The 55900-nt window shown below is 72.9% G+C and carries 47 protein-coding genes and 1 pseudogene; 28 read left to right on the forward strand and 20 right to left on the reverse strand.

The genetic code is table 11. The features are described from left to right. The first annotated feature begins 516 nt into the window (after positions 1–516). Positions 517–2574 carry a glycosyl hydrolase family 18 protein gene (locus ACWGKU_RS02355; RefSeq protein ID WP_452179882.1) on the forward strand — a complete coding sequence of 686 codons (2058 nt, stop codon included), beginning with the start codon at positions 517–519 and terminating at the stop codon, positions 2572–2574. A 161-nt stretch (positions 2575–2735) separates the two neighbouring features. Here the strand turns inward: ACWGKU_RS02355 and ACWGKU_RS02360 are convergent, their stop codons facing one another. From ACWGKU_RS02360 to ACWGKU_RS02370, 3 genes are all read right to left on the reverse strand, one after another. Then, a complete protein-coding gene (locus ACWGKU_RS02360) occupies positions 2736–4058 on the reverse strand; it encodes a multidrug effflux MFS transporter (protein ID WP_452179881.1) in 1323 nt (440 codons plus the stop codon). Positions 4059–4346: 288 nt separating this feature from the next. Beyond that, on the reverse strand, positions 4347–4829 hold the full coding sequence (locus ACWGKU_RS02365; RefSeq protein ID WP_359900458.1) for a hypothetical protein: 483 nt from the start codon (positions 4827–4829) through the stop codon (positions 4347–4349). Positions 4830–5313: 484 nt separating this feature from the next. Then, positions 5314–6192 (reverse strand): alkaline phosphatase family protein, encoded by an 879-nt coding sequence (locus ACWGKU_RS02370; protein ID WP_359900456.1) that lies wholly within the window; start codon positions 6190–6192, stop codon positions 5314–5316. Between the two features lie 505 nt (positions 6193–6697). Here ACWGKU_RS02370 and ACWGKU_RS02375 point away from each other — a divergent pair. The 3 genes and pseudogenes from ACWGKU_RS02375 to ACWGKU_RS02385 all read left to right on the forward strand — a co-directional run. Continuing rightward, positions 6698–7195, forward strand: a pseudogene (locus ACWGKU_RS02375) (SAVMC3_10250 family protein); the annotation flags it as partial. Then, entirely contained in the window at positions 7192–9420 is a 2229-nt protein-coding gene (locus ACWGKU_RS02380) for an AIPR family protein (RefSeq protein ID WP_452179879.1), read from the forward strand. The pseudogene ACWGKU_RS02375 and the gene ACWGKU_RS02380, both read left to right, overlap by 4 nt. After that, positions 9398–10801, forward strand: a complete 1404-nt coding sequence (locus ACWGKU_RS02385; protein WP_401049916.1) for a serine/threonine-protein kinase — start codon at positions 9398–9400, stop codon at positions 10799–10801. Before ACWGKU_RS02380 ends, ACWGKU_RS02385 begins: the two co-directional genes overlap by 23 nt. A gap of 15 nt (positions 10802–10816) precedes the next feature. On the opposite strand, the gene ACWGKU_RS02390 is transcribed toward ACWGKU_RS02385, so the two are convergent. Both ACWGKU_RS02390 and ACWGKU_RS02395 read right to left on the reverse strand, forming a co-directional pair. Continuing rightward, positions 10817–11194 (reverse strand): ADP-ribosylation/crystallin J1, encoded by a 378-nt coding sequence (locus tag ACWGKU_RS02390; RefSeq protein ID WP_452179878.1) that lies wholly within the window; start codon positions 11192–11194, stop codon positions 10817–10819. 94 nt (positions 11195–11288) lie between these two features. After that, positions 11289–12476, reverse strand: coding sequence for an acyl-CoA dehydrogenase family protein (locus ACWGKU_RS02395; protein ID WP_359900452.1), 1188 nt, complete (start codon positions 12474–12476; stop codon positions 11289–11291). Between the two features lie 173 nt (positions 12477–12649). Here ACWGKU_RS02395 and ACWGKU_RS02400 point away from each other — a divergent pair, with 173 nt between their 5' ends. Continuing rightward, positions 12650–12976, forward strand: coding sequence for a hypothetical protein (locus ACWGKU_RS02400; protein WP_452179877.1), 327 nt, complete (start codon positions 12650–12652; stop codon positions 12974–12976). 121 nt (positions 12977–13097) lie between these two features. Here the strand turns inward: ACWGKU_RS02400 and ACWGKU_RS02405 are convergent, their stop codons facing one another. Next, positions 13098–13406, reverse strand: coding sequence for an AzlD domain-containing protein (locus ACWGKU_RS02405; RefSeq protein WP_452179885.1), 309 nt, complete (start codon positions 13404–13406; stop codon positions 13098–13100). Beyond that, positions 13406–14143 (reverse strand): AzlC family ABC transporter permease, encoded by a 738-nt coding sequence (locus ACWGKU_RS02410; RefSeq protein WP_401054625.1) that lies wholly within the window; start codon positions 14141–14143, stop codon positions 13406–13408. The genes ACWGKU_RS02405 and ACWGKU_RS02410 overlap by 1 nt, the downstream gene beginning before the upstream one ends. Positions 14144–14500: 357 nt before the next feature. On the opposite strand from ACWGKU_RS02410, the gene ACWGKU_RS02415 reads away from it, so the two are divergent. Beyond that, positions 14501–14983, forward strand: coding sequence for a helix-turn-helix domain-containing protein (locus ACWGKU_RS02415; RefSeq protein WP_452179884.1), 483 nt, complete (start codon positions 14501–14503; stop codon positions 14981–14983). Between the two features lie 31 nt (positions 14984–15014). On the opposite strand, the gene ACWGKU_RS02420 is transcribed toward ACWGKU_RS02415, so the two are convergent. Next, positions 15015–16979, reverse strand: a complete 1965-nt coding sequence (locus ACWGKU_RS02420; RefSeq protein ID WP_452179876.1) for a cholesterol oxidase substrate-binding domain-containing protein — start codon at positions 16977–16979, stop codon at positions 15015–15017. A 384-nt stretch (positions 16980–17363) separates the two neighbouring features. Between ACWGKU_RS02420 and ACWGKU_RS02425 the strand changes: the two genes are divergently transcribed. Beyond that, a complete protein-coding gene (locus ACWGKU_RS02425; protein WP_452179875.1) occupies positions 17364–18197 on the forward strand; it encodes a carbon-nitrogen hydrolase family protein in 834 nt (277 codons plus the stop codon). Between the two features lie 187 nt (positions 18198–18384). Beyond that, complete coding sequence (locus ACWGKU_RS02430; protein WP_359900439.1) at positions 18385–19791, forward strand: class II fumarate hydratase; 1407 nt, start codon at positions 18385–18387, stop codon at positions 19789–19791. Between the two features lie 165 nt (positions 19792–19956). Here the strand turns inward: ACWGKU_RS02430 and ACWGKU_RS02435 are convergent, their stop codons facing one another. Then, complete coding sequence (locus tag ACWGKU_RS02435) at positions 19957–20430, reverse strand: SPW repeat protein (protein ID WP_359900437.1); 474 nt, start codon at positions 20428–20430, stop codon at positions 19957–19959. Positions 20431–20615: 185 nt separating this feature from the next. Here ACWGKU_RS02435 and ACWGKU_RS02440 point away from each other — a divergent pair, with 185 nt between their 5' ends. Further along, positions 20616–21188: a PadR family transcriptional regulator gene (locus tag ACWGKU_RS02440; RefSeq protein WP_452179874.1), complete on the forward strand. Its 573-nt coding sequence runs from the start codon at positions 20616–20618 to the stop codon at positions 21186–21188. A gap of 121 nt (positions 21189–21309) precedes the next feature. Beyond that, entirely contained in the window at positions 21310–23025 is a 1716-nt protein-coding gene (locus ACWGKU_RS02445; RefSeq protein WP_359900433.1) for an acyl-CoA dehydrogenase family protein, read from the forward strand. A gap of 98 nt (positions 23026–23123) precedes the next feature. On the opposite strand, the gene ACWGKU_RS02450 is transcribed toward ACWGKU_RS02445, so the two are convergent. The 4 genes from ACWGKU_RS02450 to ACWGKU_RS02465 all read right to left on the reverse strand — a co-directional run bounded on the left by ACWGKU_RS02450 (position 23124) and on the right by ACWGKU_RS02465 (position 25707). Beyond that, positions 23124–23834, reverse strand: a complete 711-nt coding sequence (locus ACWGKU_RS02450) for a response regulator (RefSeq protein WP_452179873.1) — start codon at positions 23832–23834, stop codon at positions 23124–23126. Between the two features lie 316 nt (positions 23835–24150). Beyond that, positions 24151–24816, reverse strand: coding sequence for a hypothetical protein (locus ACWGKU_RS02455; protein WP_401046468.1), 666 nt, complete (start codon positions 24814–24816; stop codon positions 24151–24153). A 91-nt stretch (positions 24817–24907) separates the two neighbouring features. Next, positions 24908–25318 carry a pirin family protein gene (locus tag ACWGKU_RS02460; protein WP_401046467.1) on the reverse strand — a complete coding sequence of 137 codons (411 nt, stop codon included), beginning with the start codon at positions 25316–25318 and terminating at the stop codon, positions 24908–24910. Beyond that, positions 25315–25707 (reverse strand): hypothetical protein, encoded by a 393-nt coding sequence (locus ACWGKU_RS02465; RefSeq protein WP_359900425.1) that lies wholly within the window; start codon positions 25705–25707, stop codon positions 25315–25317. The genes ACWGKU_RS02460 and ACWGKU_RS02465 overlap by 4 nt, the downstream gene beginning before the upstream one ends. A gap of 374 nt (positions 25708–26081) precedes the next feature. Here ACWGKU_RS02465 and ACWGKU_RS02470 point away from each other — a divergent pair, with 374 nt between their 5' ends. The 5 genes from ACWGKU_RS02470 (at position 26082) to fahA (ending at position 32411) form a co-directional block, all read left to right on the forward strand. Continuing rightward, the gene (locus ACWGKU_RS02470; RefSeq protein ID WP_401046465.1) at positions 26082–27443 is read left to right on the forward strand and encodes a phosphoribosyltransferase family protein; all 1362 of its coding nucleotides are present in this window, start codon (positions 26082–26084) and stop codon (positions 27441–27443) included. 231 nt (positions 27444–27674) lie between these two features. Next, positions 27675–28889: a 4-hydroxyphenylpyruvate dioxygenase gene (gene hppD / locus ACWGKU_RS02475; protein WP_359900421.1), complete on the forward strand. Its 1215-nt coding sequence runs from the start codon at positions 27675–27677 to the stop codon at positions 28887–28889. Positions 28890–29038: 149 nt separating this feature from the next. Further along, the gene (locus ACWGKU_RS02480) at positions 29039–30241 is read left to right on the forward strand and encodes a cupin domain-containing protein (RefSeq protein ID WP_452179872.1); all 1203 of its coding nucleotides are present in this window, start codon (positions 29039–29041) and stop codon (positions 30239–30241) included. Continuing rightward, entirely contained in the window at positions 30238–31182 is a 945-nt protein-coding gene (locus ACWGKU_RS02485) for a hypothetical protein (protein ID WP_452191317.1), read from the forward strand. Before ACWGKU_RS02480 ends, ACWGKU_RS02485 begins: the two co-directional genes overlap by 4 nt. Beyond that, positions 31179–32411: a fumarylacetoacetase gene (fahA, locus tag ACWGKU_RS02490; protein WP_452177695.1), complete on the forward strand. Its 1233-nt coding sequence runs from the start codon at positions 31179–31181 to the stop codon at positions 32409–32411. The genes ACWGKU_RS02485 and fahA overlap by 4 nt, the downstream gene beginning before the upstream one ends. A 143-nt stretch (positions 32412–32554) precedes the next feature. Here fahA and ACWGKU_RS02495 read toward each other — a convergent pair whose 3' ends face one another. Beyond that, positions 32555–33334, reverse strand: a complete 780-nt coding sequence (locus ACWGKU_RS02495; RefSeq protein ID WP_452177696.1) for an SDR family oxidoreductase — start codon at positions 33332–33334, stop codon at positions 32555–32557. Positions 33335–33432: 98 nt separating this feature from the next. Here ACWGKU_RS02495 and ACWGKU_RS02500 point away from each other — a divergent pair, with 98 nt between their 5' ends. The 5 genes from ACWGKU_RS02500 (at position 33433) to ACWGKU_RS02520 (ending at position 40003) form a co-directional block, all read left to right on the forward strand. After that, entirely contained in the window at positions 33433–34101 is a 669-nt protein-coding gene (locus ACWGKU_RS02500) for a TetR/AcrR family transcriptional regulator (RefSeq protein ID WP_401046455.1), read from the forward strand. 266 nt (positions 34102–34367) lie between these two features. Then, positions 34368–35441: an enoyl-CoA hydratase/isomerase family protein gene (locus ACWGKU_RS02505; RefSeq protein ID WP_452177728.1), complete on the forward strand. Its 1074-nt coding sequence runs from the start codon at positions 34368–34370 to the stop codon at positions 35439–35441. 38 nt (positions 35442–35479) lie between these two features. Then, positions 35480–36175, forward strand: a complete 696-nt coding sequence (locus tag ACWGKU_RS02510) for a GntR family transcriptional regulator (RefSeq protein WP_401049584.1) — start codon at positions 35480–35482, stop codon at positions 36173–36175. A gap of 203 nt (positions 36176–36378) precedes the next feature. Then, positions 36379–39081, forward strand: a complete 2703-nt coding sequence (gene aceE / locus ACWGKU_RS02515) for a pyruvate dehydrogenase (acetyl-transferring), homodimeric type (RefSeq protein WP_452177697.1) — start codon at positions 36379–36381, stop codon at positions 39079–39081. Positions 39082–39223: 142 nt separating this feature from the next. Beyond that, positions 39224–40003: an enoyl-CoA hydratase gene (locus ACWGKU_RS02520; protein ID WP_452177698.1), complete on the forward strand. Its 780-nt coding sequence runs from the start codon at positions 39224–39226 to the stop codon at positions 40001–40003. A gap of 196 nt (positions 40004–40199) precedes the next feature. Here ACWGKU_RS02520 and ACWGKU_RS02525 read toward each other — a convergent pair whose 3' ends face one another. Next, on the reverse strand, positions 40200–42020 hold the full coding sequence (locus tag ACWGKU_RS02525; protein WP_452177699.1) for an NAD-binding protein: 1821 nt from the start codon (positions 42018–42020) through the stop codon (positions 40200–40202). 227 nt (positions 42021–42247) lie between these two features. On the opposite strand from ACWGKU_RS02525, the gene ACWGKU_RS02530 reads away from it, so the two are divergent. Further along, on the forward strand, positions 42248–42847 hold the full coding sequence (locus ACWGKU_RS02530; protein WP_359900400.1) for an HdeD family acid-resistance protein: 600 nt from the start codon (positions 42248–42250) through the stop codon (positions 42845–42847). A gap of 127 nt (positions 42848–42974) precedes the next feature. Here the strand turns inward: ACWGKU_RS02530 and ACWGKU_RS02535 are convergent, their stop codons facing one another. From ACWGKU_RS02535 to ACWGKU_RS02545, 3 genes are all read right to left on the reverse strand, one after another. Next, complete coding sequence (locus tag ACWGKU_RS02535) at positions 42975–43721, reverse strand: DUF6461 domain-containing protein (RefSeq protein WP_452177700.1); 747 nt, start codon at positions 43719–43721, stop codon at positions 42975–42977. A 46-nt stretch (positions 43722–43767) separates the two neighbouring features. Continuing rightward, positions 43768–45282, reverse strand: coding sequence for a CoA transferase (locus tag ACWGKU_RS02540; RefSeq protein ID WP_452177701.1), 1515 nt, complete (start codon positions 45280–45282; stop codon positions 43768–43770). Positions 45283–45361: 79 nt separating this feature from the next. Beyond that, entirely contained in the window at positions 45362–45991 is a 630-nt protein-coding gene (locus tag ACWGKU_RS02545) for a LysE family translocator (protein WP_359900394.1), read from the reverse strand. 246 nt (positions 45992–46237) lie between these two features. Between ACWGKU_RS02545 and ACWGKU_RS02550 the strand changes: the two genes are divergently transcribed. Then, positions 46238–46696, forward strand: coding sequence for an Lrp/AsnC family transcriptional regulator (locus ACWGKU_RS02550; RefSeq protein ID WP_316524654.1), 459 nt, complete (start codon positions 46238–46240; stop codon positions 46694–46696). A 58-nt stretch (positions 46697–46754) separates the two neighbouring features. Next, positions 46755–47462: an N-acyl homoserine lactonase family protein gene (locus tag ACWGKU_RS02555; protein ID WP_452177702.1), complete on the forward strand. Its 708-nt coding sequence runs from the start codon at positions 46755–46757 to the stop codon at positions 47460–47462. 143 nt (positions 47463–47605) lie between these two features. Here ACWGKU_RS02555 and ACWGKU_RS02560 read toward each other — a convergent pair whose 3' ends face one another. Continuing rightward, positions 47606–48853, reverse strand: coding sequence for a cytochrome P450 (locus tag ACWGKU_RS02560; protein WP_401049219.1), 1248 nt, complete (start codon positions 48851–48853; stop codon positions 47606–47608). A gap of 663 nt (positions 48854–49516) precedes the next feature. On the opposite strand from ACWGKU_RS02560, the gene ACWGKU_RS02565 reads away from it, so the two are divergent. Next, complete coding sequence (locus tag ACWGKU_RS02565; RefSeq protein WP_401049211.1) at positions 49517–50452, forward strand: hypothetical protein; 936 nt, start codon at positions 49517–49519, stop codon at positions 50450–50452. 310 nt (positions 50453–50762) lie between these two features. Here the strand turns inward: ACWGKU_RS02565 and ACWGKU_RS02570 are convergent, their stop codons facing one another. Next, positions 50763–51029, reverse strand: coding sequence for a zf-HC2 domain-containing protein (locus ACWGKU_RS02570; RefSeq protein WP_452177703.1), 267 nt, complete (start codon positions 51027–51029; stop codon positions 50763–50765). Positions 51030–51054: 25 nt separating this feature from the next. On the opposite strand from ACWGKU_RS02570, the gene ACWGKU_RS02575 reads away from it, so the two are divergent. The 4 genes from ACWGKU_RS02575 to ACWGKU_RS02590 all read left to right on the forward strand — a co-directional run. After that, on the forward strand, positions 51055–51648 hold the full coding sequence (locus ACWGKU_RS02575) for a sigma-70 family RNA polymerase sigma factor (protein ID WP_452177704.1): 594 nt from the start codon (positions 51055–51057) through the stop codon (positions 51646–51648). Positions 51649–51911: 263 nt separating this feature from the next. Continuing rightward, entirely contained in the window at positions 51912–53285 is a 1374-nt protein-coding gene (locus ACWGKU_RS02580; RefSeq protein WP_401049215.1) for an MFS transporter, read from the forward strand. Positions 53286–53381: 96 nt separating this feature from the next. Beyond that, positions 53382–54737, forward strand: coding sequence for a cytochrome P450 family protein (locus ACWGKU_RS02585; RefSeq protein WP_401049217.1), 1356 nt, complete (start codon positions 53382–53384; stop codon positions 54735–54737). 135 nt (positions 54738–54872) lie between these two features. After that, positions 54873–55900, forward strand: a 1028-nt coding sequence (locus ACWGKU_RS02590) for an L-tyrosine/L-tryptophan isonitrile synthase family protein (RefSeq protein ID WP_452191319.1), incomplete at its 3' end; no start/stop codon positions are given.

Raw genomic sequence — 55900 nt, forward strand, 5'->3', positions numbered from 1 at the left:
CCGGGCCGACCGGTCCAGGTAGCCGCGACACCTTGACCCGCCCGGCGTCCTGCGCGCGGGGCTGCCGGGGCCGCGCCCCTTTCGGGGGTGCGCGGCCACGGCCTTCTCGTTTCGGGGCCTCTCGCCGTCACCGGCACCGACTCCAGCACCGGCACCGCCCCCCTCCCACCCCCTTTCACCACGCGGACCGTGTGCTGACGAACTGTTAGGTCTCTTGACAGACCAGTGGTCTAGTCCAAACATAAGCATGTCGATCCGACCGAGATGCACTGTGGGGGTGTGACCACCGGCGGCTGAGGCACTGCCCTGCCATGCTCCGCTCCACCCCCGCTCCGTACGGCGCGCATGCGCCCGCCGCCCGCGTCCGCGCGAGCCGGTGGGCGTTCGCACGCCCGCACGCCCGTACTCCCGATATCCGCACCGGTCCCGGGATCGCGGCCGACCTCACTCGGCCGCCCCGCCCGGACCGACCGCACCTCCCCAACGTCCTGCCCCACCAAGTCTGTTGGAGAATCCATGCGCCTTCGCAGAACAGTCCAGGCCGTGTTGACGGCCTGCGCCACACTGGCCGCCTCGGCCGGCCTGGTCGCCGCCGGGACGAGCTCCGCCCAGGCCGCCACCCCGCTGCCCAGCCGGGTCTTCGCCCCCTACTTCGAGTCCTGGACCGGCCAGAGCCCGGCCCAGCTGGCCGCGCAGTCCGGCGGCAAGCACCTGACCATGGCGTTCCTCCAGGCCGCCACCAAGGGCTCCTGCACGCCGTACTGGAACGGCGACACCTCCAAGCCGGTGTCCTCCTCCACCTTCGGCGCCGACATCGCGACCATCCGCGCCAACGGCGGGGACGTGATCCCGTCCTTCGGCGGCTACACCGCCGACAACACCGGCACCGAGCTGGCCGACAGCTGCACCGACGTCAACCAGATCGCGGCCGCTTTCGAGAACGTGATCACCACCTACGACGTCAGCCGGATCGACCTCGACATCGAGGACAACTCGCTCACCAACAGCGGCGGGATCGACCGCCGCAACAAGGCGATCAAGCTCGTCCAGGACTGGGCGGCCACCAAGGGCCGGACCATCCAGTTCTCCTACACGCTGCCGACCACCCCCTCCGGACTGGCCGACAGCGGCCTCGCGGTGCTGCGGAACGCGGTCAGCAACAACGCGCGGATCGACGTCGTCAACATGATGACCTTCGACTACTACGACAACGCCACCCACGACATGGCGGCCGACACCCAGACCTCCGCGCAGGGCCTCTACAACCAGCTCGCCAAGCTCTACCCGTCCAAGACCCCCGCCCAGTTGTGGGGTTCGATCGGGATCATCGAGATGATCGGTGTCGACGACTTCGGCCCGGCCGAGACGTTCACCCTGGCCAACGCCAACACCGTGTACAACTGGGCGGTCTCCAAGGGCATCAACACGCTGTCCTTCTGGGCGCTCCAGCGCGACAACGGCGGCTGCCCGGGCACGGCCGGGAACGACAACTGCTCCGGGATCACCCAGAACACCTGGGACTTCAGCCACATCTTCGCGCCGTTCACCAGCGGCTCGACGGTGAACAACGACTTCTCGGTGTCGGTCAGCCCGAACTCCGCCACCGTCACCGCCGGTTCGTCCACCTCGGCGACCGTCGCGACGGCCGTGACGGCGGGCTCGGCGCAGAGCGTCAACCTCACGGTCAGCGGGGCCCCGGCCGGCGTCACCGCCACCGTCACCCCCGGCAGCGTCACCGCCGGCAACAGCGCCACGCTCAACATCAGCACCATCTCCGGTGTGACGCCCGGGAGTTACCCGATCACGGTGACCGGATCGGCGGCCTCCGGCAGCCACACCGGCACCTTCACCCTGAACGTCACCGGCACCCAGCCCGGCAACGACTTCTCGGTCGCCGTGAACCCGAACTCCGGTACGGTCGCGGTCGGTTCGTCCACCTCCGCCACCATCACGACGACGACCACCGCGGGCTCGGCGCAGACCGTCAACTTCTCGGTCATCAGCGTCCCGACCATCGGCATCAACGCCACCGTCACTCCTGGCAGCGTCACCACCGGCAACAGCGCGACGCTCAACATCAGCACCACCTCGGCCGCGACTCCGGGCACCTACCAGCTCGGCGTCACCGCCACCGGCCCCTCCGGCAGCCACACCGCGGCCTACACCCTGACCATCACCGGAACCGGCCCGACGACCGGCCTGGTCAACGGTGACCTGGAGAGCGGCAGCCTGACCCCGTGGACCTGCCAGAGCGGCGGCGCCGTGGTCTCCACCCCGGTCCACTCCGGCACCAAGGCGCTCCAGGCGGCGGCCACCGCCGGCCAGACCGGCGAGTGCTCACAGACCGTCACCCTGAAGCCCAACACCAGCTACACCCTGAGCGGCTGGGTGCAGGGCAACTACGCCTACGTCGGCGTCAGCGGCGGCGCCACCGCCAGCGCCTGGACCAGTTCCTCCGGCTGGACCAAGCTGTCCGTCCCCTTCACCACCGGCGCCAACGGCACCGTCACCGTGTATCTGCACGGCTGGTACGGCCAGGGCAACGTGTACGGGGATGACTTCTCCATCGCCTGAGTCCGCTTCGGGTGACGAATGACGGATGACAGCTGACAGATTTCATTTTCTGTCAGCTGTCATCCGTCTTCTGTTCGCTGATCCCTGTTCCCTGTTATCTGTTCGCTGTTCTCTGTTCCCTGTCGTCCGTTCGTCGGCGTCCGTTCGCCGCTGTTCGCCCGTCAGCCGCCCGCCGCCCGCATCCGCTCCGGCCGGCACAGCGCCAGGTACGCCACCGTCGCCAGCACCCCGCAGACCAGGACCACCAGCGCCAGCAGCACGGCGGACGGCCGACCGCCCAGGCTGCTCAGCGGTGCGACCACCGCACCGCACAGGAAGTTGCCCGTCCCCAGCAGCGCCGACGCCGTGCCCGCCACCTGCGGCTCGACCAGGCCGAGCGCCTGGGCGGCGGTGTTCGGCAGCAGTACCCCGAGGCTGCCCATCATCACGAACAGCGGCGGGCAGAACCCGGCCAGCCCGAAGTCCCACACCGTCGTCAGCAGCACCAGCGCCGCCCCGGCGGCGACCGCCGCCGCGAGGCTGCCCAGCATCAGCGCCCGCTGGGTGAAGCGCGGCGCCAGCACCCGTCCGTTCACCTGGGTCATCACCACGATCGAGAACGAGTTCAGCCCGAACAGCAGGCTGTAGGCCTGCGGCGAGACCTGGTACACGTCCTGGAGGACCGTCGACGACCCGCTGATGTAGCCGAAGAGCGCCCCGAAGGCGAGGGAGCTGGTCAGCGCCAGCCCGAGGAACGGCAGGTTGCGCAACAGCCTCCCCATCGTCCGCAGGGCCGCACCGACCCCGCCGCGGTCCCGGGTCTCCGGCGGCAGCGTCTCGCGCAGCACGCCGAACGAGACCAGGGTGAGCAGCAGTCCGAGGGCCGTGAGCACGCCGAAGGTGCCGCGCCACGACGTGAACCGCATCAGCTGCGCACCGATGATCGGGGCGAGGATCGGCGCCAGCCCGGAGATCAGGGCGATCGAGGCGAGGAAGCGCAGCAGTGCGACGCCCTGGAAGCGGTCCCGGGAGACGGCGCGCCCGATCACCAGCCCGGCGGAGCCGGCCGCGCCCTGGACGAAGCGGCCGACGATCAGCACCGTCAGGTTCGGCGCGAACACGCACGCCACGCTGGCCAGGGTGTAGAGGACGAGCCCCGCGAGCAGCGGCCGACGGCGCCCGTAGCGGTCGCTGAGCGGCCCGAAGAGCAGCTGACCGGCCGCGACCCCGAGCATCGAGAAGGTCAGGGTGAGCTGGACGGCGGCCGGCTGGGCGACCAGGTCGTCGGCGATCGCGGGCAGGCCCGGGAGGTAGAGGTCGGTGGTGAGCGGGCCGAGCGCGGCGATCCCGCCGAGGGCGGCGATCACGGCCCAGCCGGGCCGGGCCTGGCCGGTGGCGGTGGCGGGGGCCGGGGCGGCAAGGGACGCGGGGTCGGGAGTGGTGGCGGGTGCGGGAGCGGCAGCGGTCGACGTGTCGTCGGTGGGGCCGACGGTCGGGCCGGGCATGGTTCTCCTTACGGACGGGTGACGCGGGGTTCGTTCGCGCTCCGTCCTATCGCAGCCCGGGCCGGTTCCGACAGCGGGGGTGCACGCTGTTCGGCCGTGGGGGTGCGTCCGGCGGTCGCCCCGCTGCCCGGCCCGGCCCGCACACGACGACGGCCCGCCCGCACCTTCCGGTGCCCGGCGGGCCGTTCCGTTCCGCTCCCCGGGCCGAAGTGGCCGGGAGGAGTCCTCGGCAGTGGTCGGGGGGGCCGTCGCCCGGCCGGCGGGCGCCCCCGGGGCCGGTCGCCGGACTCAGCGCTTGGCGACGTGCTCGGCGCGCAGCGCCGCCTGCACCGCGGCGCCGTCCTGCCAGGCGTAGAGCTGGTTGCCGGTCAGGGCCACGTTGTAGTGCCCGCAGGTGCCGGTGGCCTTGGTCGCGACGCTCTCGGGGAACCAGCCGGCTTTGAGCGCCTGCGGCACCGGGTGCGCGCTCTTGCCCGGCAGCCCGGCGGTGCAGCCGGCGGGCAGCCGGCCCTCCGGGAGGGTGGCGCGCAGCAGGCGGTCGTCGCCCGTGGTGGACATCAGGTACTTCACCCCGGAGGCATCGTCGGGCAGCCAGGTCGGCATCGACCGGCGGTCCGCCTTGGCCTGGGTGCCGGTCTCGTACGCGCCCTGCTGCTGGTGGTGCTCGTCGTACCAGTCGGACACCCGCGGGCCGATTGCCACAGCCGCCACGGCGACAGCCATGCCGGTACCCGCGACTCCCAGCGCGACCTTGCTCACGATGCCCTTCATGCCCGACTGCCCTCTCCGTGTCGTGACCGATGCGGCCGTTGCCGCTCGTGCCGCTGCCGCTCGTCTTCGCTGTCGGCGGCCGCTCAGGTCCGCGTCACCGACCCGGTCGGCGTGCTCCGCCGTCCGGTGCAACCATCGTGGCCCGTCCGGACCCGTCGGATCGTCACCACCAGGTCGCGAACTTGTCTCCGACCCACGGGGTACCTTCTCCACCTTCAGGCGTATGTCCTCCGGCAGGGACCCCGAGGCCCGCGGATTCCGGACCTGCGGATCCCGGCCCCACGGATCCCTGAGCCACAGGCCCCGGCACCGCCGGTCGCCGGGTCCGTGCCGCTCCGGCGCTCAGGTTGGCACGCCCGGGTCGAGAACGGCCCGAGCCCCGGTCGAGCCTTGCTCAAGCCCGGAGCCGCCGCAGCCCGGCCTGCTGCAGCCGGGTCACCGGCCGCCGCCGCTTCGGACCACCACCGCTTCGGGCGACGCGGTTTCAGACCGCCGCCGGTACCGGACGGGCGACCGGGAACGGGCGGCCGTCGAGGGTCCAGTGCGGGTCGATCGGACGCAGCAGCGAGGCGTACACCTGCGCGGCGACGTCCGGATGACGGATCTCGCCGGTGGGCGGGCCGGCCGGGATGTCGTGCCCGGCGCAGGCCACCCAGGCCGTCCGCTCCTCGGCCGTACGGCCACCGTGGCCGCCGGCGTCCACGTGCCCGTGGTCGGTGACGACGATGACCGTCCACTGCTCCTCGGCGTGGGTCGCCCGGCCCCGGACGGCGTCGAGGAGGCGGCCGAGGCGCTCGTCGGCGGTGCGCATGGACGCGCGGTACTCGTCGCCGCAGCCCAGGAAGTGGGCGGTCTCGTCGACGGCGCCGAGGTACACGAAGGACGCCTCGGGGTCGGCGGTGCCGAGGACGTGGACGGCCTCCCGGGTGACCTCCTCGTCCACCGCCTCCCAGGCCTCGGGGGTGTCCTCGGCGGGGGCCACGTAGGAGAGCCGGCCGGGGGCGCGGAACAGCGGGCCGCCGGACTCGTTGATCATCAGCGGGTCCCAGCCGGCCGCGACGAAGGTGCGGCGGCGGTCGCCCCGGGCGAGGCGGGTGGCGAAGTCGGGGAACACGTCGAGCCGGTTGCCGCCCAGGTGGTTGCCCCACACCCCGTGCTTGGCGGGCTCGACGCCGGTCACGATGGTGGCCCAGCACGGCCCGGACATGGTGGGCGTGCTGTCCGCGACGGTGACCGGCACCAGGAACCCGGCCTCGGCGACCTCCTGCAGGCGGGGCATCGGCACCTGCGCCAGGAAGTCGTGGCGGACGCCGTCGATCCCGACGACGAGCACGCGGGGGCGGGGCCACTGGGCAGCGGACATGGGGGTTCCTTTCGGTCGTGCGCACCCGGCCGCGCCCGCCGAGGGCGCCGCCGACCGCGCCATGGTTCACCGACCGCCGTACCGGTCGGCGTCCCACCGCCGAACGTCAGGTGTCCACGAAGTGTCGGACGGGCGCCGGACGGCCCGGCCCGGGTTCGGAGGTCCGACACTCCAGTCACCCGCCGTGTCCCTTCACGGCACCGTCTACCCTGCTTACGCGGAAGCCGGAGAGCCACGGCGAGAGACCGCAGGGGACCAGGATGCAGGGGGACGACAGTGGTGATGCGCGAGGTCATCTATTTGTCAGAGGGAAAGCTCAAGCAGTTCCTGCCGCAACCGAGCCGGTTCTCACGGACCGGCACGATGCAGGTGACCACACCGATCGGAGGCGTCAGCCTCGACGCACCGACCGGCGACAGCGGCCGGGGCGGGCACCGCGAGAGGGTCCTGAAGCAGCTGCGGAAGACGGCCAGACCGTTCACCGCCCCGGACCTGCCCCCCCGGCCAATGGGTTCACTTCGAGATGCGGCTGAACTGCGTCACCCTCCGGGACGAGTATCCCGACCTCGTGCTCTTCACGGCCCCGGCCTCCGATGAACAGGAGCACCGGACGGGGTCCGAACCGGCACCGGCCGCACGGCTCCTGCTGCATGGCTCGGTACGTCACTTGCTGGGCAGCGAACCGCAGGTGGTCAACGGTCCCGAGCTGACAGGGTTCGACGGCGGTGCCAGTTACGGAAGGGTCTTCCTCACCTCTGCCGGCCAGGCCGTCTCCGCCCTCGCCGCCGGCCGGCGCACCTCGGGCGCGCCGCACGTCGATCCCGTGAGCCTCCCGGCCGAAGGTGTCCGTCGTCTGCTCAACAGGATCGACATCGAGAGCGGTGGGCTCGACACGTCCGTACCGATGACCGGCTACGCCCGGGTCACGGTGTCGCTCCCGGGCACCGCAACGGTCCCCGGCTGTCTCGTCGCCTCCCCACTCATCGTTCAGTACTCGGCGTGAGCCGCTCGACCGGGCCGTCCGACAACGGCACCGATCAGACCGAACAGGAGACCTCGATGGACTCAGAAGCTACGCCGGGGGAATCCACGTCGATCCAGGTCAGGGTGATCCAGCAGGCGCTGACCCAGGAGTTCGGGCCGTACATCGACTTCGGCGATCCGCGCTCCGGCACGGCGCACCACCGGTCCGCCTTCCACTCCCGGGCACTGGCGGCGAAGGCTGTCGCGCTGCTGACCGAGTGCGGTCCCGAGGAGGCCGCGAAGTCCCTCATCGACGGTCCCGATGACCACGGGATTGACGCCGTCGCGCTCTCCCCGGCCGGACAGGAGGTGTGGCTGGTTCAGGCCAAGTGGAGCGACCACGGCCGGGCCCTGCCATCCGAGGAGAACGTCCTGAAGCTCCTATCCGGTCTCGAACTCATCGTCAACCGTGCGTACGGGAGGTTCAACGCGCGGTTCCAGCAACTGGCCGACCGTGTCGACGAGGTCCTCGCTTCACCGTACGGCCGGATCCACCTGGTCCTCGCGTTCACGGGGGAGGAACGACAGCTGGCGACGGCGAAGGAGCTCCTGTCGTCCGCGGTCGAGAGGTTCGGACTCCTCGGCGACGTCCTGGACATCCACACTCTGAATCTGGCCGACTTCCACATGGCGGCCCGGAACACCATCACCCCACCCATCACTCTGACCGTCACCCTCTCCGACCGGTGGCACCAGGCGGCCGGCGCCTACCCCGCGATCGCCGGCACCGTGGCCGCCGATGAGCTGGCGCGCTGGTACCAGGCCCATGGCCTGCGGCTGTTCGAGCGCAATCTTCGTGGCTACCTCGGAAGAACCGCCGTCAACCAGGCCATCGTCGACACGCTCGTCGAGACGCCGGAACACTTCATGTACTTCAACAACGGAGTGACGGTGCTCTGCGACGACATCCGCGCTTCGTACTTCGCCCGCCGTATCGAAGGCCACCCGGTGCAGCTGGAGTTGTCCGACGCCCAGGTCGTCAACGGCGCGCAGACCGTGGTCTCCGCGTTCCACGCCTTCGAGCAGAACCCCGATTCGGTCACCCAGGCCAACGTCATGGTCCGTGTGATCGGCCTGAGGAACGCGCCCGAGGGACTGGCGCGGCGGATCACCGAGTCGACCAACACCCAGAACCGGATGGAGCCGAGGGACTTCATCGCGCTCGATCCCCGTCAGTCCGTGATCCGGGACGACTTCGCGGCCTCGCTCGGGAAGTCCTACGTCTACCGGCGAGGTGACCTCATGCCGTCGCCTGCCGCCGGCTGCTCGGTGACCGAGGCCGCAACCGCCCTCGCCTGTGCCCACCCCGACGCCGGACTCGTCGCCCACCTCCGTCGCGACCACGACTACCTGTGGCGCGAGGCCCCGGAGGGCGCGTACACGCTGCTGTTCGGCGAGCGCCCGAGTGCCCAGCAGATCTGGCGGTCGGTGCTGCTGACGCGGGCAGTCGGCGAGGCGCTGGAGGATCTCGTCGCCAATGCGTCCGAGCGTGCGCGGGCCCTGGCGAGGTCCGGGAGGTTGCTGATCTCGCACATCGTCTTCCAACTGCTCGACGACGACATCGACGAGCTGGACGACGAATGGGAGGAGCGCTTGAGGACGGTGTTGCGCCGCCTGCCCGGTCTGCTCACCGTCCTGCTGGAGCTCTCGACCACGCACTTCGGCAGATCTGCGTTGATCTCGGTCACCATGAGCAGCGCGCAGCGGTGCCGATGGCTTGCGGAGACGGCGCTACGCAGGCTCAAGGACGGCACCGCCGTCCCCCCGCACCCCGACCTCTCCGCTCCGGCGCCCCGACGACCCCGCCGACCCAATTCGGTTCCCCTGCTGGTCGATCACCAGCGCATCCCGGATGGGGCTCAGCTCATCTACGTCCCGATCGGCGCCGAGGCACGCGCTGTCGAGGAGTGGTTGAACGATGACCCGTCCCGGTTCCTCGCCACCTGGGTCAACGACCGGCGCAAGCCTCTGGTCTGGGCGTTCGACGGAGAGCTCCACTCACCGACCGGCTTGGTCCACCGGATCTGGGAGGCCGCCGGATGGGCGCAGGCTCCCGTCGCTGTGCAGGGGACGAACCGTTGGCTCCTGCCGGGCGAGGGCACGCTCGCCGAACTCGCCGCCGAGATCCAGGCCACGGCCGAGGCTCGAACGACGGCCGAGGACAGGGCCGGGGCCGACGCGGATGATCACGACAGTGCGGACTGAGCCTCGACCGGGCGGCGGACGCTACGAGCGGCGCGGCCGGCTCGGAGCCGGCAGCATGGGCCAGGTCTGGCACGCCTACGACCACCAGGAACAACGGGACGTCGCACTCAAGATCATCCAGCCGCGGTACATCGCCCCCGTCACCGATCCCGCCGAACTCGCCGAGTGTCTCGAACGGTTCCGCCGCGAGGCCGAGATCCTCACCCGTCTGCACCATCCCGGGATCCCGACCTTCTACGACGCCGGACTCGATCCCGATACGGACGACCACTACGTGGCCATGGAACTTGTGCTCGGGGAGGACCTTTCCCGACGGAGTCGCCCCGCCCTCCCCATCGCCGAGATCGTCTCAATCGCCGTCCAGTTGTGCGACATCCTCGCCCACCTGCACTCCGTTCCCGTCATCCACCGCGACATCAAGCCCGCAAACATCATGCTCACCGACGACCGGAAGGTCATGCTGCTCGACCTCGGTGTGGCGCGGACCTTCGAGAAGGAGCGGTGGGGGCTCACCCAGCAGGGGCAGGTCCTGGGAACCTTCAGCTACCTGGCACCGGAACAGCAGCCTGACACCGGCCGTCCGATCAGCCCGCGTAGCGACCTCTATGCGCTGGCCTGCGTCCTGTACGAACTCCTCACCGGGGAGCCGCCGTTCACCGGAAGCATGTCCAAGCTCATTCACGACCACTGGCACACTGCGCCCGTACCGCCGCGCGACAGACGACCGGACACGCCACCACCCCTGGAAGACGTGATCCTGAAGTCCCTGGCCAAGCTCCAGTCCGCTCGCCCCTCCTCCGCAGGTCAGATCCGCGAGTTGCTCGCCCCGCTACTCCAGGAGAACCCGGCCTCGCTCGCCCTCACGGGACACGTCGCACCTGGTGAGTCCGGCGAACCGGACAGCCCCTTCGGTGAAGCACCTCCACCCCCCGCCGAAGAACAACTCGTCCGGGCACGCGCGTTGTTCGACTCGGGCGAATACGGCCACGCTCGAACCGTGTTCACCGGCCTGGCGCGCCGATTCGCAACCATGGGCGCCCACGGCGTCGACCCGGCCGCCGAATGCCGGGCCGATGCCGCACACTGTGACATGTGGCTGGGGGAACACGCGCGAGCACGCGCCGAGTTCCGGGCTCTCGCCGAGGAGCTCGGTTCCCGACGGGAACCGCACGACAGTCTGCTCCTACGTGTCAGACGCCAGATCGCATCGACGTCCATGGCGTTGGGCGATCTGCCCTCCGCACTCATGGAGGCCGTCGACCTCCACGGCGTCATCAAGGCGGCGGGTTCACCCGGATCGTCCGAACTCTTCGAGGTGGAACGACTGCTGAAGGCCATCAGGGATGAACTGACCCGTAGGCCGCGACCGTGGCAGCCGTGACACCGACCGGCCGCCTCACGGCTGCGGGCGGAACTCGTGGACGACCTCGATGCGGCCGACGATGTGCCGGTTGAACTCGTCCAACTCCTCTGCGGGCGCCCAGAGTTCGAGGATCGTCCGGCCGCCCGCCCGCTGAACGGGGTAGCGCGCGAGGAAGGCGGTGTCGACCTCGAAGCGGGTGACGTAGCCGACGCCCGAGGCGGGCACGTTCCAGTCCCGGGCGATCCGGATCGCGTAGTCCTCGTTGAGGACGGGGTAGAAGATCGGCTGCTCGGGGAGGCGGGGCGGCCAGGCGCGCCGGTCCGCGGCCTCGACCAGGGCGAGCTCCTCGGGGCCGGTGGGGCGCCAGAGGGTGGTGGTCGGGGGCTGCGTCGGGACGAACCGGCTGGTCATGGCAGGGACGGTAGCCGGGCCACGACGGGCCCGGCCACCGGTTTTCCCGGGCCGCGAGGGACGACGAGATGCGGCGAGGGCGGACGGGCGGCCGTCAGCGGTAGGCGGACTCGCCGGTGATGGCCTCGCCGAGCACCAGGGTGTGGATCTCGCTGGTGCCCTCGTAGGTGAGCACCGATTCCAGGTTGTTGGCGTGCCGCAGCACCGGGTACTCGGTGGTGATGCCGTTGGCCCCGAGGACGGTCCGGGCACTGCGGGCGATCTCCAGAGCGGTGCGGACGTTGTTGAGCTTGCCGAAGCTGATGTGCGGCGGGCGGGCGGCGCCCTGCTCCTTGAGCCGCCCGATCCGCAGGGCGACCAGGTACGCCTTCTCGACCTCCAGCATCATCTCGACCAGCTTCTGCTGGGTCAGCTGGAAGCCCGCGATCGGACGGTCGAACTGGATCCGGCTCTTGGCGTAGTCCAGGGCGGAGGTGTAGCAGTCGCGAGCGGCGCCGACGGTGCCCCAGAGGATCCCGTAGCGGGCCTCGTTGAGGGAGGAGAGCGGTCCGCGCAGGCCGACCACCCCGGGCAGCACGGCGTCGGCGGGCAGCACCACGTCGTCGAAGGCCAGCTCGCTGGTGACGGAGGCGCGCAGCGAGAGCTTGCCGTGCACATCGGTGGCGGTCAGGCCGCGGGCGCCGCGCTCGACGAGGAAGCCGCGCACGCCCTCCTCGGTCTGCGCCCAGACCACGGCGACGTCGGCGATGCTGCCGTTGGTGATCCACATCTTGCTGCCGGACAGCACCCAGTCGCCGCCCTCACCGCCCTTGCGCACCGCCCGGGTACGCATGTTGGCCGGGTCCGAGCCGAAGTCCGGCTCGGTGAGGCCGAAGCAGCCGATCAGCTCACCGGCGGCCATGCCGGGCAGCCAGCGCTGCTTCTGCTCCTCGGAGCCGAAGGCGTGGATCGAGCGCATGGCGAGCGAGCCCTGGACGGAGACGAAGCTGCGCAGCCCGGAGTCGGCCGCCTCCAGCTCCATGCAGGCCACCCCGTACGCCACCGCGTCGGCGCCGGCGCAGCCGTAGCCGTCGAGGTGCATGCCGAGCACGCCCAGGGCGCCGAGCTCGGGGGCGAGTTCGCGGACCGGGAAGACCCCGCGCTCGAACCACTCGCCGATGTGCGGGCGGATGCGCTCCTCGGTGAACCGGCGGACGGTGTCGCGGATCAGCCGCTCCTCGTCGGAGAGCAGATCGCCGACGGCGAGCAGGTCGGACGGGTCGATCCGGGTCGGCTTCGTCACTGAAGCTCCTTGTACTCTCGGCGGGACACCGGCGGAATACCGGCGAGTATTCCGCACCCGGCCGGGTGGTGGGCGGGCGTGAACGAGTGAGGATGGCGACACGTCCGACGGCGCGCCCGAGGGCGCGTACGGCCGAGCGGAAGCGAACCGGAGGAGAAGGGGCGGGGCAGGACATGGCACGTTGGGCGCTGGTCGTCGAGGAGACCGTGGGCATGGGCCAGGATCGGATCTGGGGGAGCAAGGTGCTCGCCGAGGTCGAGGGGACCCGCGAGGAGGCCGTCGAGGAGCTGAGGCGGCTCGTCCCCTCCTACACCCCGGAGCACCCCTTCAACAGTCGACGGCGGACGCTGCTCCGCGACGGGGACACCTACCTGCTGATCGCCCAGGGGAGCATGCGCGACTACCACTGCGTGTTCAAGGTGTGGGAGCTGCTGTGGGACAGCAAGCGGCCGGAGGTGCAGGCGGAGCGACTGGTCGAGAGGCCCGGGGAAGGCCGCTGAGGGCGAACGGACGACAGCCGACGAGCACCGGTTCACAGATCACAGATCACAGCCGCCGGATCACAGCCGACAGCCGACAGCTAACGGATAACAGCTGACAGATTTCACACTCTGTCAGCTGTTATCCAACCCCACAGAGCCGCAGCAGCGCCGTGGTCGCCGCACCCGCGACGACCACCAGCGGGAACGGTGCCCGGCACAGCGCGAGCACTCCCGCGACCAGTACGCCCGCCGGGCGGGCCCACCCCGCGAAGCCGTGCCCCTGGGTCAGCGCGCCGGTCGTGACCAGGGCCACCAGCAGCACCGCCGCCGCGACGGCCAGCAGGCGCCGCAGCCGCTCCGAGAGGGCGAGCCGACCGGCGAGCAACGGCCCGGCCAGTCGGTAGGCGTACGTTCCGGCCGCGAGCAGCAGAACGGCGTACAGCGGCATCATCGGACCTTCGCCTTCTCCTCGTCCGCGGCATTCGGTCCGTCCGCCGCCTTCCGACCCGACTCCCCAGCCGCCGGCCGGCCGGCGAACACCAGCCCGACCAGGGCGAGCAGCACCGGCAGCCCGGCGGGGACGAACGGGGTCGCCGCGACCGCGACCACCGCGCCCGCCACCGCCGCCGTACGGGTGCGGCGGTCCGCGAGCGAGGGCAGGACGAGCGCGAGCAGCACCGCGGGGAAGGCCGCGTCCAGGCCGAACGCGTCCGTGTCACCGATCAGCCCGCCCGCGAGGGCGCCGAGCAGCACCGAGACGTTCCAGACCACGAACAGGGCGACCCCGCAGAGCCAGTACACGGCCCGGCGCCGACGGGGATCGCTCTGCTGCAGGGCGAAGGCGACGGTCTCGTCGGTGAGCAGTTGCGCTCCCACCAGCCGCCGCCACCACGGGCCGTCGGGCACGTCGGCCACGGTGAAGCCGAAGGGCAGCAGCCGGGCGTTGAGCACCAGTCCGGTGGCGACCGCGGCGAGGGCGCCGCCGCCGGAGAGCACCACGCCGACCGCCGCGAACTGGGAGCCGCCGGCGAAGACCAGGACGGAGAGGGCGATCGGCACCCAGAGGGGCAGGCCCCCGGAGACGCTGATCGCGCCGAAGGATGCGCCGACCAGGGCATCGGCCAGGCAGACCAGGGCGACGTCCCGGAGGGTGGCACGCTCCAGTGTTCGAAGTAGCGAACGCATGTTCATTAGAGTGAACCGACTCGACGTCGTTCGTCAAGGCGAACACTCGGACCGATCGGGCGAACGGCGGCCGATGCGACCGGCCGTGGCAGCATGAACGGCGACATCGGCCGCACCGGCGGCCATGGAAGGGGCCAGGAGGAACCGTGAGTGGCGAGCATGAGTGACCAGAGCACCCCGGCCACGGACTCCGGCGGCTCCGGCGGCTCCGACGGTTTCGGCCGCTCCAGCAGCAGCGACAGCAGCGGCGGCCGCTCCAGCAGCAGCGGCAGCGGCAGCGGCGCCAACGGCGGCGGCGAGCTGATCGGCCAGATCGCCGCCTCGATCAGGCGCGAACGCGAGCGCAGCGGGCTGTCGATGGCCGAGCTGGCCCGGCGCGCGGGCATCGCCAAGTCCACGCTGTCCCAGCTGGAGTCCGGCGCCGGCAACCCCAGCGTGGAGACGCTCTGGGCGCTCGGCGTCGCACTGAACGTGCCGTTCAGCCGACTCGTCGACCCGCCGCGCCCGGCGGTCAAGGTGATCCGGGCCGGCGAGGGCCCGGTGACCCACTCCGAGCGCGCCGACTACGCCGCCACCATGCTCTCCTCCTGCCCGCCCAACGCCCGGCGCGACATCTACCGGATCGAGGCGCAGCCGGATGAGACCAGGGCCTCCGATCCGCACATGCCCGGCACCGTCGAGCACGTGCTGATCGGTGCCGGGCGGGCGCTGGTCGGGCCGACGGAGGCACCGGTGGAGCTGGGCCCGGGCGACTACGTGAGCTACCCGGGCGACACTCCGCACGTCTTCCGCGCCCTGGCTCCGGACACCCTCGCGGTAATCGTCATGGAGCACATATGACGACTCGTCGGGACCGACAGGAAGGCGCCTCCTACTTCAACAGCCCGTCCAGGAAAGGGTTTCCGAAGACCCGGTGCGGGTCGTGGCGGTCCAGGACGGCGACCGCCTCGTCCCAGCCGGGCCCGCCGCCAGCCCGCAGACTGTCCGGAACGACCCGGCCGAGCAGGTCGGGGTCGGACCAGGCGGCGGCGTCGGTGTACGCCCAGCCCTTGGACCACTCGACCCGCAGGCCCGCCCGGGAGCCGTCGAAGGTGCGCAGCAGCCACTGCTCCAACTCCCGCGCGAAGCGCTCCAGTCCGGGGGTGCCGGGGAAGGCGAGGACGTCCAGCCAGACGGCCGTGTCCCACTCCGGGCGGTCGGCGCGCGGTCGCAGCGCGGACAGCAGCGGGGGCCGGGCGCCGGGGACGCCGCAGGAGGCCGGGTCGTCCAGGCCAGTGACCCGGATCTCCACCGCGCCGTTCACCGGGAACTCGCCCCGGGCCTGGTAGGAGGCAAGCAACTCCCGGTAGTAGGCGGCGAATTCACTCACCGCCCATTGGAGGTCGGCTCGCTTGAGGAGGATCGCGTAGCCGTTGGCGGTGACTCGCAGGGTGGTCGGGCGGACGTACTGGAGCAGGGTGCGCGAGGGTCCCCAGAGGTCGGACCGCAGTCCGCCCGCGAGCAGGTGGGTGAGCACCTCGCCGCTGAGCAGTCGGCGCAGCAGGGCGCCGGAGAGCAGGACTTCGGTGATGTCACCGGTGAGTCCCACCTTCGTGACCAGGTACTGGAGTTGGCCGAACAGCGGGGCCGAGGCCCAGGCGCCGGTGACGATCTCGCCGGCGAGCCGGGCGACCGGTTCCGGAAGGCTGTCCGAGAACGGGTAGTTGTACGGGTGGTCGACGGACAGGGAGGCGAGCGGCTTGCTCGGGGTGACGCTCCAGGTCTTGAGCCAGGGGTACTCGGTGTAGGCGAACCAGATCGCCTCTACCCGACCGTCGCGTTCCACGAAGTCGGCGAGGGTGCGCGGGCCTCCTCCGCTCCCGAGGACACCGCCGAGGACACCGCCCAGCACTCCCCCGAGCACTCCGCCGAGCCCCCCGCCCCCGCCGGTACCCGCACCGGCCCCGGTGCCGGCGCCTGTTCCGGTTCCCGTTCCGGCCCCGGGGCGGGCGAAGAGCTCGCTCGCCGGGATGTCGAGTCGGCTGACGCAGCGCAGCGGCCGGTCGGCGCCGGCCCGCAGCACCACCTCGGTCAGGAAGGCTCGGCCGAGGTGGACCAGGAAGGCGGCGCTGTCGGCCTCGGAGCGGTCGAAGGTCCGCAGCGTGTAGCGGCCGGTGGCCGGGTCGAGGACGACGGCGGTGAGCCGGACGACCTGGTTGCTGACCGATCCGTAGCCGTGCCCCTCCGGTCGCACCTCCCCTGCGGCCGGGACAGCGGTGCCGTGGCCGCCGATGGCGAGTACACCGCCTACGGTGATCTCGCCGGGGGCCGGGCAGGCGGTCAGGCCGAGACCGCGGTCGGCGAGGTGGGCGAGCAGGGCCTCCATGGTGGCGCCGGTCTGCACCCGGACGGTGTCGGGCGAGTCGGCGCCGATGGCGGTGAGGTGCCGACTGGTGTCCACCAGCAGCACCCTGGCGCTCTCCGGGGTCCCGGCGGCGACGGTGAGCGGTGCCCAGGTGTGCCGGTACCCGGTGGCGCGCAGCCGCCAGCCGTTGGCGTGCGCCCAGTCGGCGAGGGCCGGGACCTCCTCGGGGGTGCGGGGCGCGCAGGTCCACAGCTGGTCGGTGCGGATCTCGCCGGACCAGTTCTGGAAGACCCGCTGGTAGAGCTCGGTGCCGGAGGGCAGCGCGGGTGGTACGGGCGCGGCGGCCTCGGCGCTGTCCGGGCCGATGGTGCCGCGCAGCAGCCAGGCCGCACCGCCGAGCGCCGCCGACGCACCCAGCAGCTGCCGCCGGGTGAGACCACCGGGGGCGGTCTTCGCCGAGGTCTTCGCCGGAGCGTCCGTCGCGGCGTCCACCGGGACATTCAGTGGGGTCGTCCCCTCCCGTACCGCTCCGTCACCCGTTCCGCCCATCGGGCCGTGTCCTGTGGTCATCCGTCCGTCCGCCCCCTCGTCCTGGTCCCCCGGGCCGAGCTGCGCCGATCCGGGTCCGGCCGGAGTCCGCCCGGCCCGGTCTGGAGCGTATGAAGGGGCGCACGGCAGTTTGAAGCACCCGCCGGGGATCTCACTCCTTCGAGTGAGATCGGCCCGATCGGCCCCGGGAGCCCCGTCCACCTGCACCGCTCCTCGTCCCGGCTCCGTTGCCCACCTCCTCGGCGGGCGCATAGGTTGATCACGGTCACGGTTGATCACGATCACCCCACGCCACCCCGCCCCACCCCGCCAGCCGGAGGCTCCGCCATGCCCTCGTCCACGCCCTCACCCGAGTCCTCGCACGCCGACTCGCCCGCGGACTCGCGACCGGACTCGGCTACGGACTCGGCCTCCGCCCCGTCCGCGAACCCGCCCGCCCGCGGAGCCCTGACCGTCGCCGTCGCCCAGCCCGTCTGCGCCGCCGCCGGCCGTCCGGACACCGTGTCCGAGAACGTCGCCCTGCACGCCGAGGCGGTGCGGAAGGCGGGCACCCGGCTGGTGGTGTTCCCCGAGCTGTCGCTGACCGGCTACGACCTGACCGCACCGGCCGTCGACCCGGCGGACGCCCGGCTCGCGCCGCTGGTGGCCGCCTGCGCCGCGACCGGCGCCGTCGCCCTGGTCGGGGCGCCCGTCACCGAGGCCGACGGGCGCGAGTCCATCGCCACGCTGGTGGTCACCGGGCAGGGCGCCGAGGTCGCCTACCGGAAGATGCGCCTGCACGGCGCCGAGGTCGAGCGCTTCGCCCCCGGCGGGAAGCCCGTCGTCCTGGAGCTGGACGGCCTGCGACTCGGCCTCGCCGTCTGCGCGGACGCCGCCGACCCGGCGCACGCCGAGGAGACCGCCGCGCTCGGCATCGACGCCTACGTCGCCTCCACCCTCTACGGGCCCGGCACCGCCCAGGCGGAGCGCCGGGACGGCCACGTCCGCGACCGGGCCGCCGCCCACGGGGTGTGGTGCGTGCTCGCGACCTGTGCCGGGGCGACCGGCGAGTACCCGGACAGCTCGGGCGGCTCCGGCGTCTGGGCCCCGGGCGGCGAGCTCGTCGTCCAGGCCGGTACCGGCCCGGGCGAGCTGGTCCGCGCCGAGCTGCCCCGCCGGTAGGAGCCGAGCCGGGGCCGGAAACCGGGCCGCACCGGCCGCGGGCACCGGCCCCGTACCGAAACGGAACGGAACGGAACGGAACGGAACCGGATCACCCCGACCGGAAATACCCGGGCCTCGTTCGCGGCTGTGCTGACCGAAGATCCGTTCCGGGCCGGTCGGGCCCGTACAGGAGGTGCAGCGCGCGATGGGTGGCGAGCAGGAGAAGGCGCAGGAGTACCGGATCGAGCACGACTCGATGGGCGAGGTCCGGGTGCCGGCCGACGCGAAGTGGCAGGCGCAGACGCAGCGGGCGGTGGAGAACTTCCCGGTGTCCGGCCAGCGGCTGGAGCGGGCGCACATCGCCGCACTGGCCCGGATCAAGGCCGCCGCGGCCCGGGTGAACGCCCGGCTCGGGGTGCTGGACGAGGAGACGGCGGAGGCGATCGCGGCCGCCGCCGAGGAGGTCGCGGAGGGGCGCTGGGACGACCAGTTCCCGGTGGACGTGTTCCAGACCGGCTCGGGCACCTCGTCCAACATGAACACCAACGAGGTGATCGCCACCCTGGCCGGGGAGCGGTTGGGCCGACCGGTCCATCCGAACGACCACGTCAACGCCAGCCAGTCGTCCAACGACGTCTTCCCGTCCTCGATCCACATCGCCGCGACCGCCGCCGTCACCCATGACCTGGTCCCGGCGCTGGAGCACCTCGCGGAGTCGCTGGAGCGCAAGGCCGCCGAGTTCGCCCGGGTGGTCAAGTCGGGCCGCACCCACCTGATGGACGCCACGCCCGTCACGCTCGGCCAGGAGTTCGGAGGCTACGCGGCCCAGGTGCGGCACGGGCGGGAGCGACTGCTGGCCACCCTGCCCCGGGTGGCCGAACTCCCGCTCGGCGGGACGGCGGTGGGCACCGGCATCAACACCCCGCCCGGTTTCCCGGCGGCCGTCATCGCGGAGGTCGCCCGCGCCACCGACCTGCCGCTGACCGAGGCCAGGAACCACTTCGAGGCGCAGGGCGCGCGGGACGCCCTGGTCGAGTTGAGCGGTCAGCTGCGCACGGTGGCGGTGGGCTTCACGAAGATCGCGAACGACCTGCGGTGGATGGGCTCCGGGCCGCGCACCGGGCTCGGCGAGATCAACCTGCCGGACCTCCAGCCCGGTTCGTCGATCATGCCGGGCAAGGTGAACCCGGTGTTGCCCGAGGTGGTGCTGATGGTCGCCGCCCAGGTGGTGGGCAACGACGCGACGGTCACGCTGGCGGGCGCGAGCGGCAACTTCGAGCTGAACGTGATGCTCCCGGTGATCGCCCGCAACGTCCTGGAGTCGGTGCGGCTGCTCGCCAACAGTGCCCGGCTGCTGGCCGACCGGACGGTGGACGGAATCACCGCCAACGTGGACCGGGCCCGGGAGTACGCGGAGTCCTCGCCCTCGGTGGTGACCCCGCTGAACCGCTACATCGGATACGAGGAGGCCGCGAAGGTCGCCAAGCAGTCGCTGGCCGAACGCAAGACGATCCGTCAGGTGGTTCTGGAGCGCGGCTACGTCGAGCAGGGCAGGCTCACCGAGGAGCAGCTGGACGAGGCTCTGGACGTGCTGCGGATGACCCACCCCTAGCGGGTCGGAGCCGGGTCGGAGCCGGGTCGAAATCGGGCCGGAACGTGCCGGGCCCGCGCCCGGGTCACGCCTCGGGCGCGCCTTGGGTGTTCGCGCCTCGGGCTCGCGCCGGGGCGCGGGGGGCACTCGCGCCCTCCGCGCCCCGGTCACGGGCTGCGGGGAAGATCAGCCCTTCGCGCGGCCGGCCCGGCCGCGCCGCATCGACGCCCCGTTCGACGTCATGGTCGCCATCGAGATCGCCGCGAGGCCGAGCAGGAACATCACGGCGCCCACGATGATGCAGGTCACGATGTTCTTGCCGTGCGCGACGGACCCGGAGACGACCCACGGGGAGATGATCGTCCAGACACCGAGCGCAGCGGCCGCCCAGGCCCGGGCGTGGGTGCGTTCGTAGGCCGATCCGTAGCCGGCCATCAGGGCCGTGTAGGCCAGACCCACGATCAGGCAGGTCACGGTCAGGGTGCTGTACGCGGTGAAGCCGACGATCCATGGCGATGCCGCCAGGAAGAGACCGGCCAGGACGGCCAGGGCTTCGACGCCCTGGGCGCGGGGGGTCGAGGTGACCCGCTCGTAGCGTTCGCGGAGTTCGACGATGTCCGGATGGTGCTCCATGCCCGTCGTCGGGATATGGGTTGCCACCGATACCACCTCCTGTGGTCGGAACCGGTAAGGCGCTTGCCCCGTACCCATTCTGGCGCTTATCCAAGGTTTTGCACCCGATAGTCCGGAATGACCGATAACCATCCGGTCACGCCGGTGACCTGCGTCTCAACCGTCCGGGCCGCCATTGCCTATGCAACTCGTTGCATAGCAGGATGCGGGCCATGGCACTGGAGCACGCGATCCTCGTCTCGCTGCTGGAGCAGCCCGGCTCCGGCTACGAGCTGGCCCGGCGCTTCGACCGCTCGATCGGACGCTTCTGGACCGCCACCCACCAGCAGATCTACCGGGTGCTGCGGCGGATGGAGGCGGACGGCTGGGTGGCCGCGCAGGAGGTCCCCCAGGGCGGGCGCCCGGACAAAAAGGTCTACTCGGCGGCCGGGGCCGGACGGGCCGCGCTGGCCGGCTGGCTGCGCGAACCGGTCGAGCCGGAGACCGTCCGGCACGAACTCGCGGTCAAGATCCGGGCCGCCGCCTTCGACGACCCGGCCGCGCTGGTCTCCGAGGTGGAACGGCACCGCGAGAGCCATGCCGCCCTGCTCGCCCGCTACCTGCACGGCGAGCAGCGCGACTTCCCCGACACCACCGCACTCGATGCGCACGAGCAGCTGCAGCACGTGGTGCTGCGCGGCGGCATCGAGTACGAGCGGATGACCCTCGCCTGGCTCGACGACGTGCTCGCCACCCTGCGCCGCCTCTCCGCCGACGGCGGACGGCGACCGACGGATGACGACTGACGACTGACAGATGACGGCCGACGGATGACAACTAACAGAGTTTGAAATCTGTCACCCGACTCCTATCGCCCGAACCCTGTCACCCGCCCTCTTCACACCCTCGACCCCCGGGAGCCCCTCGATGCTCTTCAACCCGCGCAACTACGACCCCGCACAGTTCGACGAGCCGACCCGCCGACTGCTGCGCGCGACGGTGGACTGGTTCGAGTCCCGCGGCAAGAAGGCGCTGATCGACACCTACATCGACCGCAGCTGGTACGCCGACTTCCTGGACTTCGCCGCGAAGGAGGGCCTCTTCGCGGAGTTCCTGACCCCCGCCGCGGCCGACCCCGACAAGCGCTGGGACACCGCGCGGATCGCCGAGCTGAACGAGATCCTCGGCTTCTACGGCCTCGGCTACTGGTACACCTGGCAGGTCACCATCCTGGGCCTCGGCCCGGTCTGGCAGAGCGAAAACGAGGCCGTCCGCGCCCGCGCCGCCCAGCTCCTCGCGGACGGCCACGTGATGGCCTTCGGCCTCTCCGAGCGCACCCACGGCGCCGACATCTACTCCACCGACATGATCCTCACCCCGGACGGCGAGGGCGGCTTCACCGCGACCGGCTCGAAGTACTACATCGGCAACGGCAACGTGGCCGGCCTGGTCTCGGTGTTCGGCCGCCGCTCGGACGTCGAGGGCCCGGAGGGCTACGTCTTCTTCGCCGCCGACAGCCGCCACGACGCGTACCACCTGGTCAAGAACGTGGTGAACGCGCAGATGTACGTCAGCGAGTTCCGCCTGGAGGACTACCCGGTGCGCGCCGAGGACGTGCTGCACACCGGCCAGGCCGCCTTCGACGCCGCGCTCAACACCGTCAACGTCGGCAAGTTCAACCTCTGCACCGCCTCGATCGGCATCTGCGAGCACGCGATGTACGAGGCCGTCACGCACGCCCACAACCGGGTGCTGTACGGCAAGCGGGTCACCGACTTCCCGCACGTCAAGCGGGAGTTGACCGACGCCTACGTCCGCCTGGTGGCGATGAAGCTGTTCAGTGCCCGGGCGGTGGACTACTTCCGCAGCGCCTCCCCCGAGGACCGCCGCTACCTGCTGTTCAACCCTATGACCAAGATGAAGGTCACCACCGAGGGCGAGAAGGTCATCGACCTGATGTGGGACGTCATCGCCGCCAAGGGCTTCGAGGCGGACACCTACTTCGACAAGGCCGCGAAGGACATCCGCGGCCTGCCGAAGCTGGAGGGCACCGTCCACGTCAACCTGGCGCTGATCCTCAAGTTCATGGGCAACTACCTGTTCGCCCCGGCCGACTACGCCCCGGTGCCGAGCCGCGTGGACGCCGCCGACGACGCCTTCCTGTTCCGGCAGGGCCCGGCCCGCGGCCTCGGCGCGATCCGCTTCCACGACTGGCGCACCGCCTACGACCGCCACGCCGAGCTGCCCAATGTCGCCCGCTTCCGCGAACAGGCCGACGGCTTCTGCGAGTTGCTGCTCCAGAACGCGCCGAGCAAGGAGCAGCAGGCCGACCTGGATTTCCTGCTGGAGATCGGCCAGCTGTTCGCGCTGATCGTCTACGGCCAGCTGGTGCTGGAGCAGGCCGAGCTGACCGGTCTGGCCGCCTCCGAGCACGGCGGCGACGTGCTGGACCGGGTCTTCGACGCGCTGGTCCGCGACTTCTCCGCGCACGCCACCGAGCTGCACGGCAAGGCCTCGGCCACCGAGCAGCAGGCCGCCTGGGCACTCGCGAACGTGCGTCGCCCGGTCGCCGACCCGGCGCGGGACGCGCGGGTGTGGACGCAGGTCGAGTCGCTCTCCGGCGCGTACGAGATGCGGCCGTGAGCGGGATGCAGCCGTAGGGCGGGGACGGCAGGACTCCGGGGGTGCCGGTCGGCGGACCGGCACCCCCGGTTCACAGCTCCCCGCTCACGACACCCGGTTCACCTCTCCGGGGTGGCCCGGTCGTCGCCGAGACCCATGTCGCGGGCCCGGGCGACCGCCTCGGCGCGCGTCGCGACGTGCAGCTTCTCGAAGATGTGGGTGATGTGGTTGCGGACGGTCTTCTCCGCGACCACCAGCTCCCGGGCGATCCGCCGGTTGTCCAGCCCGCGCGCGACCAGGTCCAGCACCTCGGCCTCCCGGGCGGTGAGTTCGGGGAAGAGCTGTCCCGCCTCGCGCATCTTCGCCCCGGCCAGCAGGACGGTGATCCGTCCCGCCACCTCGCCGCCGAACACCGCGCCGCCCGCCGCGACCGTCCGCACCGCGTGCAGCACCTCCTCCCGCCCCGCTCCCTTGACCAGGTAGCCGCGCGCGCCGGCCTGGAGGGCCGCGAGCAGGTTTCCGTCGTCGTCCGACATGGTCAGCATCAGCACCGGCGGCGGCGCCTCCTGGGTGGCGAGCTGCCGGACGGCCTCCAGCCCGGAGCCGTCGGGCAGCGAGAGGTCCATGATCACCACGCTCGGGCGGCACCGGGCGACCGCCTCCGGGACATCGGCGACCCGCTCGGCCTCGGCGACCACGAGGACACCCTCGGCGCTCTCCAGTGCCGCCCTGAGCCCCTCCCGGAAGAGGGGGTGGTCGTCGACGATCAGCACACGGACGGCCGGAGTGCCACCCGGATCCACAGGCGCCAACGGCTGTTCTTCATCCACCCGGCCGACACTATCAGCGGCGATCGCGTGACTTTCCGTGACGTGCTCGTGAAGTCCTCAGCGTGTCGGGGCGGGAACGGGCCGGGAAGGGCCGGGACGGGCAGGGAGGAGCCGGGAGGAGCCGGGAGGAGCCGGGGCCCGACCGCTCCGGCTCACGTCGGGACGGGATTCGAGACCGGGCCCCGGCCGCCCGGGACACCGGGCCGTCGAAACCGGATCCTCACCCGGTACACGCCGCGGGCCGGCGTCCGCACGCGCGGACGCCGGCCCGTCGGCCTTCCTTTCGCGTGACCGATCACGGTCGAGCGCTCCGGTCTCAACCCTGCGGACCGGTCTGCCCCGAGCGCACGGGCCGGCCGTCCCATTCCGGCCCCAGAGCGGCGCCGGGTGCGCCGACGCGGCCCAGCACGGCGGTGACCGGTCCGCGCCGGCCGGCCCGCAGGCCGTACCGCTCCCCCGCCCGGACGTAGACCAAGTCGCCGGAGAGCAACAGGACTTCACCCAGCTCTCCGAGGAAGGCCGCGGCCCCGGTGAGAACCACCAGGAAGGCGTCGGCGGCCCGGTCCGTGTACGGTCCGCAGGTTCCGCACGGGTCGAGCCGCGCGGTGCCCACCTCCACCTGCCGCCGGCTCGCGGCGGGCGCGGAGTCCGACCGCTGGGCCGGGATGGCGGCCCGGGGCGGAACGGGCCTGACCGTGAGCACGGTGGTCGGCGTGCCTCGGACGGCGGAGATCCGGCAGGAGGTTCCGGGGCGGTGGTGCAGCGCCTCGCCCGGGGAGAGGATCCGGCCGGCCGCGAACAGCCGACCGGAGAGCACCACGGTCACCGACTCGACCGATTCGTACGGGAGTTGCTCGATCCGGACGCCCGGCGGCAGCGCCTCGACGGTGAGTCCGGCGCGGACGGCCGGCCGCTGCTCCGGATCGATCAGCCGCTGGAACGCGGGCGCGGTGCGGGGGACGGCAGCGGGGACGAGGATCACGAGTGGTCACCTCCAAGGGAATTGGAGGACAGGCAGGATTGGCAGCGCCGGTCAGCGCCGGTCAGCGCCTGTCAGGGCCGACCAGCCCCGGTCAGGGCCGGTCGCGGCGGGCGGCACGGCGCCGGGCCAGGGCGGCCCGGGTGCCGGCGGTGTGTCGGGGAACGGCGAGTGTCAGGCAGAGCAGTTCCGCGCCGAGCGGCCCGGCTTCCAAGTGCAGGGCGCGGCCGCGGCGGGCCAGCAGCAGGTCTCCCTCGGAGGCCAAGTGATCCGGTTCGTCGGACAGTCGGCCGACGACGGCGGCGCCGCGCAGCACGTGCAGGACGGTCTCGGTGTCAGGCCGGCCCGGGAGGACGTGGTGGGCGCCCGGGCTCAGCCGCAGGTGGTCGAAGGCCTCGCAGGCAGTGGCGAGCATCGGGCTCCGGGCGAGGGAGCGGATCCGTACGCGCTCGCCGTTCGGGCCGATGACGACCATGGCCGCGCCGGTGTCGGTGGTGACGATCACCTGGGGTCACCTTCTTCGGGAGAGGCTTCGGAGCGGTGGACGGAGGGAGCGGGGACGGTGAGCAGGGCATGGAAGTACTCCAGCCCGGCCGTCCCGGCGGTCAGGACGGTCCGCGAACCGAGCGGCAGCACGACCGCGGTGCCCTCGACCAGCGGCAGGCCGGCGTCGGCGCGCTCCGGGTGGTCCGGGTGCACGGCGCCCTCGGGCAGTTCGGCGAGCCCGGAGCCGGCGGTGACGTAGAGCGCGTGCTCGATGCCGTCGGCGGCCAGCTCGGTGCGGTGGCCCGGGTCGAGTCGTTGCAGGCCGACACCACGCAGCGGTCCGGCGAGCAGGCGGCCGGGGTCGACGGCGCCTCGGCGGCGCAGGTCGGTGATGACGGTGCCCGACATGACGGGCTCCTTCCGGTCGCGAGCGGGCTCTGCGGTCCGCCTCTGCGATCCACGGTGCGCCGCCCGCTGTCCCGGCCACACGGGGGTGTCGTCCTGTCCGGCTCCCGGCCCGATCCCGACCTGATCCCGCCCCGGTTCCCGGCCCGATCCCGGCCTGGATCCCGGTCCGATCCCGACACCGTCCCGGCCCGCCCCACCTGCGGTCCCCGCCCACCGTCCCGACCCGCGATTCCGTCCTGCTCCCTCCTGGTCCGGACCGGTTCCCACCCCCGCGCGCCGCCCCGCGCGGTGACCTGCGCACGCACCCGGACGCCCCCTCCCGCGAACGCCCCGCGCCGACCGGAACGACGTACGGTGGAACCGGAGGCCGTGTCATGCACGTCACCGGAACCCACTTCACCCGCTTCGCCGACCGCACCGAGGCGGGCCGTCGGCTGGCCGCCCGCCTGGGCCACCTGGCCGGCCCCGACACCGTGATCGTGGCGCTGCCGAGGGGCGGCGTACCGGTGGCCGCCGAGGTCGCCGCAGTGCTCGGCGCGCCGCTGGACATCTGCGTGATCCGCAAGCTCGGCGTGCCCTACCAGCCGGAGCTCGGCATGGGGGCGATCGGCGAGGGCGGCGTCCGGGTGCTGAACGACCAGGTCATCCGGTTCTCCGCGGTCACCGACGAGCAACTGGCCGAGGTGGAGCGGCGCGAGCGCGCCGAGCTGGCGCGCCGGGCCCGCCGCTACCGGGGCGACCGGCCGCCCGCCGATCTGCGCGGACGCACGGTGGTCGTGGTGGACGACGGCATCGCCACCGGGTCCACCGCCCGGGCGGCCTGCCGGATCGTCCGGGAGCGGGGCGCCGCCCGGGTGGTGCTGGCGGTGCCGGTCGCGCCCGCGGACTGGGCCGAGCGGCTCGACGAGGTCGCCGACGAGATGGTCTGCGTCGACACGCCGTCCCCGTTCTACGCGATCGGCGAGTTCTACGCCGACTTCACGCAGACCGGGGACGAGGAGGTGCTGCGGCTGCTGACCGAGGCCGGCGGCGACCCGCCCGCGGCCTCCGCCGGGGTCGACCGCGAGCTGCCGCTGCCCGTCGCCGGGGTCCGCCTCGCGGGCCGGCTGACCGTCCCGGCCGGCGCGCGCGGGGTCGTCGTCTTCGCGCACGGCAGCGGCAGCGGCCGGCACAGCCCGCGCAACCGGCACGTCGCCGAGTACCTGAACCGCACCGGGCTGGCCACGCTGCTGTTCGACCTGCTCACCGAGGCCGAGGAGCCCGACCGGCGGAACGTGTTCGACGTGGCGCTGCTGGGCGGCCGGCTGACCGCCGTCGCCCGGCGGCTGGGCGCGGCACAGAGCGGCCCGGACGCCGCCGTGCCCGAGACGCTGGGCCTGCCGCTCGGGCTGTTCGGCGCGAGCACCGGCGCCGCGGCCGCGCTGCACACCGCCGCCGAGCTGGGCCCGGCGGTGCGCGCCGTGGTCTCCCGGGGCGGTCGCCCGGACCTCGCCGCGCCCGACACGCTGGCCCGGGTCCGCGCTCCGACGCTGCTCGTCGTCGGCTCCCTGGACCCCACCGTGCTCGACCTCAACCGGCGGGCCCGGAGCCGGCTGCGCTGCGAGACCGGGCTCGCGGTGGTGCCGCACGCGAGCCACCTGTTCGAGGAACCGGGGACGCTGGACCGGGTCGCCGAGCTGGCCTCGGACTGGTTCCTCCGCCACCTCCCCCGCCCCGTCGGCCCCGGAAGTACGTGACCGTCCCATTGCGCAGACTTCGGGCATCGTCCCCGGTCAGCAGCACATTTTGCGCAGCCGACAGCGGGATTTTCTGATCAGCTTGTACACATTGAGCAGTCAAAATCCGACCTGTTGCCCAACCACCCCGACAGGAGCAAGCTCTCCGCAACCACACCGCCCACCCGTACGCGGTGCGGTCGCGATCCAGCGGAAGCCTCGACGGCGAGGCCCGAAGTGGAGGAACGAGCGATGACCCCGCAGACCCACGCCCTTGAGCTGACCCCCGAGGAGCGCGAGGCCGGTCTTGACGCCGACCAGCTGCGCCGCCTCGTCGGCCTCGTCGAGCACGACGCCGCCGCCGACCCGTTCCCCGTGACGGCCCAGGACGCGGTCGTCTTCGTGGTCGGCAACGCCACCCAGACGGCCCATTTCTACCAGGTCGTCTTCGGCATGGAGCTGGTCGCCTACTCCGGCCCGGAGACCGGCCGTCGGGACCGCAAGGCGTACGTGCTCCGCTCCGGCTCCTGCCGCTTCGTGATCAAGGGCGGTGTCCAGCCGGGCAGCCCGCTGCTGGACCACCACCGCCGCCACGGCGACGGCGTCGTCGACCTCGCCCTGGAGGTCCCGGACGTGGACAAGTGCATCGAGCACGCCCGCGCGTCCGGCGCCACCGTGCTGGAGGAGCCGAACGACGTCTCGGACGAGAACGGCACCGTGCGCCGCGCGGCCATCGCCACCTACGGCGAGACCCGCCACACCCTGATCGACCGCTCCCGCTACCACGGCCCGTACCTGCCGGGCTACGTCGTCGCTGCGAGCAGGGTGACCCACCCCGAGGGCTCGCCCAAGCGCCTCTTCCAGGCCCTCGACCACGCCGTCGGCAACGTCGAGCTCGGCCGGATGGACGAATGGGTGTCGTTCTACAACCGCGTCATGGGCTTCGTGAACATGGCCGAGTTCGTCGGCGACGACATCGCCACCGAGTACTCCGCGCTGATGTCCAAGGTCGTCGCCAGCGGCAACCACCGGGTGAAGTTCCCGCTCAACGAGCCGGCCGTCGCCAAGAAGAAGTCCCAGATCGACGAGTACCTGGAGTTCTACACCGGCCCCGGCTGCCAGCACATGGCGCTCGCCACCAACGACATCCTCACCACCGTCGACGTGCTGCGCTCGCGTGGCGTGGAGTTCCTCAACACCCCCGACGCGTACTACGACGACCCGGAGCTGCGCGAGCGGATCGGCAAGGTGCGCGTGCCGATCGAGGAGCTGAAGAAGCGCGGCATCCTGGTCGACCGCGACGAGGACGGCTACCTGCTGCAGATCTTCACCAAGCCGGTCGGCGACCGCCCCACCGTCTTCTACGAGTTCATCGAGCGGCACGGTTCGCTCGGCTTCGGCAAGGGCAACTTCAAGGCGCTCTTCGAGTCCATCGAGCGCGAGCAGGACCGACGCGGCAACCTGTGAGCGTCCGACGGCTCCGGCGGGCCGGTTCCCGGCGGGCCGGCCTCCGACGGGCCGGCCTCCGACCGGCTCCGACGAGCGGGCCTTCGGCGGGCTCCGACGAGCTCTGACGAACACGGATCTCTGCCAGACGGTCGAGGAGGACCACGGAGATGGCGTACTACCGGCAGCTGGGCAGCATCCCGCCCAAGCGGCACACCCAGCACCGCACTCCCGAAGGCGGGCTGTACTACGAGGAGTTGATGGGCGAGGAGGGGTTCTCCTCGGATTCCTCGCTGCTCTACCACCGGGGCATCCCCTCGGCGGTGGTCAACGCGGTGCCCTGGGAGCTGCCGGACCAGTCCACGGTGCCCAACCACCCGCTCCTCCCCCGGCACCTCAAGCTGCACGAGCTGTTCGCGGACCAGGACTGGAAGTCCGCGGACGTCGTCGGCGGCCGCCGGCTGGTCCTCGGCAACGGCGACGTCCGGATCTCGTACGTCGCCGCCGGGGCCCCGAGCGAGCTCTACCGCAACGGGCTCGGCGACGAGTGCGTGTACGTGGAGTCCGGCTCCGGCACGGTCGAGACGGTGTTCGGCTCGATCGAGGTCGGCCAGGGCGACTACGTGATCATCCCGCGCGCCACCACCCACCGCTGGGTGCCGGCCGGGGACGAGCCGCTGCGCGCGTACTGCATCGAGGCGAACAGCCACATCACCCCGGTCAAGCGCTACCTGTCGAAGTACGGGCAGCTGCTGGAGCACGCGCCGTACTGCGAGCGGGACTTCCGCGGACCGGTCGGCCCGCTGGTCGTCGACGCCCCCGGGGACGTCGACGTGCTGGTCAAGCACCGTGGCCCGAACGGGGTCGCGGGCACCCGCTACACCGTGCCGCACCACCCCTTCGACGTGGTCGGCTGGGACGGCTGCCTGTACCCGTACGCCTTCAACATCAAGGACTTCGAGCCGATCACCGGCCGGATCCACCAGCCGCCGCCGGCCCACCAGGTCTTCGAGGGCAACGGCTTCGTGATCTGCAACTTCGTTCCGCGCAAGGTGGACTACCACCCGCTGGCGATCCCGGTGCCGTACTACCACGCCAACGTGGACAGCGACGAGGTCATGTTCTACTGCGGCGGCGACTACGCGGCCCGCAAGGGCTCCGGCATCGGCCAGGGCTCGATCTCGCTGCACCCGGGCGGGCACACCCACGGTCCGCAGCCCGGGGCGTACGAGCGCAGCATCGGTGCGGAGTTCTTCGACGAGCTGGCCGTCATGGTGGACACCTTCCGCCCCCTGGAGCTGGGCGAGGGCGGCCGGGCCAGTGAGGACGCGAACTACGCCTGGACCTGGGCCGGTCGGGGGCCCGGGCGATGAACACGCTGCCGCCGGGGGGCGTGATCCCCGAGCTGTTCCACGGACTGTTCGACGACGCGGCGGTGTTCCCGCCGGGGAACCTGCCGATCGTCGACGCGGTGCCCGCGCACCGGCTGCACCGCGCGGCCTGGTACGCCGAGGCGGTCGGCCCGCTCCTCTGCGGGGCGGGCCGACTGGGCGAGTTGGCCGCGGCGGTCGCGCACTCCCCGGAGACCGCCGCGGCCCAGAGGCGCGCAGCGGGGGCGGACGGCGCGGTGGCGGCGGACGGCGCGGTGGCGGCGGGCGGCCGGCCGCTCAAGGTCGGGCTGGTGCTGCCGGGGGGCAGCACCGAACTCGCCCCGGCGCTCGCCGCCGCCGCGCCGTTCGAGCTGGCCGGCGTCGAGCTGGCCACCCGGGACGCCGCCGAGGCGGTGGCCGCGCTGGACCGGCTGCTGCCACCGGACGTCCCGGCCGCCGTCGAGCTGCCGCGCGAACTCCTGCGCGGGGACGGACTGGACGCCGTCCTGGACGTGCTGGTGGACAGCCCGTACCGGGCGAAGTTCCGCACCGGCGGGCTGGTCGCCGAGGCGTTCCCGGACGAGGACGAGCTGGCCTCCTTCCTCACCGGCTGCGCGCGGCGCGGGCTGCCGTACAAGTGCACGGCCGGGCTGCACAACGCCGTCCGGCACACCGACCCGGAGACCGGGTTCGAGCACCACGGCTTCCTGAACGTGCTGCTGGCCGCGCAGGAGACCGACCGGACGGCGGCCGCGGCGGTGCTGGCGGAGCGTGACGGCGAGGTGCTGGCCAAGGCGGTGCGCGCACTGACGGATCGTCAGGTTACGGTGATCCGCAACTCGTTCACCGCGTTCGGCACCTGTAGCATCGCCGAGCCCCTGGGCGACCTGGCCGCGCTCGGCCTGCTGTCGTCGCCCAGTCCACTGCACCAGGAGGACCGTTGAGCACCACCCCCAGCAGCCCCAGCAGCTGGCTCGCCAGCGCCCAGGACTCGCCGTTCGGCGTGCACAACCTGCCGTACGGCGTCTTCACCGCCGCCGACCGGCCCGGGCGGCGCCGGATCGGCGTGCGCGTCGGGGACTTCGTGCTGGACGCCGGGGCGGCCGCCCGCGCGGCCGGCGCGCCGTCGGTGCTGCTGGACGCGGACTCGCTCAACCCGCTGATGGCGGCGGGGCGTCCGGTCTGGACCCGGGTACGGGCGGACCTCATCACCTGGCTCACCGACGAGTCCTTCCGCGAGGCGCTGTCGCCGGCGCTGCTGCCGGCCGACGAGGTGGAGCTGCACCTGCCGTTCGAGGTCGCCGACTACGTCGACTTCTACGCCTCGGAGCACCACGCCACCAACCTGGGCCGGATCTTCCGCCCCGGCTCGGAGCCGCTCACCCCCAACTGGAAGCACCTGCCGATCGGTTACCACGGGCGGGCGGGCACGGTCGTGGTCTCCGGCACGCCGGTGGTGCGGCCGTTCGGGCAGCGCAAGGCGCCCGCAGACGCCGCGCCGACCTTCGGGCCGTCGCGCCGGCTCGACATCGAGGCCGAGGTCGGCTTCGTCGTCGGCGCGCCGTCGGAGCTGGGCCGCCCGGTCGTGCTGGACGACTTCCGCGAGCACGTGTTCGGCGTCTGCCTGCTCAACGACTGGTCGGCGCGCGACATCCAGGCCTGGGAGTACGTGCCGCTCGGCCCGTTCCTCGGCAAGTCCTTCGCGACCTCGATCTCGCCGTGGATCGTCCCGCTGGAGGCCCTGGAGCACGCCCGGGTCACGCCGCCGGAGCGCGACGTCGAGCCGCTGGCGTACCTGGACGACCGGGGCGGCGAGCCGTGGGGCCTGGACCTGGCGATGGAGGTCCGGCTGAACGGGCACCCGGTCTCCCGGCCGCCGTTCGCCACCATGTACTGGACGGCGCAGCAGCAGCTGACCCACATGACCGTCAACGGTGCTTCGCTGCGCACCGGCGACCTGTTCGCCTCCGGCACGGTCAGCGGGCCGGAGCGGGACACCCGGGGCGCGCTGATCGAGCTGACCTGGAACGGCGAGGAGCCGCTGAAGCTCCCGGACGGGACGACCCGGACGTTCCTGGAGGACGGCGACGAGGTGACCATCACCGCCACCGCGCCCGGGCCGGACGGCACCGTGGTCGGGTTCGGCGAGGTCACCGGGCGGGTTCGGGGCTGAGGGCCCGGACCGGAGGCCGGGGAGCCACGCCGAACCCGACCACGGACAACAGATCACCGATGACGGATCACGGATGACGGATGACAGCTGACAGATTTCATCATCTGTCAGCTGTCATCCGTTTCCCGTTCGCCCACCTCCGTCTAGAGCCCGGCTCCGCCCGTGGCGTCGACGATCCGCCCGGTCACCCAGCGAGCGTCGTCGGAGGCGAGGAAGGCGACGATGTCCGCGATGTCCTCCGGCTGCCCGACCCTGCCGAGCGCGGCCACCGAGGCCGCGTACGCCTCCGCCTCCGGGTTGCCCCGCAGCCAGCCGGCGTTGACGTCGGTGTCCACGATGCCGGGCGCGACCGAGTTCACGGTGATCCCGCGCGGGCCGAGCTGCTTGGCGAGGTTGAGGGTGAAGGTGTCCAGCGCCCCCTTGGTCGCGCCGTAGGCGATGATCTCGGGCATCGCCAACCGGGCGGCCCCGCTGGAGACGTTGATGATCCGGCCGCCGTCCCGCAGCCGCTTCAGTCCGTGCTGCACCACGAAGAACGGCGCCCGGACGTTGACCGCGAACACCTCGTCGAAGCCCTCCTCGGTCAGCGCTTCGAGGTCCGAACTGCGCCCGATCCCGGCGTTGTTCACGATGATGTCGACGCCGCCGTCCGGGGCGTGCGCTCCGATCCCGGCGTCGAAGGCCGCCCAGAGCGCGGCCGCGTCGCCGTGCCGGCCGAGTTCGGCGCGCAGCGCGAACGCCCGCCCGCCGTCGGCCCGGATGTCCGCCACCACCTCCTCCGCCGCGGCCCCGTCCCGGGCATAGCCGACGGCGACGGTGGCACCGTCCCGCCCCAGCCGCCGGGCGATGGCCCGGCCGATCCCCCTGCTGCCGCCCGTGACCAGCGCCACCTTGCCCTGAAGTCCGTACGTGCCCGCACCCATGGCCGAGTCCCCTCTCGCCGTATCCGATAATTATTGAGTCATCGCTCAAGAAAGACGCTAGCACACACTTCTTGAGCGACTGCTCTAAAATTTGGGGCATGAGCGAGGCACAGCAGACGACCGGGACACCCGCGAAGGCGGCACCCGCAGGCGCGGCACCCGACGCCCCACCCCGCCCCCGGCGCGGCCGCCCGCCGGCCTTCGACCGCGCCGAGGCCCTGGCCGCGGCCACCCGGCTGTTCTGGCAGCTCGGCTACGACGCCACCTCCGTCTCCGACCTCACCACCGCCATGGGCATCCGCCCCGGCAGCCTGTACGCGGCCTTCGGCGACAAGCGCTCACTGTTCGAGGAGGTGGTTCGCCAGTACGGCCGCTCGCCCGTCGGCGCGTTCGCGACCGTCGCGCTGGCCGAGGAGCCCACCGCGTACGGTGCCTTCGCCCGCATCCTGCGCGAGGCCGCCGCCATCTACCCCGACCCGTCCCATCCGGCCGGCTGCCTGGTGATCTCCGCCGCCACCAACGTCGCCCCGCAGGACGCCGGCGTCCAGGAGCGGCTGCGCGAGCTGCGCAACGCGAACCTGCGGACCTTCGAGGCCCGGCTGCACCAGGCCCGGCAGGACGGCGAACTGCCGCCCGACGCCGATCCGAAGGCGCTGGCGGGATACCTCGGCACGGTCCTCCAGGGCATGTCCCAGCAGGCCCGGGACGGCGCCACCGCCGCCGACCTGGCCCGCACCGCCGAACTCGCCCTGCGCGCCTGGCCCTGAACCCCGGCCCCCGGCCGCGCCCCGAACCTCCCGGCCCTCCCGAACCTCCCCGCCCACCCTTGTTCGCCCTTGCCCGGCCCGGCCCGGTGATCGGAACGCCTCCCGACCCCCGGTACGGTGGACGCCAGGATTCCGGCGGGAACGAACGGCGGACGACGGCAACGGACGCCGACGGGCGGGGCGCCGACGGGCCGCGACCGGGCCCGGCGGACACCGAACGGCGTCGACATCACCGAGGGACGGGAGCGGGCCCGATGAGCGCAGAGGTGACGGAGGTCCAGGCCTTCCTGGACGGCGGTGTCGGACGGCTCGTGCTGAACCGCCCGAGGGCGCTCAACTCGCTGACCCACGGCATGGTCACCGCCCTGCGCACCGCCCTGGACGACTGGGCCGGGGACGACCGGATACGCGCCGTCGTCCTGACCGGCGCGGGCGAGCGCGGACTGTGCGCGGGCGGCGACATCCGCGCGATGCACGACGACGCCAAGGCGGGCGGAGCAGGCACCCGGGCGTTCTTCCGCGACGAGTACCGGCTGAACGCCCTGATCGCCCGCTACCCGAAGCCGTACGTCGCGGTGATGGACGGCATCACCATGGGCGGCGGCGTCGGCGTCTCCGCCCACGGCGCGGTGCGGATCGTGACCGAGCGGTCCACCGTCGCGATGCCCGAGACCCGGATCGGCATCGCCCCGGACGTCGGCGGGAGCCGGCTGCTCGCCCACGCCCCGGGCGAGTTGGGCACCCACCTCGGGCTCACCGCCGCCTCGATGGGCCCGGGCGACGCCCTGCTCTGCGGATTCGCGGACCACTTCGTACCCTCGGCGCGCATCCCGGACCTGCTCGACGCCCTGAGCCGGGGCACCGCCGCGGCGAGCGGGAGCAGCAGCAGCGAGGTCGCCGCCCTCGTCGCCGCCCTCGTCGCCGCGCACGCCGAGCCCGCACCGCCCGCCGCACTGGCCGACCGGCGCACCTGGATCGACGCCTGCTACGCAGCCGACACGGTCGAGGAGATCGTCGACCGGCTGCTGAACTCCGGCGTCCCGGAGGCGAAGGAGGCCGCCGTCGCCCTCCTGGCGAACTCCCCCACCGCCGTCAAGACCACCCTGGCCGCGCTGCGTCGCGCCCGCACGCTCCCTTCGCTGGAGGCCGTGCTCGACCAGGAGTACCGGATCTCCTGCGCCGTACTGGAGGGCCACGACATGGTCGAGGGCATCCGCGCGCAGGTGGTCGACAAGGACCGCAACCCCCAGTGGAAGCCCCGCACGCTCGCCGAGGTGACGGAGGCGGACGTCGCCCGCTTCTTCGCCCCGCGCGAGGGCGACGAGCTGGGCCTGGCCTGAACCCCGCCCCTCCTCCACCGGCACGTCTGGAGCCCGTCATGAACCACCCGGTCCCGCCGCCGACCCCGGCCGGGGACACCGACCCGCTGTCCCGGGTGCCGCTGGGCGAGCAGGTGCGCGGGCTGCTGCTGGAGGGCCTGCTGAACGGCCGCTGGCAGCCCGGGGACCGGATCGTCGAGCGGCGCCTGGCCGCCGAGTTGAACGTCAGCCAGGCACCGGTCCGCGAGGCGCTGCGCGCACTCCAGACGCTCGGGCTGCTCGACGCCGAGCCCAACCGGGGCGTGCGGGTGCGCGAGATCGGCCCGGCCGAGCTTCGCGAGGTCTACCAGGTACGGGCCGCACTGGAGCGGCTGGCCGCAGAGTCGGCGGTGGTCCGGCTGGCCGGCGACACCACCGCCCTGGAGCGGCACGCCGAGCGGATGGCGGCGGCCGCGGCGGCGGGCGACGCGCTCGGCCAGGCCCGGCACGGGGTGGCCTTCCACCGCGAGATCGTGGCCGCCTCGGGCAACGGGACGCTGCTGCGTACCTGGGAGGGCCTCGGGGTCGAGGTGTGGACGGTGCTGTCGCTGCACGAGGTCCGGCCGGAGCTGCACGAGAACGCCGCCGACCACCGGCCGCTGATCGAGGCCTTCCGGCGGCAGGACCCGGCGGTCGGGCGGCTGCTGGCCGAGCACGTCCTGGAGTACGCCCGGCGCGAGGACGGTCGACCCGAGGACGGCCGACGCTCCGACTGAGCCCGCCCTCGTCAGGGTGCCGACTCATCGCGCTCACATAAAGTTCGTACAGAGATGATCGATCATCGCTCAAACTACCCACCAGTAGCGGTTGACGCACCGCTCTCTCGCTCCCTACCGTCCAAGTAGTTCCATGGAGAGGAATACTATTCCGCATCACGGAATATGAGCCTCTGAAGCGCACCGACGAAGGGGAACCACCCGTGTCCCAGCTCGACCAGCTTCCCGACCAAGACCCCGAGGAGATCGCGGAGTGGCGCGCGTCCCTCGACGCCGCCCGCGACTTCGGCGGCCCGAACCGCGCCGCCCACCTGCTGCGCCGCCTCGTCGAGCACGCCGAACTGCAGCGGCTCGACGTCCCTCCGCTGCTGGACACCCCGTACGTCAACACCATCCCCACCGCCGCCGAACCGGAGTTCCCCGGCGACGAGGAGATGGAGCGCCGGATCACCGCCTGGAACCGCTGGAACGCCGCCGCCATGGTGACCAGGGGCAACCACCGCGGCGGCCTGGGCGGGCACATGGCCACCTACGCCTCCGCCGCCTGGCTGTACGAGGTCGGCTTCCAGCACTTCTTCCGCGGCAAGGAGGCCGACGGCTCCGGCGACCAGCTGTACGTCCAGGGCCACGCCGCCCCCGGCGTCTACGCCCGCGCGTTCCTGGAGGGCCGGATCTCCGAGGCCCAGCTGGACCGATTCCGCCAGGAGGCCGCCGGCGACGGCCTGCCCTCCTACCCGCACCCGCGCAGGCTGCCCTGGTTCTGGGAGTTCCCGACCGTCTCGATGGGCCTCGGGCCGCTCTCGGCGATCCACCAGGCCCGGTTCAACCGGTACTTGGGCGCACGCGGGATCAAGGACACCTCCGGCTCGCACGTGTGGGCCTTCCTCGGCGACGGCGAGATGGACGAACCCGAGTCCACCGCCGCGCTCGCGCTGGCCGCCCGGGAGAACCTGGACAACCTCACCTTCGTGGTCAACTGCAACCTGCAGCGCCTGGACGGGCCGGTGCGTGGCAACGGCAAGATCGTGCAGGAGCTGGAGCGCCGGTTCCGGGCGGCCGGCTGGAACGTGGTCAAGTCGCTGTGGGGCGAGGCCTGGGACGAGCTGCTGGCCCGCGACACCACGGGCGCGCTGGTCCGCCGGCTGGGCGAGGTGCCGGACGGGCAGTTCCAGACCTATGCCGCCTCGGACGCCGGGTACGTCCGCGAGCACCTCTTCCACGGCTCGCCCGAACTGCGGCTGCTCGCCGACACCCTGGACGACCGGCGGCTGATCGAGACCGTCGCCACCTCCCGGGGCGGACACGAGCCGCGCAAGGTGTACGCGGCCTACCGCGCGGCGCTGGAGCACCGGGGCGCGCCCACGGTGGTGCTGGTGCAGACCGTCAAGGGCTGGACGCTCGGCCCCGGCTTCGAGTCCCGCAACGCCAACCACCAGATGAAGAAACTCTCCGGAGCGGAGTTCCGGGCCATGCGCGACCTGCTCGAACTCCCGATCCCGGACAGCGCGTTGGCCGACGAACTGCCCCCGTACGCCCATCCCGGCCCGAACTCGCCGGAGGCCCGCTACCTGCGCGGTCGCCGCGCCGCACTGGGCGGACCGGCACCCGCCCGCCGGGTGCGCTTCGCCCCGCTGCCCACCCCGCCCGCGAAGCCCTTCGAAACGCTGTTCAAGGGCTCCGGCAGCCAGGAGATCGCCACCACCATGGCCTTCGTCCGGCTGGTCAAGGACCTGATGCGGGACAAGGCGTCCGGCCACCGGTGGGTACCGATCGTCCCGGACGAGGCGCGCACCTTCGGCATGGAGTCACTCTTCCCGACCGCCGGGATCTACTCCCCGCTCGGGCAGACCTACGACCCGGTCGACCGCGACCAGTTGCTCCACTACAAGGAGTCGGCGACCGGCCAGATCCTCAACGAGGGCATCACCGAGGCCGGTTCGATGGCCTCGATGACCGCCGCCGCGACCGCGTACGCGACCCACGGCGAGCCGGTCGTCCCGTTCTACATCTTCTACTCGATGTTCGGCTGGCAGCGCACCGCCGACCAGATGTGGGCGCTGGCCGACCAGTTGGGCCGCGGCTTCCTGATCGGCGCCACCGCCGGACGCACCACCATGACCGGCGAAGGACTGCAACACGCCGACGGACAGTCCCAGTTGATCGCCTCCACCAACCCGGCCGCACTCTGCTACGACCCGGCGTTCGGCTACGAGGTGGCCGTGATCGTCCGCGAGGGCCTGCGCCGGATGTACGGCAGCAGCGCGCAACACCCCCATGGTGAGGACGTGTTCTACTACCTCACCGTCTACAACGAGCCGCTCCGGCAGCCCGCGCTCCCGGCCGGCGAGGAGGTCGCGGACGGCATCCTGCACGGCCTCTACCGCTACCGCACGGCGGACGCCGCCGCCCTGCCCGCCGACCCGCCGCGACTCCAACTGCTCGCCTCCGGCACCGCCGTGCGCTGGGCGCTGGCGGCGCAGCGGCTGCTCGGCGAGGAGTGGGGCGTGGCGGCCGACGTCTGGTCCGCCCCCTCCTGGACGGAACTGCGCCGGGAGGCGCTGGACTGCGACGCGGCCGACCTGGCGCGGGCGGCGGCCGGCACCGACGGGGCCACCCGCGTCCCCTATGTGACCCGGGCGCTGGCCGGGGCGCCCGGGCCGGTGCTGGCGGTCAGCGACTGGATGCGCGCGGTGCCGGACCAGATCAGCCCCTGGGTGGAACAGGACTGGACCTCGCTGGGCACCGACGGCTTCGGCCTCTCGGACAGCCGTACGGCGGCGCGGCGACACTTCGGGGTGGACGCCGAGTCGGTGACGGTCGCGGCGCTGGCCGCACTGGCCCGCCGGGGCGAGGTCGAGGCGGAGACCGTACGGCGGGCGGCGGAACGTTACGGCGTCCGCTTCTGACGGCTCGGCGTCCACCCGCTCCACCGCCTGGTGACCGGCGTCTCGCATACCAAGACTGGCGCGAGGCGGGGCGCGTCGTAGATCGTTGGGTGGTCAGGGCGCGCCCACGGGCGCCGAGCAGCGGAAATGGGAGTCGACGGCGATGACCGAGACCTACGAGACGATCCTGGTCGAGCGCAAGGGCCGGGTGGGGCTGATCACGCTCAACCGGCCCAAGGCGCTCAACGCGCTGAACACCCGGCTCATGAACGAGGTGGTCGCCGCCGCGACCGCCTTCGACCGGGACCCGGAGATCGGCTGTCTGGTGATCACCGGCTCGGAGAAGGCCTTCGCGGCCGGCGCCGACATCAAGGAGATGCAGGGCAACCGGTTCCCGGACGTCTACCTGGACGACTGGCTGGGTCCGTGGGACCGGCTCGGCGCCGTGCGCAAGCCGGTGGTCGCGGCGGTGGCCGGGTTCGCACTGGGCGGCGGGTGCGAGCTGGCGATGCTGTGCGACATCCTGCTGGCGGCGGACACCGCGAAGTTCGGACAGCCGGAGATCAAGCTCGGGGTGATCCCCGGCATCGGCGGCTCGCAGCGGCTGACCCGGGCGGTCGGCAAGGCGAAGGCCATGGAGCTGTGCCTGACCGGGCGGATGATGGGCGCCGAGGAGGCCGAGCGGGCCGGACTGGTCTCCCGGATCGTCCCGGCGGACCAGCTGCTCGCCGAGGCGCTCGCCACCGCCGAGACGATCGCGGCGATGTCCACCCCGGCCGCGATCATGATGAAGGAGAGCGTCAACCGCGCCTTCGAGACGACCCTCGCCGAGGGCGTGCGCTTCGAGCGCCGGCTCTTCCACGCGGCCTTCGCCACGGCGGACCAGAAGGAGGGCATGGCGGCCTTCGCCGAGAAGCGCCCGCCGGAGTTCCAGAACCGCTGACACCGGAGGCCGTCCGGCAGGCGACAGCAGGCGACAACAGGCCGCGGACGACGGGCAGCGGACAGATTTCAGATGATGAAATCTGTCCGCTGAACTCTGTCCACTGAAAGCCGTCCGCTGTCATCTGTCGGATGTCATCCGTCCTCCGAAAGCCGTCGCCTGTTCGCCGAAGGCCGTTCGCGACCGGCCGCCGCGCTCAGTCCTCCTCCACCGCCACCGTGTTCAGCCGGGCGAGCCCACTGCGGGTGGCGGCGACCACGATCTCGTCGCCCGGGGCGAGCTGCCGGGTGCGGTCCGGGAAGTTCCACAGCAGCTGCCCGCCGTGGGCGAAGCGCACGGCGATCACCCGGACGCCGCCCGGGTCCTCCAGATCGTGCCGGTTCAGCCCGATCAGCCCACTGCCGTCCTCCACCTTCAGCTCGGCGATCAGCAGCACGTGCCGGAGCACCGACAGCGTCCCGCGCACCTCGCGCCCCATCAGCGCCGCCGCGAAGGCGGGCGCGGCCAGGTAGGACACCGACCGGGAGGCCGCGTTGTCCAGCGTCTTGTAGAAGTGACTGGCGAAGTCGTCCTCGAACAGCCGCACCACCACCCGGACGTCGGGATTGCCGTGGCGCGCCTCCAGGGCCGCCTCCAGGTTGGTGGCGTCGTCCCCGCTGACGGCGACCAGCGCCCGGCTGTGCTTCAGCCGGGCCCGGCGCAGCTGCTGCTCGAACGGACCGTCGCCCATCACCACCGGGATCCCCAGCGCCCGGACGGCGGCGATGCCGCGGGCCTGCGGGTCCCGCTCCATGCAGACCACCGGCACGCCCATGTCGTGCAGTTGGATCGCGACGCGGGTTCCGACATTGCCGAGGCCGACGACGATCACGTGGTCCCGGGTGCCCGCCCCGGGGTTGCGCGGCTGCCCGCGCCGCCCGGAGCCCAGGACCTCCACCGCGATCGCGGTGGCCACCGGCGCGAAGGTGATCCCGCAGATGGTGATCACCACCTGTGCGACCCGCTGCCAGAACCCGCCGGTGCCCGTCCCGGAGGAGATGTCGGAGAGCTGGTCCGGCTGGGCCGCGCCGGCCAGGTCGAGCAGCGCGATGTAGACGGTCCAGCCGAAGTTCCGGTTGAGGTACCAGAGCACCCCGAAGGCCAGCAGCACCGCCGCGAGGGCGGTGAGCAGCACCAGCCGCATCCGGGCGCTGGTGAAGAAGCGCATGGTGTCGAGCAGCCGCCAGCGCAGCCGTCGCTTCCAGTCGATCGGCTCCCGGGGTTCGATCCGCAGCACCTGGAGCGCCGCCCTGCCGCCCGGCTCCTCCTCCTGATCGGGTTCGGCCGCGGGCGCCGGTTCGCGCCGAACGCCTCCGGGTCGGATCGGCCCGTCGTCGCCGAACTCGCTGGCGAGCCGGACGAATTCGGCCGAGTCGCCCTGCTGCTCGGGCAGCAGTCGGATCCTGCCGAGGTCCTGCCGGTCGATCTGGTCGGCGACCACGCAGATCCGGTCGGAGGTGATGTCGTCGTCGAACGCGATGTGCAGGTAACGCCCCTCGATCTCCACCGAGTTGGGCCGTCCGAGCGCCGCGGAGGCGAAGGCCGGGGCGGCGGTGGCGGAACCGGAGAGCGCGGCACCGTTCTTGAGCAGCCGTTCGATGTTCTCGCCGAGCCGTTGGTTGAACATCCGGAACACGATGCGGATGTCCGGGTTGTGGTTCTGGGCGCTGAGCGCGGCGTGGATGTTCTCCTGGTCGCTCCCCTCGACCAGGGCGAGACCGCGCGCGGTGCCGATGGACACCGCGCGCAGCGCCTCCTCGGTGATGCCGGCGTACTCCACGACCGCCGCGACGCCGGACAGCTGCTCGATCTGCGGCGCGTGGTCGCGGGTCCGGTCGGCGACCAGGACGACGACCGGGACCTCGTAGTGCTCGACGAGTTCCAGGATCAGGCGATGGGCCAGCGCATTGCCCCCGCAGACGATGTAGTGCTGGCTGATCGGCTCGACCGGAGGGGTCCCCCACCCTTCAGAAGTCATACCGCCGGATGATATCGACGGGAAGTGTCCGGAGGGTGACGTTCCGGCGACCGCGGCGGATCCCCCGAACGGCCGTATCCGACGCGCGGTCCGGCCGTGGCGCGGAGATGCTGGGGTTCGTTCCCTGCCCGTCAGCCGGCCGACCCGACCTCACCCGTCCTGCGTCACACGACCAGGCAGGACACCGGTCACCCGTCGCCCGGCGTCAGCCCGAGGAGTACGCCACCGTGGCCCCTCCGATCATCACCCCCGACGGCAGCCCGGTCCAGGGCCCGCTCGGACTGCTCGCCAAGGCCGCCTGGCAGGTCCTGCTGGTCGCCGGACTCGCCTCGCTCGCCCTCGGGATCGTGGTCTTCGCCTGGCCCGAGGAGACGCTCCTGGTGGTGGGCGTGCTGTTCGGCCTCTACCTGCTGGTGATCGGCATCGTGCAGCTGATCGCCGCGTTCGGCACCCACTCCACCGCGGCGCTGCGGGTGCTGGCCTTCATCAGCGGTGCGATCTGCGTCCTGCTGGGGCTGCTCTGCTTCCGCAGCGCGGCGCAGTCGCTGCTGCTGCTCGCGATCTGGATCGGGATCGGCTGGCTGTTCCGCGGCATCACCCAGCTCGCCGCCGCGATCTCCGACCCGCTGATGCCCGCCCGCGGCTGGCAGGCCTTCGCGGGCGCGGCCAACACCCTGGCCGGCGTGCTGCTGATGGTGTGGCCGGTCGGGTCGATCACCGCGCTGGCCGTGCTGGCCGGGTGCTGGCTGGTGATCCTGGGCCTGGTCGAGATCGTGACGGCGATCCAGGTCCGCGGCCGGGCCAAGCAGATCCCCTCGGGGGTCTGACCTCCGTCCGGTGCCGTGAGGCCGTGTCCCGCCGGGGCACGGCCACACGGCTGGACCGGGGCGCGAGCGCGGCAGGGCGCGTCACGGACGCGGGGTGTCACGGACGCGGGGGCGCCGGCGCGGGGTGTCACGGACGCGGGGCGTAGCCGATCCGGAAGGTGGCGGCGTCCAGCCGCTCCGGGGTGAGCCGGACGTCGGTCAGCCGCTCGGCGAGTGCGAACGCGGCCTCGGTGTGCTGCGCGTACTCCTCCGTCTCCAGGTCGAAGCCACAGGCGGTCAGCAGCTCGGGGATGCCGCGGGCTTCGGCGTCCGAGCCGTCCCGCTGACCGGGGAAGAGCGGCTCGAAGTGCAGTCTCCGGACGCCGTTTTCCCACCAGTGGAAGTGGTCCACGGCGTTGACGTTGCGGAAGTGCGAGACCAGCCGGGTGCCCTCGCCGAGCCGCGGGATCACCGTGTCCAGGACGCCGAGGTAGCCGTTCGGCTCGATCGCGAGGGCCCAGCCGTCGAGTTCGGTGACTGCGACGAGCAGCCGGTCCTCGGCGGGGTCGAACAGCGCCCCGTCCCCCTCGTCCCCGCCGGCCCCTTCCCCGTCCCCCTCGTCCCCGCCGGCCCCTTCCCCGTCCCCCTCGTCCCCGCCGGCCCCTTCCTCGTCCTCCTCGTCCTCCTCGTCGTCGTCCTCGTCCACTCCGTCCTGGTAGGCGTCCCAGCGGGCCATAACCGCCGTCAGGCCGACGGCGTCGCTCGCCGGCAGGGCGTCGAAGCGGCGCAGCAGCTCGTCGGCCGCGAGGCCCTGGACCTGGGTGAGGCAGTAGGCCTCGCCCAGGTCGGGGTAGCGGTCCTCGAACCAGGTGTAGTCGGTGGCGTGTGCGGTCATGACGGCGATGCTGTCAGACGCCTCGGACAGCGCTCGCCCGGGGCCGTCAGAGCCAGACCGGTTCGTCCGTCCCCCAGCGCCCCGGCGGGCGCGACCAGTCGGCGGGCGCCCCCTCGTACCCGATCGGCGGCAGGGCGTGGCGCAGCCGCCCGTACGCGGAGTCGGTCTCGACCAGCCACCGGGAGGGGTCGTACGGCTCGGGCGAGGCCCCCTGCGGGGTTTCCGGTTCGATGCCGTGCAGCAGCCAGGATGCCGTGCCGGCGAGGGAGAAGCGCAGGTGGCGGCCGCCGGGGCGGCGGGTGCGCTGGTCGGTGAGGGCGCGCAGGACGGCGGCGGCGATGAGGTAGCCGGTGCCGTGGTCGAGGGCCTGGGCGGGCAGCACGCCGGGACGGCCACCAGGGGCGACCTCGTGCCCGGAGCCGGATGCTGAGTCCGAGTCCGAGGAGGAGTCCGAGGCGGAGGCAGAGGCGGAGGCGCAGGCGGACTCGTGGGCGGCGATGCCGACGCCCGCCTGGACCAGGCTGTCGAAGCCGCGCCGTCCGGCCCAGGGGCCGGTCCAGCCCCAGGCGCAGAGCTGGACGAGGATCAGGTCCGGGCGGCGGGCGAACAGCGCGTCGGGGCCGAGGCCGTGGGCGTCGAGGGCGCCGGGGCGGTAGGCCGTGACGACGACGTCGGCGGTGGTGAGCAGTTCCTCGAAGACCGCACGGTCGGCCGGCACGGCGAGGTCGAGCCGGGTGGAGCGCTTGCCGAAGCCGGTGTCGGCGTGGGCGTCGTCGGCCTCCGGCAGCCGGGGCGAGTCGATGCGCAGGACGTCGGCACCGAGCAGGGCGAGGGTGCGGGTGGCGACCGGCCCGGCGATCACCCGGGTGAGGTCGAGGACCCGGATCCCGGCGGCGGGCCGGTCCACGGGAGCCTCGCCGAGCGGGCGGACCGGCGCGGTCCTGGCGGCGGCACCGATGTCCCGGCGCTCCACGAGGGGGTGCACGGCCGGGCCCACCGGCGCGACGGCAACCGCGAGCGCTCCCGCCTCGTACGCGCGCTCCTGGATCCGCTCGGCCGGCAGTCCGCCGAGCGTCTTGGCGAGCTGCTCGGGCCCGGCATCGGCGGCGAGGCCGAGCGCGGAGAGCAGCCGGGTGCGGTGGTGCGGGTAGTTGGCGTGGGTGCGGACCCAGCCGTCGGCGGTGCGCCAGAAGCCGGAATGCGGGGCGAAGGTGACGGGCGTACGGCCGTCGACCGTCAGATGCCGCTCGCTGACGAAGGCGGTGGCGACCGCGCCCTGGTCGACCCGGACCGCGGGAACGGCCGGGACCGCCGCGCCGCCACGGTGGGCGGCGAGCTCGGCGGCGGCCAACGAGCAGACCGCCACGGTGGCACGGGCGAGCCGGCGGACCGGCAGGCCGGAGGGCAGGACGTCGTCCGGCCCGTGGAAGGTCACCCGTTCCAGCAGTTCGGGCGGGCCGCCGAGAGCGTCCCAGGCATGGGCCGTGGGGCCGTCGACGGCACCGGGGGTTCCGGTGGGTCCCGTGGGTTCCGTGGGCCCTGTGGGTCTGGTGGATCCCATGGTTCCAGTGGTTCCGGTGGTTCCGGTGGTTCCTGCTGGCAACGGACGATCGGTCATGCCCCGCATTGTGCTCCGGTTCTCAGGCGGTCGCTGTGACGCCCGCCACCAGCATCAGCAGGACCGCCGAGACCACGGTCATCCGGCGGGCCGCCTGCGGGGTGCCGCCGAACCGGCCGCCGAGCCGCCCGCTGGCGTGCGCGACCAGCCCGTACACCACCGCGCAGGCCAGCACGTTGAGCGAGCCGAGCGCGAGCACCTGCCCGCCGACCGGCAGTGCGGCGCCCGGATCGACGAACTGCGGCACCAGGGAGAGGTAGAGCAGCAGGCCCTTGGGGTTGAGCAGCGCGGTCAGCATGCTCTGGCGCAGCACCGTCGCGGTGGGCTGCGGCTTGGGTGCGGCCAGGGCGGCGGCGCCCCCGCCCTTGCGCAGCGCCAGCAGCATCATGACGGCCAGCACCAGCAGGTAAGCGGCGCCGGTGAGGCGCAGCACGGGCAGGGCGGCCGGGACGGCGCGCAGGGCGGCGGCCAGGCCGGCGCTGGAGAGCAGGGTGTGGACGGCGTACCCGGCGCAGACCCCGCCGACCGCGATCAGCGCGGCACGGCGCCCCTGGCCGAGGCCTCGGGCGGCGATGTAGAGCCAGTCGGGGCCCGGGGTGCAGACCAGCAGCAGGTCGACTCCGAGGAAGAGGAGGAGGGCGTGGGTGTCCATGGGCGTGGCGTGGCCTGTCGTGCTCGTCGCGGTGTGGGCCCGGCGGGTCGGCCGGGGTGTCCCGGCAGGTCGGCCGGGGTTGCTCCGGCGGTCGGCCGGAGGGCTCCCGGTGGTCTACCGGAGTGCGCCGTTGGTGGGCCGGGAAGGCCCGGCAGCCGGTGCGGTCACTGAAGGTAGCCGGACGGGGCTGGCACGCGATGGCGACTTCGCGCTGGTCGGAGCCGCGTTTTGGCAGAATGTTGCGCCATGGACCGAATCGACCGCAGAATCCTCCGCGAGCTCCAGCAGGACGGGCGCCTGACCAACACCGAGCTGGCCTCCCGGGTGGACCTCACCCCCTCCCCCTGCCTGCGCAGGGTGCGCCAACTGGAACAGGACGGCGTGATCCGCGGCTACCGGGCGGTGCTGGACGGCGCGGCGGTCGGACGCGGATTCCAGCCCTTCGTGACGATCACCATGCGTCACGAGGACCAGGTGACGGTCGCCGAGTTCGAGCGCCGGGTGGCCGAACTGCCGGAGGTGGTGGAGGCGCACCGGCTGTTCGGCGAGCCCGACTACCTACTGCGGATCGCCGTGGCCGACATCGCCGCGTACGAGCGCTTCATCACCGACGTGCTCTCCGGTCTGCCGGGCATCGCGCAGGTCAACTCGCACCTGACGATGAAGCAGGTGAAGGCCGACCGGGGGCTGCCGGTCGGCGGGTAGGGTGCGAACCGGGGGCCCGTGCGACCGTCCGTACGGGGGCAGAGCGACGCACTGCGACATGGGGGCTGAATTGCGCGTGATCCGCCGTCTCGACCTGGGCTACATCGTCCGGCCGGCCGCCGAGGCGGGCGGCCCGGAGCCGCGCGTGGAGCCGGTGCTCGCGTACCTGGTCCGGCGTCCGGAGGGGCTGCTGCTGTTCGACACCGGGATCGGTGGCGGCGAGCCGGAGACCGAGGCACACTACCGCCCGGTCCGCCGCCCGCTGCCGGAGGCGCTCGCCGCGGCCGGGGTCGCCGTCGACGACATCGACCTGGTAGTCAACTGCCACCTGCACTTCGACCACTGCGGCGGCAACCCGCTGTTCGCCGGCACCCCCGTCCTGGTCCAGGCGGAGGAGCTGGCCACCGCCCGGCGCGGCGGGTACACCATCGACGCACTGGTCGACTTCCCCGGCGCCGAGTACCGCGAGCTCGACGGCGAGGCCGAGGTCTGGCCGGGCGTGCGGGTGCTGCCCACGCCCGGCCACACCGGGGGCCACCAGTCACTGCTGATCGACCGCCCGGGCGGCGGCCCGGTCCTGCTGGCCGGGCAGGCGTACGACTTCGCCTCCCAGTACGGGCAGGCGGTGCTCGCCCGGCGGGCGGCGCGCGAGGGCCTGGCCGCACCGCTGCCCGAGTACCGGGCCTGGCTCGACCGGATGGCGGAGCACGAGCCGCACCGCGTGCTGTTCGCGCACGACCACGCGGTCTGGGAGGCGACCGATTAGCCGGGTGCGGGAGCGCCGGCCGCTCCAGGGGGTCGAATCGATCGGAGGGTTCGGGTCGAGCCGAAGGTCCAGGTCGACCCGAAGGTCCAGGTCGGCCTGAAGGTCCAGGCCGACCTGACGGACGGGTCGGGGTCGCCCGGGGCTCAGAAGGTGAAGCGCAACGAGCGGACCCGGTGGTCGAAGCTGGACGGCACGAGCTGCGGCTCGCCGACCGACCGCACCTCGGGCAGGCGGGTGAACAGCTCCCGGAACAGCGCCGTCATCTCCTGCCGGGCCAGGTGCGCGCCGAGGCAGTAGTGCGGACCGCCGCCGCCGAAGCCGAGGTGGGGGTTGGGCGTGCGGGTGATGTCGAAGGCGTCCGGGTCGGGGAAGACCTCCTCGTCGCGGTTGGCCGAGCCGTAGAACAGCGCGACCTTCTCGCCCGCGCGCAGCAACGATCCGCCGGGTCCGCCCAGTTCGTGGTCGACGGCGAGGGTCCGGTTGAACTGGATGATCGGCGTGGAGTGGCGGACCATCTCGTCCACCGCGCCGCCGAGCAGCCCGTCGAGGTCGGCGAGCAGCAGGGCGCGCTGCTCGGGATGGACGGTCAGCAGGTGCAGGCCGTGGGCCAGCGCGTTGCGGGTGGTCTCGACCCCGGCGACCAGCAGCAGGCTGAAGAAGGCGCCGAGCTCGCGCCCGGTGAGCCGACGGCCGTCCACGTCGGCGGTGACCAGCGCGGAGATCAGGTCCTCCTCCGGCCGGCGTCGGCGCCGGCGGCCGATCCCGGCGACGATGCCCTGCATCCGGGCGAGCGCCCGCAGCCCGCGCCCGGGCACCCGCAGGCGGCGGCGCAGCGGTCGGGCCACCCCGATGTCCTCGGAGGTGCGGTTGACCAGGTCGAGGATGGTGCGGCGCGGCCGCTCCGGGATGCCCATCATGGTGCAGATCACCTGGAACGGGAGCTCGGCGGCGACCGCGGTCACGAAGTCCTCCGGCCGCTCCCGCTCGATCCGGTCGACCAGCTCGGTGCTGATCCGCCGGACGTCCTCCTCGACCCGGTCGAGCAGCCGCGGCGTGAACGCCCGCGAGACGATCCGGCGCAGCTGGGCGTGACGGGGATCGTCCAGGTTGACCATCGAGTCGCCGAACAGCAGCCGGACCCAGCGTGCCGGGACGGGGGTGGTCACGCCGGGACCGCTGAGGAAGACGGCGGGGGTGCGACTGGCCTCGACCACGTCGGCGTGGCGGACCAGGGCGTGGAAGCCCCGGCCGGAGGCGCGGTCGCCGAAGAACACCGGGGCGGGGCGGCTGCGCAGCTCGGCGAAGGCGGCGGCGCGGTCGGGGGCCGGCAACTGCCAGAAGCGGGCGTCGGCGAGGTCTGTGGACCCGGGCGCGGCAAGGGCCTCGGCCAGGGTGGGGGACTCGGCCGCGTCCGCGGAGCCGGGCGGAGTGGAGGGCTCGGCCGAGTCGGCGGGGGCGGCGGGGTCGGCGGCCTCCGGCGAGTCGGTTTGCTCGGCGGGTTCGGCGGGGGCAGCGGCCTCGGGCTGTTCGGCGGCCTCGTTCTGCTCGGCGGCCTCGGCGCGCTCGGCAGGTTCGGTCGCCTCGGCGGGTGCGGCGGATTCAGCAGGTTCGGCGGTTGCGGCCGGCTCGGCGGCTTCGGCCCGCTCAGCGGGTTCCTCGGCTTCGGCCGGAGCCGCCTCGGTCGGCGCCGCCCCTCTCGGGGCCGTCGCCTGCTGCGGGACGGTCGGCTCCGTGGGGGCAGCGGACTCGGCACTGTCGGCAATGGGCGCCGAGGTATCCGTCGGGGTCTCCAAGGCCGGACCTCCCTGCTTCTGAACGACGTCGTCCCGATACGCACCGTACTGGGTGCTGCACATTAAGTGAGTATGGAATGCGCGCTGTCAAACCGCCCCGATGGTCGTACGAGTGATGGCTCGGTTCGGCGCGCCGGGCCGATGGGCCGGGCCGGGCGGCGGTCCGGCGGGCCACGGGGCGAGCGGCCGGGCATGGTCTCACGGCACAGAACCGGCCATGACCGGAGGGTGCGGTACGGGCCGGGCAGGGTGGGTGCGACGATGAGTGCCATCGTGATGACCGACCGGATCCGCCTGCTGCGCGCCGTGGTCTTCGCCGCGCTGTGCGTAGCGATGGCCGCCACCGCGCACGTCGCCATGGCCGGGCCCGGGGTCTCGCCGAGGGTGCTGGCCGGTGGGTTCGGGGCGGTCCTCGGGCTGACCTGGCTGCTCGCCGGAAAGCGGCGCGGACTCGGGGTGATCAGCCTCTGGATGGTCGTGGCGCAGACCGCGCTGCACCAGCTGTTCGAACAGGCCGGGGCGCTCTCCCGAGGGGGCGGCGGCCTCGGCCGACTCGCCGCCACGGACTGGGCCGCCCTCCTGCTCTGCAACCCGGACCGGGCGCCCGGCGGGCTCTCCCCGGTCGAGCTGGCACGGATGGCCGGCATCGACCCGGACGTCCCGCCGCTCACCGGCAGCCTGCGGCCGACGGCGGGAACGCACCACGGGGCACCGGGCCCGACGGCCGTGCACCCCGACCTGTCCGGGACGACCGGGATGGCAGGCACGACCGGCATGCCCACGGGGCCGCACACGATGCCGGACGGAACGTTCCACGGTGACGGGTCGTACGACGCGGCGCAGGTTCTGGTCGGCGGGTCGACGCAGGGACCGGCGCACGACATGGCGCACGGGATGTCCCACGGCATGTCGCCGGGGATGACCGCCGCCCACGTGCTCGCTGCGCTGGCGTGTGCGCTCCTGCTCTGGCGCGGCGACGCGGCACTGGTCCGGCTCTTCGAACTGCTCGGCGCGCTCGGCTCGGTGGTCGCGGGGGCCCTGCTGCTCCCGCTGCTGGCGCTGTTCGCGCGCCCCTTCGGCCACCGGGCCCCGGCACCGCCCCGCCCAGTCGACGACCGGGCCCGGCCGCCCCGGTCGGTGCTGCTCACGCATGCTGTGGTCCGGCGTGGGCCGCCGGCGTTCGCCCTCGCCTGCTGACGCGCCCGCCGCACCCTTCTCACCCCGGCCGCCTCCCGGCCATCGGGGCTCTCGCGACGGGCAGGTCGCCCTGCCGTACGGCCAAGCCTTTGTGTCGTCGTGCCGCCAGGGCGCGGGCCCGCGTCCGCCGCCGTGCCCCCTCAGGGCCGGCGTGCCGCGCGGCTGCCCCCGGACGCCGACGGTGCCGCGCTGCGCGGTGCCACCCCCGCCTTCCCCTCGGGACCTTCCCATGCCTCACTTCGACGGCGCACCGGCTCCGGCCGGCGCCCCCGTCCCGCCGTTCCCGCCCCTCCGGGCGCCGTGGCCGCGTCTACCTCTCGACGGCCTGCGGACCGTTCGGAGCACGATCTCCCGGCCGGTCCTCGCCGAGGCCGGCCAGCAGCCGGGCCGACCACTCGGGCGAGGGCCCGTCGGCAGCGCCCGCCCGCACCCGAGCGCGCAGCTGTTCGGCCCGGGCCAGCCACTCCCGGCAGCCGTGGCAGCGCGCGACGTGCTTGTCCAGCCGGGCCTCCGGCATACCGCTCGGTTCGCCGTCGAGCCGGGCGGACAGAGCTGTCCGAAACTGCGCGCATCTCATATGACCATCGTCCCGCACGGCTGTGATGCCGGGACCGGCCGGGTGGGGGGCCACCGTGGATGACGAACAGCTCACCGCACTGGCACTGACCGCCCGCTCCGGACGGGCGGCCGACGTCGAGGCCTTCGTCCGGGCGACCCAGCGGGACGTCTGGCGCTTCGTCGCCCACCTGACCGACGTGCAGTCCGCCGACGACCTCGCTCAGGAGACCTTCCTGCGCGCCCTGCGCGGCCTGCCCGCGTTCGCGGGGCGCTCCTCGGCCCGGACCTGGCTGCTGTCGATCGCCCGGCGCGCGGTGATCGACCGGTACCGGATGGCCGCCGCCCGGCCCCGCTGCGCGGCACTGCCGGACTGGCAGGAAGCGGCGGAGCGGCAGAGTGGCACACCGACGGCCGGGTTCGAGGACGGCATCGCGCTCGGCGATCTGCTCGACCGGGTGCCCGCCCAGCGGCGGGAGGCCTTCGTGCTGACCCAGGTGGTCGGCCTGAGCTATGCCGAGGCGGCCGAGGTCGCCGGCTGCCCCGTCGGAACGGTCCGCTCCCGGGTCGCCCGCGCCCGGGAGGAACTGGTGGCCCGCCTGCGCGCCGCCGAGGCCGGGGAACTCGCGACCGCCTGCTGAGCGGCGGGAGGACGACGGGCCGTCGGCGGGCGGGCTGCGAACGATCGGCAGCCGACGGCGAACAACCGACAGCGGACAGATGACAGATTTCGAAATCTGTCATCTGTCCGCTGAAAGTTGTCACCCGTCGGCCGTCCGCACCACACTCCCGCAAGAAATCCCCCAGGTGTTCGGAACCGGATCCCCTGCGCCACCGACTGCTGTACCGGACCCCGCCGCCGAGGCGGCGTCCGGTCCGGCAGCACGGGAGACGGAGGGACTTCATGACAGTGCAACCACCCCCGACCACCCAAAATCTGACGAACGATCAGCGCGAGCCGGTGGACCGCTGGAGCCTGGTGGTGGCCGCCGGCCTGCTGTCCTTCGTCGCGATGCTCGACATGAACGTGGTCAACCTCGCGCTCACCGACATCTCAGCCGGCCTGCACGTCTCCCCCGGGGTCGCCCAGTGGGCCGCCCTTGGGTACCAACTCCCGCTCGTCGCGCTGCTGTTGCCCGCCGGGCGATGGCTGGACCAGGTCGGCACCCGCTCGGCCCTGCTGCTCGCCGTCGGCTGCTTCGCCCTGTGCAGCGTGCTGGCGGCCTGCGCCCCGTGGGCCGGGTGGCTGATCGCGGCACGGCTGTTCCAGGGCGCCTTCGGAGCCGTGCTCTTCGTCCTGATGCCGGTGCTCGCCGCCACCTCCGTCCGGCCCGAGCTGCGCGGCCGGGCGATGAGCGTGCCCGCGACGCTCGGTCCGCTCGGCGCCGTCACCGGGCCGGTGCTCGGCGGGCTGCTGCTCGACCACCTGGGCTGGCGGGCGATCTTCCTCGTCAAGCTGCCGGTCTGCCTGGCCGCCGTCCTGATCGTGCGGCGCCACGCCCCGCACCGCGGCGGGCTGCGACCGCCCGACCGGTCCTCGCTCGGCGACGCCGCGCTGATCGGCGCCGCCGTGGCCGCCACCCTGCTCGGGCTCACCCTGGCCCCACGGACGCCGCTGTGGCTGCTGCTCGCCCTGCCCGCCGTACCGCTGGTGCTGCTCTGGCTGCGCCGCCCGGGCGGCCGGCCGGTGGCCGAGGTGCTTCGGGCCGCCGGGACCGCCGGGGCCAACGCCTCGGTGCTGGCCCTCGCCGCCGGCTTCGCGGCCTGCCACTACCTGCTCGCCCAGCACCTGCGCGGACCCCGGGGCGAGAGCGCCACCGCCACCGCACTCACCATGCTGGCGTTCCCGCTCGGCATGGTGCTGGCCGGCCGGGTCGGCGGCCGGCTGGCCGACCGCTGGGGCGCCCGCCCGACCGCGCTCACCGGTGCCGCCGTCACCGCCCTCGGCCTGGCCCTGCTCGCCCCGCTGGACCCGAGCTGGTCCGCCCTCGACATCGCCGCGCGACTCGCCCTCGCCGGCGCCGGGATGGGCCTCAACGGCGGCCCCACCCAGGCCCTGGTGATGACCTCCTCCCCGCCCGGGAAGCTCGCCACCGCCGGCTCCGCCGTCCAACTCGCCCGCAGCCTCGGCTTCGCGCTCGGCCCGGCCCTCGGCACCGCCGCCGCTCTCGCCGCGCCCCACGACACCACCGGGACGCGCGCCGGGATCGCCCTGGCCGCCCTGGTCGCGGCCACCGCCGTCGCCCTGCTCGCCCTGCACCGCCGCCCCGAGGCCTGACCACCCCGCACGACACCGCCCCGCGTCGCCCGCACCCACGGCACGCCACAACACACCGCATCGCCCCGCACCGCCCCGCATCGAAGGACCCCTCAGATGACCGACACGAGCCCCGACACGATCACCGAAACGTCCACCGCCCCGGCCGCCGACGACGACGCCCCGCGCTGCCCGTACGGGTACGACCGGCTCCCCTCCCCCGTCCCGCTGTACGGCCCGGCGTACAAGCGCGACCCGTACCCGCTCTACCGGCGGATGCGCGAGGCCGGGCCGGTGCACCGGGTGGAGTTCCCGAGCGGCATCCACGCCTGGCTGGTCACCGGCCACCGGGCCGCCCACGCGGCCCTCAACGACCCCCGCCTGGGCAAGAACCACAGCCTGGGCAACGACAATTGGCGCCGCCTCGCGTCGATCATGCCCGAGCCGCAGCACTCGCAGCTCCAGGTCCATCTGCTCCACCAGGACCCGCCCAAGCACACCTCGATGCGCCGGCTCGTGCTCGACGCCTTCGCCCCGCGCCGGGTGGAGTCGCTTCGACCCCGGTTCCAGGAGCTGGCCGACGCGCTGGTGGACGAACTGCCGCAGTCCGGCGGCGCGGACCTGGTGGCGGGCTTCGCGGCCCACTACCCCTTCCGGGTGCTCTCCGAAGTCATCGGCCTGCCGCCCGAGTTGGCCGAGCGCTTCGACCGGGACTGGGGCAAGGTGGTCCAGCCGGTCGGCCCGCAGGACCCCGGCCGACCGGCGTACGAGGCACGGCTGCGCGGCCTCCAGACGTACATCGCCGATGTCGTCGCCCGCAAGCGCGTCGACTTCCGGGAGCCCGGCTGGGTGGCCCGGGAGGACCTGCTGGGCCGGCTCGTCCACGCCCATGACGCGGGCGAGTTGAGCCGCGCGGAGCTCGACTCGATGGTCTTCCAGCTGCTGGTCGCCGGGCAGGAGCCGGTCACCAACCAGATCACCACCATGCTGGTCACCCTGCTGCGCCACCCCGAGCAGCTCGCCCGGCTGCGCGAGGGCATCGACGAGCCCGGCCGACTCGCCCGGGCGATGGAGGAACTGCTGCGCCACGACGCCGCGTTCGAGCTCACCACCTGGCGGTTCTTCGCCGAGGACAGCGACCTGTTCGGCACCGTCGTCCCGGCCGGCGACTCCGTGATCATCTCGCTCTGCGCCGCCAACCGCGACGACGAGCAGTTCCCCGATCCCGACCGCCTCGACCTGGACCGCACCCCCAACGCCCACCTGGCCTTCGGCCACGGCATCCACTACTGCCCCGGCGCCGCACTCGCCCGGGCCGAGCTCCAGGTCGCCCTCGCCACCCTGCTCACCCGGCTGCCCGGCCTGCGCCCGGCCGAGGCGCCCGGCGACGGTCTGGCGGACCTGGCCTGGGTTCCCGCCGTCCTGGCGCGCGGAGTGAACCGGCTGCCGGTCGCCTACGACCACCGCCGCTGACCCCCGGGGCACATCGCACCCCCGATCACACGCCCCCGATCACACGCCCCCGCTCACGCACCCCGGCTCCGACCGCCCGGAGCCCGACACCTGACGCCCGAAGCCGTACCGCACCACCTTCCGTGGAGGACCCCCATGCCGCCCGTCGGCACCGCCCCTGCCGCCATCACCCCTGCCACCGCCGTCGCCACCGCCACCGACCCCGCGGACCGCCCCTCGGACCGCCCCTCGGCCGAGCGGCTCGCCACCCGCGTCCTCGGTCTGCTGCTGCCGCACCGCCGGGCCGCGGACCCGGAGTTCGACGCCCACCCGGAGCACTTCCCGCTCCAGCTGGCCCAGTTGGCGGACTTCATCACCGCCGGCGAACCGATCGTCCTGACCCTGCCCGGCTTCCCCTGCAAGTCGCCGAACCCCGCGAAGGTGCTCGGCCACCTGCCGGACGAGGGCGAACGGCTGTCACTGACCTTCCTCGACGGGCTGTGCGCCGAGATCGGCCGCCTGTACGCGCCCGGCGCCCGGATTCTGATCTGCTCGGACGGGCACATCTTCGGCGACCTGATCAACGTCCCGGACGACCACATAGACGCCTACTCGGACGCCCTGACCGCCATGATCGCCCGCGAGGGCCTGACCCGCCTCGACACCTTCGACCTGCGGGCCGTCCTCGGCGACCTCCCGTACGACGAGAAGCGCGCCCGGGTGCACGCCCGGTACGCGCCGAGCGTCGAGGAGTTGCGCGAACAGGTGCTGACCGAGGAGGAGACCCTGCGGCTCTACCGGGGCATCACCCGCTTCCTCACCGAGGACACCGTCGGCTTCACCGGCACCCGCTCCGCCCTCCAGCGGGAGTGCCGCCGCCGCGCCTACGGCGTGATCCAGCGCAGCCGCGCCTGGGGCGAGTTGATCGCCGAGCACCACCCGCGCGCCGTCCGGCTCTCCATCCACCCGCAGCCGTCCGGGGCGGCCAAGTTCGGCATCCGGCTGCTGGCGGCGGCCGACGCCTGGATCACGCCCTGGCACTCCGCGGTGCTCCACCGCACCGGCGGCGAGCGCGAGTTGCTGCGCAGCGCGGAGGCCGCGCGGCGCGGCCGGCTGGTGCAGGGGGGCGGTGGGGCGAGCCACAACGAGTGGCACGAGCAGAAGCGCCGCAACCGGGTACCCCC

Source organism: Kitasatospora sp. NPDC054768 (assembly GCF_053612025.1).

Coding starts and splice junctions, on each gene's coding strand:
- ACWGKU_RS02570 (WP_452177703.1), bottom strand. CDS start 51,029: ATGAGATGCGCGCAGTTTCGGACAGCTCTGTCCGCCCGGCTCGACGGC.
- ACWGKU_RS02430 (WP_359900439.1), top strand. CDS start 18,385: ATGGGTGGCGAGCAGGAGAAGGCGCAGGAGTACCGGATCGAGCACGAC.
- ACWGKU_RS02495 (WP_452177696.1), bottom strand. CDS start 33,334: ATGGGTGCGGGCACGTACGGACTTCAGGGCAAGGTGGCGCTGGTCACG.
- ACWGKU_RS02535 (WP_452177700.1), bottom strand. CDS start 43,721: ATGACCGCACACGCCACCGACTACACCTGGTTCGAGGACCGCTACCCC.
- ACWGKU_RS02415 (WP_452179884.1), top strand. CDS start 14,501: ATGGCCGAGCTGGCCCGGCGCGCGGGCATCGCCAAGTCCACGCTGTCC.
- ACWGKU_RS02370 (WP_359900456.1), bottom strand. CDS start 6,192: ATGTCCGCTGCCCAGTGGCCCCGCCCCCGCGTGCTCGTCGTCGGGATC.
- ACWGKU_RS02390 (WP_452179878.1), bottom strand. CDS start 11,194: ATGACCAGCCGGTTCGTCCCGACGCAGCCCCCGACCACCACCCTCTGG.
- ACWGKU_RS02385 (WP_401049916.1), top strand. CDS start 9,398: ATGATCACGACAGTGCGGACTGAGCCTCGACCGGGCGGCGGACGCTAC.
- ACWGKU_RS02360 (WP_452179881.1), bottom strand. CDS start 4,058: ATGCCCGGCCCGACCGTCGGCCCCACCGACGACACGTCGACCGCTGCC.
- ACWGKU_RS02510 (WP_401049584.1), top strand. CDS start 35,480: ATGAACCACCCGGTCCCGCCGCCGACCCCGGCCGGGGACACCGACCCG.
- ACWGKU_RS02470 (WP_401046465.1), top strand. CDS start 26,082: ATGCACGTCACCGGAACCCACTTCACCCGCTTCGCCGACCGCACCGAG.
- ACWGKU_RS02575 (WP_452177704.1), top strand. CDS start 51,055: ATGCCGGGACCGGCCGGGTGGGGGGCCACCGTGGATGACGAACAGCTC.
- ACWGKU_RS02410 (WP_401054625.1), bottom strand. CDS start 14,143: ATGCGTTCGCTACTTCGAACACTGGAGCGTGCCACCCTCCGGGACGTC.
- ACWGKU_RS02580 (WP_401049215.1), top strand. CDS start 51,912: ATGACAGTGCAACCACCCCCGACCACCCAAAATCTGACGAACGATCAG.
- ACWGKU_RS02520 (WP_452177698.1), top strand. CDS start 39,224: ATGACCGAGACCTACGAGACGATCCTGGTCGAGCGCAAGGGCCGGGTG.
- ACWGKU_RS02355 (WP_452179882.1), top strand. CDS start 517: ATGCGCCTTCGCAGAACAGTCCAGGCCGTGTTGACGGCCTGCGCCACA.
- ACWGKU_RS02500 (WP_401046455.1), top strand. CDS start 33,433: ATGAGCGAGGCACAGCAGACGACCGGGACACCCGCGAAGGCGGCACCC.
- ACWGKU_RS02365 (WP_359900458.1), bottom strand. CDS start 4,829: ATGAAGGGCATCGTGAGCAAGGTCGCGCTGGGAGTCGCGGGTACCGGC.
- ACWGKU_RS02540 (WP_452177701.1), bottom strand. CDS start 45,282: ATGGGATCCACCAGACCCACAGGGCCCACGGAACCCACGGGACCCACC.
- ACWGKU_RS02440 (WP_452179874.1), top strand. CDS start 20,616: ATGGCACTGGAGCACGCGATCCTCGTCTCGCTGCTGGAGCAGCCCGGC.
- ACWGKU_RS02525 (WP_452177699.1), bottom strand. CDS start 42,020: ATGACTTCTGAAGGGTGGGGGACCCCTCCGGTCGAGCCGATCAGCCAG.
- ACWGKU_RS02545 (WP_359900394.1), bottom strand. CDS start 45,991: ATGGACACCCACGCCCTCCTCCTCTTCCTCGGAGTCGACCTGCTGCTG.
- ACWGKU_RS02400 (WP_452179877.1), top strand. CDS start 12,650: ATGGCACGTTGGGCGCTGGTCGTCGAGGAGACCGTGGGCATGGGCCAG.
- ACWGKU_RS02480 (WP_452179872.1), top strand. CDS start 29,039: ATGGCGTACTACCGGCAGCTGGGCAGCATCCCGCCCAAGCGGCACACC.
- ACWGKU_RS02555 (WP_452177702.1), top strand. CDS start 46,755: ATGGGGGCTGAATTGCGCGTGATCCGCCGTCTCGACCTGGGCTACATC.
- ACWGKU_RS02405 (WP_452179885.1), bottom strand. CDS start 13,406: ATGCCGCTGTACGCCGTTCTGCTGCTCGCGGCCGGAACGTACGCCTAC.
- ACWGKU_RS02445 (WP_359900433.1), top strand. CDS start 21,310: ATGCTCTTCAACCCGCGCAACTACGACCCCGCACAGTTCGACGAGCCG.
- ACWGKU_RS02550 (WP_316524654.1), top strand. CDS start 46,238: ATGGACCGAATCGACCGCAGAATCCTCCGCGAGCTCCAGCAGGACGGG.
- ACWGKU_RS02485 (WP_452191317.1), top strand. CDS start 30,238: ATGAACACGCTGCCGCCGGGGGGCGTGATCCCCGAGCTGTTCCACGGA.
- ACWGKU_RS02585 (WP_401049217.1), top strand. CDS start 53,382: ATGACCGACACGAGCCCCGACACGATCACCGAAACGTCCACCGCCCCG.
- ACWGKU_RS02565 (WP_401049211.1), top strand. CDS start 49,517: ATGAGTGCCATCGTGATGACCGACCGGATCCGCCTGCTGCGCGCCGTG.
- ACWGKU_RS02425 (WP_452179875.1), top strand. CDS start 17,364: ATGCCCTCGTCCACGCCCTCACCCGAGTCCTCGCACGCCGACTCGCCC.
- hppD (WP_359900421.1), top strand. CDS start 27,675: ATGACCCCGCAGACCCACGCCCTTGAGCTGACCCCCGAGGAGCGCGAG.
- ACWGKU_RS02465 (WP_359900425.1), bottom strand. CDS start 25,707: ATGTCGGGCACCGTCATCACCGACCTGCGCCGCCGAGGCGCCGTCGAC.